The sequence below is a fragment of the Pseudomonas sp. B2M1-30 genome (assembly GCF_025447575.1).
Taxonomy (GTDB): Bacteria; Pseudomonadota; Gammaproteobacteria; order Pseudomonadales; family Pseudomonadaceae; genus Aquipseudomonas; species Aquipseudomonas botevensis.
The window spans coordinates 56,266-112,370 of the sequence record NZ_JAOEJT010000007.1; the positions used below are offsets into that span (position 1 = coordinate 56,266).

The window sequence follows — 56,105 nt, forward strand, 5'->3', positions numbered from 1 at the left end:
ATCCTTGCCGATCAGGTCTTCGGCCTGCTTGCGACCTTCGGCACTCGGCGCGACGAACGCCGCCAGAGTCAGCAGGCCCGCTTCGTTGAACTGACGCGCAACGTGCGCGGCACGCCGCCAGTTTTCGTTACGACCGGCGCGGTCCTGCGGCAGGCCCTTGTTCAGGTCATGACGCAGGTTCTGGCCATCCAGCACGAACACCGCACGGCCCATGTCGAACAGCTTGCGCTCGACCGCGTAGGCCAGCGTGCTCTTGCCCGCGCCCGACAGGCCGCTGAACAGCACGGTCGCCGGTTGCTGGCCGAAGCGCTGGGCGCGCTCTTCAGTCGCTACATGGGCCAGTTTGCCGTGGTGCGAGGTGGCGCCATGGTTGAGCGGTTGCGCAACGATCATGCCGGCGCCGACGGTGCCGTTGGTCAAGCGATCGATGACGATGAACGCCCCGGTGGTGCGGTTGCTGTCGTAACCGTCGAGGGCGATCGGCGCGTCGAGGGCGATTTTCACCTTGCCGATTTCGTTCAGTTGCAACGCGCTCGCCGAACCTTCTTCGAGGGTGTTGACGTCGACCTTGTGGACGATGCTCGCAATCGAGCCCGGCACGTAGCTGGTGGCGCGCTTGATGTCGTATTTCTTGCCCGGCAGCATCGGCTCTTCAGCCATCCACACCAGCATCGCTTCGAAGCTGTCGGTGACCGGCGGCACGTTGTCGGCATGCACCAGCAGGTCGCCACGGGAGATGTCGATTTCGTCTTCCATGGTCAGCGTTACCGCTTGACCCGGACCGGCGTGCTCCAGTTCACCTTCGAAGGTGACGATGGATTTCACCCGGCTGCTCTTGCCCGACGGCAGCACCACGACTTCGTCGCCCTTGTGCACGATGCCGCTGGCCAGGGTGCCGGCGAAACCACGGAAGTTCAGGTTCGGACGGTTGACGTACTGCACCGGGAAACGCAGATCGGTGAAGTTGCGATCGCCCGCCACTTCCACGGTCTCGAGGATTTCCATCAGCGACTGGCCGGTGTACCACGGCGAACGCTCGGACTTGTTCACCACGTTGTCGCCTTTAAGGGCAGACATCGGCACGAAATGCAGGCTGGTCGGCTGCAACTTCAGGCCTTCGGCGAACTTCAGGTAATCGGCCTTGATCGACTCGAACACATCCTGATCGAAGCCTTTGAGATCCATCTTGTTGATCGCGACGACGATGTGCTTGATGCCCAGCAGCGAGGCGATGAAGCTGTGGCGACGGGTCTGGGTCTGCACGCCGTAACGGGCGTCGACCAGAATGATCGCCAGGTCACAGGTGGATGCACCGGTGGCCATGTTGCGGGTGTACTGCTCATGGCCGGGCGTGTCGGCGATGATGAATTTGCGTTTGGCGGTGGAGAAATAGCGGTAGGCGACATCGATGGTGATGCCCTGCTCACGCTCGGCCTGCAGGCCGTCGACCAGCAACGCCAGGTCGATGTCTTCACCGGTGGTGCCGACTTTCTTCGAATCGCGGGTGATGGCTTCCAGGTGATCTTCGTAGATCATCTTCGAGTCATGCAGCAGGCGCCCGATCAGGGTGCTCTTGCCGTCATCGACGTTACCGCAGGTCAAAAAGCGCAGCAGCTCTTTACGTTCGTGCTGGCCCAGGTAGGCGAGGATGTCCTCGCTGATCAAATCAGACTGGTGCGACATGACAACCCCTTAGAAATAACCCTGACGTTTTTTATCTTCCATCGAGCCTGCGCCATCGTGGTCGATGACCCGGCCCTGGCGCTCGGAAGTTCGCGTCAGGAGCATTTCCTGAATGATGTCCGTCAGGCTTTCGGCCTCGGACTCCACCGCGCCCGTCAACGGGTAGCAGCCAAGGGTACGGAAACGCACTTTCTTTTTGACGATGCGCGCCTTTTCTTCGTCGCTCAGGTGCTCGAGGATGCGCTCGTCATCGATCATGATCAGCGTGCCGTTCTTCTCGATCACGTCACGTTCGGCGGCGAAGTACAGCGGTACGATCGGGATGCCTTCGAGGTAGATGTACTGCCAGATGTCCAGCTCGGTCCAGTTCGACAGCGGGAAGACGCGGATCGACTCGCCCTTGTTGACCTTGCCGTTGTAGACGTTCCACAGCTCCGGACGCTGGTTCTTCGGGTCCCAGCGGTGCTTGCTGTCGCGGAACGAGTACACACGCTCCTTGGCGCGGGATTTCTCTTCATCGCGACGGGCACCGCCGAACGCGGCGTCGAAACCATGCTTGTCGAGTGCCTGCTTCAGGCCCTCGGTCTTCATGATGTCGGTGTGTTTGGCGCTGCCGTGGGTGAACGGGTTGATGTTCTGCGCCACGCCATCCGGGTTGATGTGGGTGATCAGGTCCAGGCCCAGATCCTCGACCATCTTGTCGCGGAACTTGTACATCTCCTGGAATTTCCACCGGGTGTCGACGTGCATCACCGGAAACGGCAGTTTGCCCGGGAAGAACGCCTTGCGTGCCAGGTGCAGCATCACGGCGGAGTCTTTACCGATGGAGTACAGCATCACCGGGTTGTCGAACTCGGCGGCCACCTCACGGATGATGTGGATGCTTTCCGCCTCCAGCTGTTTCAGATGCGTCAGTTTGTCGACCATGGCTACTCACGAAAGCTTTCTTATGAACGGCCAGCGGGCCGTGTTCGAGCGGGGAATCCTAGCACAGCGGCCTGCTTCTAATCAGGACGCAGGCTAGATCGAAAGGGTATATGAATATGCCCGCCTGTTTGGGGTGCGCGGGATCGAACCTGCGTCCTTCCGCCTCGCAATTGAAGGCGTTTTTCAAATCGGATTCGGGCAATCGATGAAGATGTGTTCGAGGGCAAAGCGCTTCGCCAGGTAGTCGCCCAGCGCCTGCACGCCATACCGCTCGGTGGCGTGGTGACCGGCGGCGATGAAGCTGATGTCGTTTTCCCGGGCGCTGTGGAAAGTCTGCTCGGAGGCCTCGCCGCTGAGGAACAGATCGACCCCCGCCGCGACCGCCTGATCGATATAGCCCTGGCCGCCGCCCGTACACCAACCGACGCGCCGGATCATCGCACTGCCTTCGACCAGCAACGGCTCGCGCCCCATGACTTCCTGCACACGGCGGGCAAAATCCCGGGCGGTCACCGGCTCGGCCAGGGAGCCGACCAGACCGACGATTTTCAGGTTGTCCGGATCCAGCGGGCCTTCGACAGTGATATCCAGCTGACGGGCGAGTTGCACGTTGTTGCCGACATCCCCATGCAGATCCAGCGGCAGGTGGTAGGCCAGCAGGCTGATGTCGTGCTTGAGCAGGGTTTTCAACCGGCGCTGCTTCATGCCGGTGATGCACGGATTCTCGCCCTTCCAGAAATAGCCGTGATGCACCAGCACCAGATCGGCCTCGGCTTCGACGGCGGCATCGAGCAACGCCTGGCTGGCGGTGACGCCGCTGACGATGCGCATCACTTGCGGCCGGCCTTCGACCTGCAAGCCGTTGGGGCAATAATCGGCAATTTTTGCACTGCCGAGGTAACGGTCGGCTTCTTCGACCAGGGTACTGAGGGCAACGGCCATGAAAGACTCCTGAAAATCCCGTTCAGAGGCGCGCGCGGCCTCGTATAATGCGCGACATTATGGGCGGTCTGACCCCGCCTGCAACTTTTCCAGGACGTGCTTAATGCTCAAGGCGCTGCGTTTTTTCGGCTGGCCGCTGTTGGCCGGTGTGCTTATCGCTCTGTTGATTATTCAGCGTTACCCGCAGTGGGTCGGGCTGCCAAGCCTCGACGTCAATCTGCAACAGGCCCCGCAGACCACCAGCGTGCAGCAGGGGCCGGTGTCCTACGCGGACGCGGTGACCATCGCTGCACCGTCGGTGGTCAACCTCTACACCACCAAGGTCGTCGCCAAACCGGCCCATCCGCTGTTCGAGGACCCGCAGTTCCGGCGCTTCTTCGGTGACAACTCGCCGAAGCAGAAACGCATGGAATCGAGCCTCGGCTCCGGTGTGATCATGAGCCCGGAAGGCTATATCCTGACCAACAACCACGTGACCAGTGGCGCGGACCAGATCGTCGTGGCGCTCAAGGACGGTCGGGAAACCCTGGCCCGGGTGATCGGCAGCGACCCGGAAACCGACCTCGCTGTCCTGAAGATCGACCTGAAAAGCCTGCCGGCGATCACCGTCGGACGCTCCGACAACATCCGTATCGGCGACGTCGCGCTGGCCATCGGCAACCCGTTCGGCGTCGGCCAGACGGTGACCATGGGCATCATCAGTGCCACCGGGCGCAACCAGTTGGGCCTGAACAACTACGAAGACTTCATCCAGACCGATGCCGCGATCAACCCCGGTAACTCCGGCGGCGCGCTGGTCGATGCCAACGGCAACCTCACCGGGATCAACACCGCGATCTTCTCCAAGTCCGGTGGCTCCCAGGGCATCGGTTTTGCGATCCCGGTGAAACTGGCAATGGAAGTGATGAAGTCGATCATCGAACACGGCCAGGTGATTCGCGGCTGGCTCGGCATCGAAGTGCAACCATTGACTCAGGAACTGGCGGAATCGTTCGGTCTGTCCGGACGTCCGGGGATCGTGGTAGCGGGGATTTTCCGCGACGGCCCCGCGCAAAAGGCCGGCCTGCAATTGGGTGACGTGATTCTGAGCATCGATGGCGAGCCGGCCGGTGACGGTCGTCGCTCGATGAACCAGGTGGCGCGAATCAAACCGACTGACAAAGTGACGATCCAGGTCATGCGCAACGGCAAGGAGTTGAAACTCACCGCCGAAATCGGTCTGCGCCCACCGCCGGCGCCGGTGCAGGAAAAAGAAGAGTAAGACTTCGCTCGCGCGGGGCGCGCGAATAGAAGACATTCTCAACAGGCATGTTATATTGTTTCAATTGAAGAATTGGAACAACATAACATGTCGTCTCGGAAAAACGCCTCGCGACTCCGCTTGACCCTCGGCCTGCCTCTTGGATTGCTGGGTGATCCTGTCTTTGCCGAAGAGCCCCTGCCCCTGGAACTCGACGCCATCAGCGTCACTTCCGACTACGAATCGCCCACCGGGCCGGTCACTGGTTATCGCGCAACCCGTTCGAGCAGCGCGACCAAAACCGACGCGGCAATTCGCGATATACCGCAGGCCATCAGCGTGGTGCCGGCCAGCGTACTCAAGGATCTGGGCAGCAACAGCGTCGAGCGGGCGCTGGATTTTGCCGGTGGCGTATCAAAGCAAAACAACTTCGGCGGCCTGACGCTTTACGAATACAGCGTGCGCGGCTTCACAACTTCCGAGTTCTACAAGGACGGCTTCAGTGCCAACCGTGGCTATCCGAGCACCCCGGACACGGCCAATATCGAGCGCATCGAAGTACTCAAGGGCCCGGCCGCCAGCCTGTACGGCCGTGGCGACCCGGGCGGCACGGTGAACATCGTCACCAAGAAACCGCAGCCCCGCGCCTTCACCACCTTGCAGACCAGCGCCGGTAGTTGGGATCGCTATCGCACCGCGCTGGACGTCAACGCCCCGCTCGACGAACAGGGTGACGTCCTCTCGCGAATCAATCTGGCCATCGAAGACAATCACAGCTTCCGCGATCACGTCAGCAGCAAGCGGGTCTTCGCCGCCCCCTCGTTCAGTTGGCAGTTGAACCCGGACACGAGCCTGCTGGTGGAAAGCGAATTCGTCCGTCATAGCTCGACCTTCGACCGTGGCATCGTCGCGCCGGACAATAAATGGAGCGGCGTCTCGCGCTCGACGTTCCTCGGCGAGCCCGATGACGGCGACATCGACAATCACAACAACATGCTCCAGGCCGCCCTCGAACATCATCTGAATGACGGCTGGAAACTGCGCCTGGCCAGCCACTACAAGGAAGGCAAACTCTGGGGCTACGCCTCGGAAAGTCGCCCGCTGAACGCCGACGGTCACAGCGTCAATCGACGCTATCGCGAGCGCGACAGCAACTGGCACGACAGCATCACTCAACTGGAATTACGCGGCCTGTTCGACCTCGGCAGCTGGCAGCACGAATTGCTGGTCGGCACCGAGTACGAAAACTTCCGCAAGAACGAACGCGTCACCACCATTGCTGGTGGCCGCTATGCCATCGACATCTACAACCCGATCTACGGCCAGCCCAAACCTGACGGCGCACGCTCGGGCAGCGACTTTTTCGAACACGTCGAGAGCCACGCGCTGAACCTGCAGGACCAGATCATCTTCACCGACAAGCTGCGCGGGATGATTGGTGTGCGCTTCGAGCATTTCGACCAACGCATCGACGATCACTCCCGAGCCGCCAGCAGCCGCCAGAGTCACGACGCGCTGACCCAGCGCGTCGGGCTGCTCTACCAGTTGACGCCGCAAACCGGGGTGTTCGCCAATGCCTCGAGCTCGTTCAAACCGAACAACGGCCTCGACGCCAGCGGTAAAGCGTTCAAGCCGGAAGAAGGCATCGGTTATGAGATCGGAATCAAGAACGAACTGTTCGACGAGCGCCTGAGCAGCACCCTCGCCTTCTTTCATATCGAAAAGGAAAACGTCCTTGCCCTCGATCCCCGCACCGATACCAGCCGGGCCATGGGCAAGGCGCGCAGCCAGGGTTTCGACCTGCAAGTCACCGGCCAGGTGACCGACGCCGTGCGCATCATCGGCGCCTTGGCTTACATCGACGCCGAAGTCACCAAGGGTGACGCCGTCGTTCCTGCCGGCAGCCGCATTCTCGGCGTCGCCCGGCGCAGCGGCAGTCTGTTGGGAGTCTATGAGTTTCAGGACGGCCTGCTGCGCGGCTCGGATGTCGGCGCTGCCTTCACCTATGTCGGCGACCGCTCGGGCGAGGCTGGCAGCGACTTCGAACTGCCGGCTTATCACACCGTCGACCTGCTGGCCCATTACAAGGCCAGCGACAACGTCACTGTCGGCCTGAACCTGAACAACCTGTTCGACGAAAAATATTACGAGCGCTCCTACAGCAACTACTGGGTCAATCCCGGCGAGCCGCGCACCTTCACTGTCAGCCTGACACTCAATCTGTAAAAGGACGTCACCATGCACTACAGCAAATCCCTTCTGCTCGTCGCAGCCCTGTTCGCCACTCAAGCCTCGGCCCACGGTCTATGGACTGAGCAGCGGCGCGGCAATATCGAAGTGGTCTACGGTCACGGCGCCGAGGACAACGCCTTCAAGGCGCAGAAAATCAGTGGCGCCTGGGCCTACGACGCAGCGGGAAAGATGATCCCGGTCAGCGTCGAACGCCTCGTGGATCACGCACGCCTGCAACCGCTGAAGTCACCTGCGATTATGGCCGTCGCGCTGGACAACGGCATGTGGTCGCAAACCGCTGACAAGAAATGGATCAATGAAGGACGGAGCAAAGTCCCGGGCGCCATCGAGGCCACCCATACCTTCAAATACAGCCTCGCGATTTATCAGGCTGGAGCAAAGTTGCCCAAACTTGAGCAGATCAAACTGTTGATTCTGCCGGAAGTCGATCCGCTGACGGTCGGGCCGGGGAAATCACTGCCGGTACGCGTGCTGCTCGATGGCAAACCTGCAGCGGGAGTGAAGTTGATCGGCGATTATCGCAGCGCCCCGAACACCTTGAGTACCGAGACCGATAAGGATGGCCGCGCGCAGGTGTTGGTGCGCAACGAAGGTTTGAATGTGATTGCCGCGCAGGTGCAAGTGCCGGTCAAAGACAGCGCTGATGTCGACAGTCGGGGGTTGTTCAGTTCGCTGACGTTCCTTGGCGAACCGCATCACGAATGATCGACGCCAGCACCCAATAACCAATTGACTGAAAACCGGCGGTACAAGCAAGCGAAACAGTATTGATACCTGTCAGTTCTGTCAGTAGTTGAAAACTCGTGCCGCCCATAACCTGATCCTGGTCGTTGAAATACCATTTCATTGATGAAGGGATCGCTAAATGAACATTTCGGAAAAAATTCAGCAGACGGAACTGCCATCCGGCCCGAACCCGGAACAAGGCACTGACTTTGATTTAGGCGAGATCGAGATCGTATGGGGAAACCTGACTCTCCAATCACCCATCGTAAACTTCAACCAAGGCATGATCAGCGCGAATTACTTACGCGAGATCAGCGGCAACAAAGGTGGGACCGACAACGACGTTGTCGTCATAAGTCTGCCCAAGGGCGCTTCACATAACTTTCAGGAGTCTTATGTTCGCAACGACCCGAAATATCACTTCCAGTGGGCAATGAATTACGAGGGCAAGATGTATATACCGGAAAGTGGCGCGATGACTGGAAAGTTCTCCGTCGGCTATCGCACGCTTGAGGCCACCATTCACTTCATTTTCAATGACCAGACAACAGCCAATATAAAATTCAAGGCGACCAAGAGAAACTGAGTGAAGTCGTGACCGCAGTGTTTGATGACACAGTTCCCGTCTCGCCAGACAGGAACTGTGTTCATCACTGCGTTACAGCGAGCCCAACCCTTCGATCAACGCCTGATTCTGCTCCGGCGTGCCGATCGAGATCCGCAGGAACTGCGCAATCCGCTCCTGCTTGAAGTGCCGCACGATCACGCCCTGCTCCCGCAGTTTGGCCGCCAGTCCTGCCGCATCATGTTGCGGGTGGCGGGCAAAGATGAAGTTCGCCGCCGATGGCAGCACCTCGAAGCCCTTGGCCTGCAACTGTGCGGTCACCCATTCGCGGCTCTCGATCACCAGACGGCAAGTCTTGTCGAAATACTCGCGATCCTCGAACGCTGCGGCCGCGCCGACATTCGCCAGACGATCCAGCGGATAGGAGTTGAAGCTGTTCTTGATCCGCTCCAGCGCTTCGATCAGATCAGGATGGCCCACCGCCAGCCCTACGCGCAGGCCGGCCAGCGAGCGCGACTTGGACAGGGTCTGGGTGACCAGCAGGTTCGGATAACGATCCACCAGGCTGATCGCCGTGTCACCGCCGAAGTCGATGTAGGCCTCATCCACCACCACAACCGATTCCGGGTTGGCCTTGAGAATTTGCTCGATCGCGTCCAGCGCCAGCAGGCAACCGGTCGGCGCGTTCGGGTTGGGGAAAATGATCCCGCCGTTCGCTTTGGCGTAGTCCGCCGGATCGATCCGGAACTGTGCATCCAGCGGCACCGCATCGAACTGGATGCCGTACAGCCCGGCGTAAACCGGATAGAAGCTGTAGCTGATATCCGGGAACAGCAGCGGCTTGTCATGTTGCAGCAGACCGTGGAAAACGTGGGCCAGCACCTCGTCGGAGCCGTTACCCAGGAACACCTGATTGCTTTGCACGCCGTAGTAGTTGGCCACCGCGTTTTTCAACAGGTCGCTGTTCGGATCCGGGTACAGGCGCAGGTTGTCGTTGAGCTCGGTCTGCATCGCCGCCAGGGCTTTTGGCGACGGACCATATGGGTTTTCGTTGGTGTTGAGCTTGACCAGTCGGGCCAGCTTCGGCTGTTCGCCCGGCACATACGGCACCAGATCCTTGACGAACGGACTCCAGAATTTACTCATCTTCACTCACCTTTCTTTTCGTCGAGGATGCGGTATTCGGCGCTGCGTGCGTGCGCGCTCAGGGATTCGCCACGGGCCAGTACCGACGCGGTCTTGCCCAGCTCCGAAGCACCGGCCTCGGAACAGAAGATGATCGACGAACGTTTCTGGAAGTCATACACACCCAGCGGCGAGGAGAAACGCGCGGTGCCGGAGGTCGGCAGTACGTGGTTCGGCCCGGCGCAGTAGTCGCCCAGTGCTTCGGAGGTGTGGCGGCCCATGAAAATCGCACCGGCGTGGCGGATCTGCGGCAGCCAGGCCTGTGGGTCGGCGACCGACAACTCAAGGTGTTCCGGGGCGATGCGGTTGGCGACTTCGATGGCCTGAGCCATGTCCCGCACCTGAATCAGCGCGCCACGGCCATTGATCGACGTTTCGATGATGGTCGCGCGGTCCATGGTCGGCAGCAGTTTGTCGATGCTCGCAGCGACCTTGTCGAGGAATCCGGCGTCCGGGCTGACCAGGATCGCCTGGGCATCTTCATCGTGCTCGGCCTGGGAGAACAGGTCCATGGCAATCCAGTCCGGATCGGTCTGGCCGTCACACACCACGAGGATTTCCGAGGGGCCGGCAATCATGTCGATGCCGACCTGGCCGAACACATGGCGCTTGGCCGTCGCCACATAGATGTTGCCCGGGCCGACCACTTTGTCCACCTGCGGCACGCTTTCGGTGCCGTAAGCCAGTGCCGCCACGGCTTGTGCGCCACCGATGGTGAAGACCCGGTCGACACCGGCGATGCAGGCGGCGGCCAGCACCAGTTCGTTGACTTCGCCTCGTGGCGTCGGCACCACCATGACCACTTCGGTCACGCCGGCCACCTTGGCCGGAATCGCGTTCATCAACACCGACGACGGGTAAGACGCCTTGCCACCCGGCACATACAGGCCGGCGCGATCCAGCGGCGTGACCTTCTGACCGAGCACGGTGCCGTCAGCCTCGGTGTAGCTCCAGGAGTCCTGTTTCTGTTTTTCGTGGTAGCTGCGCACCCGCGCTGCGGCCTTTTCCAGCGCCTCGCGCTGAGCCACGGTGATGCGGGTCAGGGCCAGTTCCAGACGCTCGCGCGGCAGGATCAGATCGGCCATCGAGGCGACTTCGAGGCCGTCGAACTTCTGGGTGAACTCGACCAGCGCCGCGTCACCGCGCTCGCGCACAGCCTTGATGATGTCCAGCACCCGCTGATTGACCGAGTCGTCAGACACACTTTCCCAGCTCAGCAGATGATCCAGATGATGCGCGAAATCCGGGTCAGCAGCGTTGAGTCGGCGAATTGCAGTCGGTGCGGTCATAGCGAGAGCCTCATAGGAATGGCAAAAACTCAGGCGCCCTAACTTAGCAGTCGTTCCGCTTGGGCACCTGAGATTCTGGCTATGAGGCGGATAGACGGGCGCGACCTTGAGGTCGCGCAGGTACATCAGCCGCGGTGTCGCGATTCCACTGCCTTGCGCAGGGTATCGATCAACGCCTGGATACGGGCGTGTTGCATCTTCATCGAAGCCTTGTTGACCACCAGACGCGAGCTGATCGTGGCGATCAGTTCCTGGGGTTCCAGGCCATTGGCACGCAGGGTGTTGCCGGTGTCGACCACGTCGATGATCTTGTCGGCCAGGCCGATCAGCGGCGCCAGCTCCATCGAGCCGTAGAGCTTGATGATGTCGACCTGACGGCCCTGCTCGGCGTAGTAACGCTTGGCGACATTGACGAATTTGGTGGCGACGCGCAGGCGGCCCTTGGGCTCGACAGCGCCGACCTTGCCGGCGGTCATCAGCTTGCACTGGGCAATCTGCAGGTCCAGCGGCTCATACAAGCCCTGGCCGCTGTATTCCATCAGCACGTCTTTACCGGCAACGCCGAGGTCGGCCGCGCCATGCTCGACATAGGTCGGCACGTCGGTGGCGCGCACGATCAGCAGGCGTACGTCTTCCTGGGTCGTGGGGATGATCAGCTTGCGGCTCTTGTCCGGATTCTCGGTCGGCACGATGCCCGCTTCGGCGAGAAGCGGCAGGGTGTCGTCAAGGATGCGGCCCTTGGACAGTGCAATGGTCAACATGGGTAACGTCAGTCCTTATCAAGGTACTCATGTCCGGTCGCAAATGGCGCCGGACACACATCGAGGGTTGCCCGATAAAAGACAACCCTCGACTCGAAACGAATTCAGCGGGCGCCTCCCTGCGCCCATACCGCAGCGACTAGCCCGGAACGCGACGGATCTTGGCGCCCAGCATCTGCAGTTTTTCTTCGATGCACTCGTAACCACGGTCGATGTGGTAGATGCGGTCAATCAGGGTATCGCCTTCGGCCACCAGGGCCGAGATCACCAGGCTGGCCGACGCACGCAGGTCGGTCGCCATGACTGGCGCGCCTTTGAGCACATCGGTGCCGGTGACGATGGCGGTGTTGCCTTCGACCTGGATCTTGGCGCCCATGCGGTGCAGTTCGTAAACGTGCATGAAGCGGTTTTCGAAGATCGTCTCGATCACGGCGCCGGTGCCTTCGGCAACGGCGTTGAGCGAGATGAACTGCGCCTGCATGTCGGTCGGGAACGCCGGATACGGGGCGGTGCGGATGTTGACGGCTTTCGCGCGCTTGCCGTGCATGTTCAGCTCGATCCAGTCCTCACCGGTGGTGATTTCTGCGCCGGCTTCACGGAGTTTTTCCAGAACGGCTTCAAGGATGGTCGGATCGGTGTCCTTGACCTTGACGCGACCGCCGGTGACCGCAGCGGCCACCAGGTAGGTGCCGGTTTCGATACGGTCAGGCATGACTTTGAAGAACGTCGAATCCAGACGCTCGACGCCGTCGATGGTGATGGTGTCGGTGCCGGCACCGGATACCTTCGCGCCCATGGCGTTGAGGAAGTTCGCCAGGTCGACGACTTCAGGCTCGCGGGCGGCGTTCTGCAGCACGCTGCGGCCCTTGGCCAGAGCGGCGGCCATCATGATGTTCTCGGTGCCGGTCACGCTGACGGTGTCGAAGAAGAAGTGCGCACCACGCAGGCCGCCTTCCGGCGCCTTGGCCTTGATGTAGCCGCCTTCGACGTCGATGACCGCGCCCATGGCTTCCAGGCCACGGATGTGCAGGTCCACCGGACGCGAACCGATGGCGCAACCGCCAGGCAGCGCGACTTCGGCTTCACCGAAGCGAGCGACCATCGGGCCGAGTACCAGGATCGACGCACGCATGGTTTTCACCAGTTCGTACGGAGCGACCAGGGTCTTGATGGTGCGCGGATCGATTTCGACGCTGAGCTTCTCGTCGATCACAGGCTCGATGCCCATACGACCGAACAGCTCGATCATGGTGGTGATGTCGTGCAGGTGCGGCAGGTTGCCAACGGTCACCGGGCCATCACACAGCAGAGTGGCGGCCAGGATCGGCAGGGCGGAGTTCTTCGCCCCGGAGATGCGGATCTCGCCATCAAGACGAGCGCCACCGGTAATAATCAATTTATCCATAAGAATCTCGACGCCCTAGGGCTCAGGTGCGCTCGGCCCAGGCCGCGCTGCTGAAAAATTTCATCGTGACCGCGTGGATGCTGCCATCGGCGATCCATGGGTTCAAATGGGCATAGATGCTCTGCTGACGCTTGACCGGGCTTAACGCCGCCAGTTCATCGCTAATCACGTTCAGCTGGAAGTTGCAGCCTTCGCCTTCCACTTCCACCAGCGTTCCTGGCAGCTTCCCTTCAAGGAAGCTCTTCACTTCTACGGCCTGCATGCTCAACCTCAATCGGCGCCCTGTGCGCGCGGGTCGGACATCATACAAAAAAGCCCCGCGCCTGCGAACCCCGCTTGGCAGGACTCTGACGGGGGGCTTTCCTGTCGATGCGGGTTCAGAGTTACGTCAACAGCTCGGTCAGCTCGCTGACCTGAGCGATTTCACGCATGTCTTCGGGCATCGCCCGGATACTCACGGCCTTGCCGGCCGCCTTCGCATCACGCATGAAGCACAGCAGCAACGACAGGCCGACGCTGCTGGACTTCACCACCGCCGAACAATCGATCACGAGCGAAGCGGCCTTGCTGGACTTGATCAGCGCCTGGCCTTCCTTGCGCAGATCCGGACCGGTGCGGTAATTCAGCTCTCCGCTGAGCAGCAGCTCGTCGACATCACTCATTCGTACCGCCGCCTCACTCATTGCGCTGGCTTCTGTTCCGCTTCGGCGGACTGCTTGGCCTTGGCGACTTCCCCGGCCCAACCGTTGATGGTTTTGTCCAGGTCATTGCCATTGCGCTGCATCGCGTCGGCGAACTGATCGCGGAACAGCTTGCCGATGTTGATGCCGTTGATGATCACGTTGCGCAGTTTCCACTCGCCGTTGATCTTCTCCAGGGTGTACGACACAGGATAGATCGCGCCGTTGTTGCCCTTGACGGTCATGCCGACGCTGGTGCGGTCGCCCGACTCATCCTTCGGCGCATCGACGGTGATGCCCTGGTTGTTGTACTCGAGCAAGGCGTTGCCGTAGAACTGGAACAGGCCTTTCTTGAAGTTTTCCTGGAAGGTCTGCATCTGCGCAGGCGTGGCCTTGCGCGAATACTTGACCGTCATGATGCTCTTGGAAATGCCCTCGGCATCCACCACCGGACCGACGATGCTGTTCAGCGCAGCATAGAAGTCGTTCGGGTCCTGTTTGTACTTCTCTTTATTGGCAGCCAGGTCGGCCAGCATGCGGTTGGTCGTGTCCTGGACCAGATCGTGTGCCGTAGGCGCCGCCACGGCGTTAGCCACCAGCGGCAGTGCCGCGAGCAACACCAACAGGCCACGTCGCAAGGTAGAGATCATTCAAAAGCTCCTCATTTGGCGTCTTTGCTAACGGTATTGAGCAGGAATTTACCGATCAGATCCTCCAGCACCAGCGACGACTGCGTGTCGTGGATGGTTCCACCATCCTTGAGACGGGTGTCTTCCCCACCCACGCTGATGCCGATGTATTTTTCGCCCAGCAGGCCAGCAGTCAGGATAGATGCTGTGGAGTCGGTCGGCAGATTGTCGACGCTTTTATCCACCAGCAAAGTCACCCGACCGGTGAAGCTGTCACGGTCCAGATCGATCGCCGTGACCTTGCCGATCGTCACACCGGCCATGGTCACTTTAGCTCTGACCGTCAAACCGGCGATATTGTCGAAATACGCATAAAGTTTATAAGTGTCGGTGGTCGAAGTCGGAGACAGGCCGCTGACCCGCAACGCAAGCAGCAGCAAAGCCAGGATCCCTGCCAGCAGGAACAGGCCGACACCGATTTCCAGGGTGCGGTTTTGCATCAGAAATCTCCAAACATCAAAGCGGTCAGAATAAAGTCCAGACCGAGCACTGCCAGCGAGGCATAAACCACGGTCTTGGTGGTGGCACGACTGATCCCCTCGGAAGTGGGCTCACAGTCATAGCCTTGGAATACGGCGATCCAGGTCACGACAAAGGCGAAAACCGCGCTCTTGATGATGCCATTGAGCACATCGTCGGCGAAGTCCACGCTGTTCTGCATGTTCGACCAGTAGGAGCCGTCATAGACCCCCAGCCAGTCGACCGCCACCCACGAACCGCCCCAGATGCCCACCACGCTGAAAATCATCGCCAGCACCGGCAGGGAAATGAAGCCGGCCCACAGGCGCGGGGCAATGATGTACTTGAGCGGGTCGACCCCGATCATTTCCAGGCTGGAAAGCTGTTCGGTGGATTTCATGTTGCCGATCTCCGCCGTCAGCGCCGAACCGGCACGCCCGGCGAACAGCAGCGCAGTCACCACCGGACCGAGCTCACGCAACAGCGTCAGGGCGACCATCTGCCCGACCGCCTGCTCCGAGCCGTAGCTCGACAGGATATTGAAACCCTGCAGCGCCAGCACCATGCCGATGAAGATCCCCGAAACGACGATGATCACCAGCGACATCACGCCGACCGAATGCAATTGCTTGACCAGCAGGCCGAAACCGCCGCCGATGCCGCCACGGCCCAGCAAGGCGTGAAACAGGAACAGTGTCGAGCGCCCGAACACCGCAACGGAGTCGATCGCCGCACTGCCGAACCGGCGCACGCGCTCTATCAATGAAATTCTGCGCATCAGCGGCGCTTCCCCAGAAGATCTGCGCGGTAATCCGGCGCTGGAAAGTGGTACGGAACCGGGCCGTCAGGATCGCCGGTCATGAACTGGCGGATGCGCGGATCGTCCGAGCTCATCAGTTCATCGGGTGTGCCCTGCCCCAATACCTGGCCGTCGCCGACCACATAGATATAGTCAGCGATGCTCGCGGTTTCGGCCAGGTCGTGGGAAACCACGATGCTGGTGATCCCCAGCGCATCGTTGAGCAGACGGATCAGGCGCACCAGAACGCCCATGGCGATCGGGTCCTGGCCGACAAAGGGTTCGTCGTACATCAGGATCTGCGGATCGAGGGCAATCGCCCGGGCCAGAGCGACACGACGCTTCATGCCGCCGGACAGTTCGTCAGGCATCAGCTCGATGGCGCCGCGCAGGCCGACCGCCTGCAATTTGAGCAGGACGATGTCGCGGATCATCTCTTCCGGCAATTCGGTGTGGACACGCAGGGGGAACGCCACGTTCTCGAACACATCGAGATCGGTGAACAGCGCACCGCTCTGGAACAGCACGCCCATGTGCTTGCGCGCATCGAACAGATCGCTGCGCGACAGCTTCGGCAGGTTCTGGCCATTGACCCAGACCTCGCCTTTCGACGGCCGCAACTGGGCGCCCATCAGACGCAGCAGCGTAGTCTTGCCGCACCCGGAAGGTCCCATGATGCCGGTGACCTTGCCCCGCGGGATGCGGATATCGACGTTATTGAAAATGCTCCGCGATCCACGCTTGAAGGTGACGCCCTTCAGCTCGACCGCGTAGGCGTTATCGGCACTCATCTAAACTCCTTGCGATGCAGCCTCTCACTCGGACGCCTGGCTTTCTCAAAGGAAAGCGCTTACATCCCGGGCAGGCCGAACTGGCGGCGAACTATATCACCGCAAAGGCCAAGCGCCCAAGGCCTGTGCCCGGCCACGTTCAGGGATATGACAGGCTCGATGCATTATTTAAGGCAATTGGTAACGAGTAATGACAAAGGGTGACGAACTAGCGTGAGGCTTTTCGACAGAACCGCTATAATCGCCGCCTTTTCATCGGGCTATACGATTTCTGACATGAGCCAATCCAGCGACCTGATTCAATCGGCACAACGCACCATCCGCCTCGAAATGGAAGCCGTACAAGGCTTGCTGCCCCATATCGACGCCGATTTCGTACGCGCCTGCGAGATGATTCTGGCGAGCAAGGGCCGTGTCGTCGTGGTAGGCATGGGCAAGTCCGGGCACGTCGGCAACAAGATCGCCGCCACCCTGGCGAGCACCGGCACCCCGGCATTTTTCGTTCATCCCGCCGAAGCCAGCCACGGCGACATGGGCATGATTACCCGCGATGATGTGATCCTGGCCCTGTCGAACTCCGGCTCGACCAACGAAATCGTGACCCTGCTGCCACTGATCAAACGCCTGGGCATCCAGCTCATCAGCGTGACCGGCAACCCGCAATCGCCGCTGGCCAAGGCCGCCGAGGTCAATCTCAACGTCCATGTCGAGCACGAAGCCTGCCCGCTGAATCTGGCACCGACCTCCTCGACCACCGCAGCCCTGGTGATGGGCGACGCCCTGGCCGTGGCGCTGCTGGAGGCACGCGGCTTCACCGCCGAAGATTTCGCCTTTTCCCATCCGGGTGGCGCGCTGGGCCGGCGCCTGTTGCTGAAAGTGGAAAACGTCATGCACGCCGGCGAGGAGCTGCCACAGGTACAACGCGGCACCCTGCTCAAGGACGCGCTGATGGAAATGACCCGCAAGGGCCTGGGCATGACCGTGATTCTCGAAGCCGACGGCAAACTCGCCGGGATCTTCACCGACGGCGACCTGCGCCGCACCCTGGATCGCAGCATCGACGTCCACAGCGCCACCATCGATCAGGTGATGACCGTACACGGCAAGACCGCCCGCGCCGAGATGCTCGCCGCCGAGGCCCTGAAAATCATGGAAGACCATCGAATCAACGCACTGGTCGTCGTGGATGAGGAAGACCGCCCGGTAGGCGCCTTCAACCTTTCCGATCTGCTGCGTGCAGGAGTGATGTAAATGAGCACCGATCTGCTGCAACGCGGCAAAGCGATCAAACTGGCGGTTTTCGACGTCGATGGCGTCCTCACCGATGGACGCCTGTATTTCCTCGAGGACGGCAGCGAGTTCAAAACCTTCAACACCCTCGACGGCCAGGGCATCAAGATGCTGATGAACGCCGGGGTGCAAACCGCGATCATCAGCGGCCGCAAGACCCCGGTGGTCGAACGTCGGGCGAAGAATCTCGGCATCCCGCACCTGTTTCAGGGCCGCGAGGACAAATTGGTCGTCCTTGACGGCCTTCTCGAGCAACTGGGCCTAAGCTATGAACAGGTCGCCTACCTCGGTGACGACCTGCCCGACCTGCCGGTGATTCGCCGCGTAGGCCTGGGCATGGCCGTGGCCAACGCCGCCGAATTCGTCCGCGAGCACGCCCATGGCGTCACCCTCGCCCGTGGTGGCGAAGGTGCCGCCCGGGAATTCTGCGAATTGATCCTGCGCGCCCAGGACCGCCTCGATGCGGCCAATGCCGCGTACCTGTGAGTCAAATAATGTTCAGCAAAAAAGTTCGCAATGTATTGGTGTTCGGCTGTATCGCGGCGATTTTCGCTGCGGTCGGCTATTGGAACATCAGCCCGGAGCGCTTCCTCGACAAGCCTCCCGTCTCGACCGTCGACAACCCGATCGACTGGTACGCGACCAACACGCACACCCTGCAATACCTCGAAGACGGCAGGGTGCAGTACGAAATGACCTCGGAAAAAGCCGAGCACGTCAAAGCCACCGACGTCACCCTGGTCACCAAACCAGACCTGAACATGTTCCGTGGCACCGATTTTCCGTGGCATGTGACCAGCGAACGCGGTGAAGTGAATTCTGGCGGCACCGAGGTCGAGCTGATCGACTCGGTTCGCGTCAAGCGCACCGACGAAAAGAACCGCGACACCCTGATCACCTCCACTCGCATGACGGTGTTCCCGCAGCAACAATATGCGCAGACCCAGCAACCCGTTAGAATCGACGGCGCTGGCGGTGTATCGACCGGCGTGGGAATGAAAGCGTATCTGAAGGAAAGCAGGATACACCTGCTATCGAACGTAAGAGGACAGTATGAGGCTCGTTAAAACCCTCCCTATTTTGCTCAGTCTGGGCGCAGCACTGGGAAGCGTGAGCGCCTGGGCTCTGCCGAACGATCAACAGCAGCCAATCCGCATTCAGGCCGACGATGCCCAGCTGGACGACAAGAATGGTGTTGCCACTTATAAAGGCGACGTGATCATCACTCAGGGTTCGATGATCGTCAAAGGCAACACCGTGACCATGACTCGTGCGCCAAACGGCGACATCGATGTCGTGACCTCGGTCGGCAACCTCGCCTACTTCGAACAACTGCAGACCCAGGGTGACGCCAAGCCTGTACAAGGCTGGGGCGTGACGATCCAGTACCACGCCCAGCAAAACCGCGTCGTGCTGATCGACAAGGCCAAGGTTGTCGACAAGGACAACAACGTCACCCAGGGCGAGAAAATCGTCTACGACACGGTCAAGAAGCTGGCAAGCGCCGGCCGTGCCACCGGCAGCAAGGTCACCGAAGCGCGCCCACGCATCGACATGGTGATCCAGCCGAAAAAGAAAACCGATGAGAAAACCCAGTAATGGCAACTCTGAAAGCTCAGCACCTGGCCAAGGCCTATAAAAGCCGCCAGGTCGTGCGCGACGTCAGCCTGTCGATCGACAGTGGCCAGATCGTCGGCCTGCTCGGCCCCAACGGCGCCGGCAAGACCACCTGCTTCTACATGATCGTCGGCCTGGTGCAGGCCGATCAGGGTCGCGTACTGATCGACGACCTCGACGTCAGCCACCAGCCGATGCACGGTCGCGCCAAGGCCGGTATCGGCTATCTGCCGCAAGAAGCGTCGATCTTCCGCAAACTGTCGGTAGCCGACAACATCATGGCCATCCTCGAGACCCGCAAGGAACTCGACAAGGCCGGCCGTCGCAAGGAGCTGGAAAGCCTGCTGCAGGAATTCCACATCAGCCACATCCGCGACAACCTCGGCATGAGCCTGTCCGGTGGTGAACGCCGCCGGGTGGAAATCGCCCGCGCCCTGGCGACCGCACCGAAATTCATCCTGCTCGACGAACCGTTCGCCGGCGTGGACCCGATTTCGGTGGGCGACATCAAGCAGATCATCCACCACCTCAAGGCCAAGGGCATCGGCGTCCTGATCACCGACCACAACGTGCGCGAGACGCTGGATATCTGTGAAACCGCCTACATCGTCAACGACGGCCAACTGATTGCCGAAGGCGACGCCGAGACCATCCTCGCCAACGATCTGGTGAAGGAAGTGTATCTGGGCCACGAGTTCCGCCTGTAAGCACTGAGTTATCCGATCGACCGCTCGGGCGCTGCGTCAGTAAAACGGCTTTTTATGGGTTTTTATTGTTACAGCGCTCCAGGCAAACACGCCGCTTCAAAGGTGTTCAACCGCCAGCCGGAGCGACGCGTCAACAAAGTTTTATAGGTTTTTATTGTTACAGCGCTCTAGGCAAACACTTCAGTTTCAGGCATATAATTTGCTTAAGTTTGGCGCTCCGGCGCCCTGTAGTGGATGGCGCATGTGCGCCGGCGAATAAGGTGTTAAGCCCCTGCCATGAAACCATCGCTAGTCTTGAGAATGGGCCAGCAGCTGACGATGACACCGCAGCTGCAACAGGCCATCCGCCTGCTCCAATTGTCGACCCTGGACCTGCAACAGGAAATCCAGGAGGCCCTGGAGTCCAATCCGATGCTCGAACGCCAGGAAGAAGGCGACGACTTCGACAACTCCGATCCCCTGGCCGACAACGCCGAACAGAAGCCCAACACCGAGATTCAGGAACCCTCCTACCAGGAAACCGCCCCGACGGTGGACAACCTCGAGGACGGCGAATGGAACGAACGCATCCCCAACGAACTTCCGGTCGACACCGCCTGGGAAGACGTCTACCAGACCAGCGCCAGCAGCCTGCCCAGCAGCGATGATGACGAGTGGGACTTCACCACCCGCACCTCCGCCGGCGAAAGCCTGCAAAGCCATCTGTTGTGGCAGCTGAACCTGGCGCCGATGTCGGACACCGATCGCCTGATCGCCGTGACCCTGATCGACTGCATCAATAATCAGGGCTACCTCGACGAAACCCTCGAGGAAATCCTCGACGCCTTCGACCCGGAACTGGATATCGAACTGGACGAGATCGAAGCCGTCCTGCACCGCATCCAGCAATTCGAGCCCGCCGGCATCGGTGCGCGCAACCTCGGTGAATGCCTGTTGCTGCAACTGCGCCAGCTGTCGGCCAAGACGCCTTGGCTGACCGAGGCCAAACGCCTGGTCACCGACTACATCGACCTGCTCGGCAGCCGTGATTACAGCCAGCTGATGCGGCGCATGAAGCTCAAGGAAGACGAGTTGCGTCAGGTCATCGAACTGGTGCAGAGCCTCAACCCGCGCCCGGGTTCGCAGATCGAGTCCACCGAAGCCGAATACGTTGTACCTGACGTCATCGTGCGCAAGGACAACGAGCGCTGGCTGGTCGAACTCAATCAGGAGTCGGTGCCGCGCCTTCGCGTCAATGCGCAATACGCAGGTTTCGTCCGTCGCGCCGACACCAGCGCCGACAATACCTTCATGCGCAACCAGTTGCAGGAAGCGCGCTGGTTCATCAAGAGCCTGCAAAGCCGCAACGAAACCCTGATGAAAGTAGCCACCCAGATCGTCGAGCATCAGCGCGGCTTCCTGGAGTACGGCGACGAAGCCATGAAACCGCTGGTCCTGCACGATATCGCCGAGGCGGTGGGCATGCACGAATCGACGATCTCCCGGGTGACCACGCAAAAATTCATGCATACCCCCCGGGGCATTTATGAACTGAAATACTTTTTCTCCAGCCACGTCAGCACCTCCGAAGGCGGCGAATGCTCGTCCACGGCGATCCGCGCGATCATCAAAAAACTGGTCGCCGCGGAAAATCAGAAAAAGCCGTTGAGTGACAGCAAGATCGCTGGTTTACTGGAGGCACAAGGCATTCAGGTGGCTCGCCGCACCGTCGCCAAGTACCGCGAATCCCTCGGGATCGCGCCTTCGAGCGAACGCAAGCGGTTGATGTAAGCCACGTTACAGCGTTCCAGTGGTAGATCATCTGATCTACCGCTTTATGCACTGGCAACGAAGGAGAAGCTGTATGCAAGTCAACATCAGTGGACACCAACTGGAAGTGACCCAACCCCTGCGCGACTACGTTGAGCAAAAGCTCAAGAGGCTCGAGGGGCATTTCGACAAGATCACCAACGTTCAGGTCATCCTGTCCGTCGAAAAGCTGAAGCAGAAAATCGAAGCCACGCTGCATATTCCTGGTAATGAAGTCGTCGCCAACGCGGAAGATTCCAACATGTACGCGGCGATTGACGCATTGGCCGACAAGCTGGACAAACAACTCAAAAAGCATAAGGAAAAGACCCAGAGCCTGCTTCAGGGCGCTACCGGTCGATAACCCCCCAATCCATGATCCGACTTGAAAGTATCCTGACCCCCGGCCGTTCCCTGGTGAACGTGCCGGGCGGCAGCAAAAAGAAAGCCCTCGAACAAATTGCCAACCTGATCGCCCGCGAGGTGCCGGATCTGGAGATGCAGGATGTCTTCGAGGCGCTGGTGGCCCGTGAAAAACTCGGTTCGACCGGTTTTGGCAACGGCATCGCCATTCCTCACTGCCGCCTCAAGGGCTGCGAAGCACCGATCAGTGCCTTGATGCACCTTGATGCACCTATCGATTTCGACGCGATTGACGGTGCGCCAGTCGACCTGTTGTTCGTCCTGCTGGTTCCGGAAGCGGCCACGGACGCACACCTGGAACTGCTCCGTCAGATCGCCAGCATGCTTGACCGCAAGGACGTGCGCGACCGACTGCGCAGCGCGCCCAGCAACGAAGCCTTGTACCAGGTCGTACTGGAAGAGCAGAACAGGCCGTAATCATGCGCTTGATCATCGTCAGTGGCCGCTCCGGCTCGGGTAAAAGTACTGCCCTGGATGTCCTCGAGGACAACGGCTATTACTGCATCGACAACCTGCCGGCGGGCCTGCTGCCGGAACTGGCCGAGCGCGCCCTGATCCACACCGAGCTGTCCCAGCCGCTGGTGGCGGTTTCGATCGATGCACGCAACCTGCCCAGCCATCTGTCGCGTTTTCCCGAATTGCTCGAGGAAGTCCGCAGCCGCCATATCCAGTGCGATGTGCTTTATCTGGACGCTGACGAAGAAACCCTGCTCAAGCGTTTTTCGGAAACCCGTCGCCGCCACCCGCTGAGCAGCGCCAACCGCTCGCTGGCGGAAGCCATTGAAGACGAAACCGCCCTGCTCGGCCCCATCGCCGACCTGGCCGACCTCAAGGTCAACACCACCAGCCTCAATCTTTATCAGCTGCGTGACACCATCAAGTTGCGTCTGCTGAACCAGCCGGAGCCGGGCACGGCGTTTCTGGTCGAGTCGTTTGGTTTCAAACGCGGCATGCCGGTGGATGCCGATCTGGTATTCGACGTACGCTGCCTGCCCAATCCTTACTGGAAACCGGAGCTGCGCGCGCAGTCCGGCCTCGATGAGCCGGTTGCCGAGTACCTGGCGGCGCAACCGGAAGTCGAAGAGATGTACCAGGACATTTACGCTTACCTGCACAAGTGGTTGCCGCGTTTTGCCGCAAGCAACCGCGCTTATGTCACTATCGCCATCGGCTGCACCGGCGGGCATCACCGTTCCGTCTACCTGACCGAACGTCTGGGCCAGGCGCTGCACAAGACCCTGAAGAACGTCCAGGTTCGCCACCGCGACCTCAGCTAAAGGATTCACACCGCGATGCCTGCTCTGGAAATCGAAATCATCAACAAGCTGGGCCTGCATGCCCGCGCATCGGCCAAGTTCGTCGGAGTGGCGGGGCAGTTTCCCGATTGCTCGATCAGAGTCGGCCGTACTCCGGAAACCACCGTCGACGGCAAAAGCATCATGGCAATGATGATGCTTGCCGCCGGCAAGGGCACCAAGATTCACTTGAGCACCGAAGGGCATCAGGAACAGGAAGCGCTGGATGCCCTGGTCGCGCTGATCAACAACTACTTCGATGAAGGTGGTTGAACCGCAGGATCAGCCCAACGCCGTATCCATCACCATCATCAGACAAAACCCGATCAACAGGCCCAGGCTTGCCAGTTTGTCGTGACCACTGCGTCGCGATTCGGGAATGACTTCGTGGGTCACCACCAGCAACATCGCCCCCGCCGCCAGCGCCAGCCCCAGTGGCAGCAACAGTTCGGCCAGACTCACCAGCCAGGCGCATAGCAAGGCAAACACCGGCTCGACCAGACCCGAAGCCGCGCCGATCAAAAACGCCTTGAACCGAGACATCCCTGCCCCGGCCAGCACCAGCGCGATCACCAGACCTTCCGGCACGTCCTGCAGGGCGATGCCCATGGCCAGACTGTCCGCGTCCGGCATGCCGCCGCCGGCCGAGACGCCGACCGCCATGCCTTCCGGGATGTTATGGGCAATGATGGCGAACACGAACAGCCAGATACGCGGCGGAATCACCGGATGCTCGGCCGTGCCGATCAGCATTTCCGGTGATGCGCCGGACACCCGGCGATCCACCAGATACAAGCCAAACGCACCGAGCAGGATGCCGAAGCAGATCAGGCCACTGGCCGCCCATGGCGTCAGGCCAAGGCTTTCAGCGGCGGCGATGCCCGGCACGATCAACGAAAACGCTGTCGCCGCGAGCATCACCCCGGCACCAAAACCCAGCAAGGTATCGCTCAACGCTTGCGGCATGCGCCGGATCACCAGCACCGGCACCGCGCCGAGCGCCGTGCCGAGGGCGCAGATCGCGCCGCCCTGCAATGCCCGTGACAGTTTCGGTTCCAGATCCAGCCATTCCAGCCCGTGGGCGACCAGCAAGGTCATGCCCGCCAACAGCAACAGCGAGCCGAATGCGTAACGAAACATACGTCCACTTCCGATCGCCAGTGTTTCAGTGCCCATAGTCAGCCTTGGATTGTTTTTATAGATGACTTAAACCAGCGCGGCCTGATAACGCGCAGCGACTTGCGGCCAATTGATCACGTTGTAGAACGCACTGATGTATTCCGGGCGACGGTTCTGATAACGCAGGTAATAGGCGTGCTCCCAGACGTCGAGACCGAGAATCGGCGTATTGCCGTTCATCAGCGGGCTGTCCTGGTTGCCACTGCTTTCGACCAGCAGTTTTTTCTCGGGGGTCACGCTGAGCCAGGCCCAGCCGCTGCCGAAACGGGTCAGCGCGGCTTTGGTGAATGCCTCCTTGAAACTGTCGAGACCGCCCAACTGCTCGTCGATCGCCCTGGCCAGTGCACCGTCCGGTTTTCCGCCACCGCCGGGCACCATGACTTCCCAGAACAGCGAATGGTTGGCGTGTCCGCCGCCCTGATTGATCACCGCCGCGCGAAGTTTTTCCGGCAGTTGCTGGACGCTGGCAACCAGTCTTTCCACCGGCCATTCGGCGTATTCAGTGCCTTCAACGGCGGCGTTCAGATTGTTGATGTAGGTCTGGTGATGCTTGGTGTAGTGGATTTCCATGGTCTGCGCATCGATATGCGGCTCGAGTGCGTCATAGGCATAAGGCAAGGCAGGCAAGGTAAAAGCCATTTCAATGGACTCCATGGTGATGAGGGGCTGGCAGGCGACGCGCATTGCCGGTGTCCGGATGCAACAGACGCTGGGTTCGCGGGTATTCGCCGTGTTCGCTGATGAAATTCAGCAGCTCGACATAGGTCTTGCTGCTCTGGCGCAGCGCCGCTTCCCGCAGGGCCGGGCGCAGACGCTCGTCCTGCATGGTCTGCAACAGGCGCTGATGGATCGCGCACAGGTACTCGGCGCTCTCCTCCGGCTGGTTCAGCCGCAGGTGCAGATCCGCCAGGTTGTGATGGGAAATGACGCAGGCCGCCACCGCTTCGTCGGCATCGGCCCAGCGCTCGAACAGCACCTGGGCCAGCGCCAGGGCTTGCAGGTAAGCCTCGCGGGCATCAATCAGCTCGCCCAGCATGAAGCAGCGATTGGCCCGTTCGATCGTGCGTTTCCAGTGCTCCATGGTGAGCCTCCAAAGCGGTTGCGGGAATTACACGCCGCCGGCGGTGAGTTTCTCGGGGTTGAGCAACTCTTCCAGCTGGCTGCGCGACAGGTCGGTGTGCTCCAGCGCGACGTCGATTACCGGGCGACCCTGTTTGTAGGCCTGCTTGGCGATTTCGGCGGCTTTCTGGTAACCGATGATCGGGTTGAGCGCGGTGACCAGGATCGGGTTGCGCGACAGCGCTTCCTTGAGTCGCGACTCATTGACCTTGAAGCTGGCGATGGCTTTGTCACCGAGCAGACGGCTGGTGTTGGCCAGCAACTCGATGCTGCTCAACAGGTTTTGGGCGATGATCGGCAGCATCACGTTCAGCTCGAAATTGCCCGACTGACCGGCAATGGTGATCACCGAATCGTTGCCGATCACTTGCGCGGCAACCATGGCGGTGGCTTCCGGGATCACCGGATTGACCTTGCCCGGCATGATCGACGAGCCCGGTTGCAGGCCTTCCAGTTCGATTTCGCCGAGACCGGCGAGCGGGCCGGAGTTCATCCAGCGCAAGTCGTTGGCGATTTTCATCAGCGACACTGCGGTGGCCTTGAGCTGGCCGGAGACGGCAACAGCCGTGTCCTGGGAGCCAATCAGCGCAAACAGATCCTTGCCCGGGGTGAACTGCACGCCAGTCAACTGGCTGAGCTGACGACTGAAACGCGCGGCGAATTCCGGATGCGCGTTGATCCCGGTGCCGACAGCTGTACCGCCCTGAGCCAGGGATTGCAGGCTTGGCAGCAAGTCTTGCAGGTGGCCGATGTTGGCCTTCAGCTGTTGCGCCCAGCCGTTGAGCACCTGGCTCATGCGTACCGGCATGGCGTCCATCAGGTGAGTGCGTCCGGTCTTGACGTGGTGATGCACTTGCCCGGCCTTGAGTTCGATCACTTGCACCAGATGCAGCAGCGCCGGCAGCAATTGCTCGTGCAGGGCCAACGCGGCGCTGACATGGATGGTGGTCGGGATGATGTCGTTGCTGCTCTGGCCGCAGTTGACGTGATCGTTGGCGTTCACCGGCTCTTCGAGCAGACGGCTGGCGAGGGTCGCGATCACTTCGTTGGCATTCATATTGGAACTGGTGCCAGAACCGGTCTGGAAGATATCCACCGGGAAGTGCTGCATGAAATCGCCTTCGAGCAGGCCTTGGGCAGCATCGCTGATGGCTTTGCCCTGAGCGGCGCTGAGCTGGTTGAGTTCGACGTTGGCCCGAGCAGCGGCGGCTTTCGCCAGAATCAGGGCGCGGATGAATTGGCTCGGCATCGGCTTGCCGCTGATCGGGAAGTTATCCACCGCACGCTGGGTCTGCGCGCCGTAGAGAGCGTCCACCGGCACCTGCAGTTCGCCCATGCTGTCGCGCTCAATACGTGTCTTGGTCATCTGAAAATCCTTGCACCAGTTCAATAAGAGGAATCGAGGGTTGCAACTCGCAGGTCGCCAGTTGCCAGGTGTAGCGCTGCCAACGGTTGAGCCGGCATTTGCACAGCGACAGGCGCTCCATTTCACGCAACGGGCGCCAGGCTTGATCGAGACAGAGGCTGCGCCAGTGCCACGGCAGCGCGATGTCGGCGGCGGTGTCGAGCAGCAGGCGGAAAGAGGTTTCGGCGACAGTCCAGGGTGAGGTCGCGGTGCAACAAGACAGATACCGGCCTTCGGCCAGGTAATGTTCGATCAGGCGCGGTTCGTCGGGATCCATCGCGCAGCGGATCTGGCGACTCATCCAGCGCCAGCTTTCGAGGTACGGCTGCTCGTGCAAGGCAGAACTCATGATCCGGGGCTCATTCGATAATGAGATTTATTATTAGATGATAATGAGAACCAAAACAAGAGTGCCCGACATGACCTGCTTTCACAGGGCCATAAAAAAGGCGCGCTACCCATCGGTAGCGCGCCTTTTTTGCGTGTGGCCGAGACTTAGCTGCCGGCGACCGTCATCTTCTCGATCAACACCGAGCCGGTGCGAATGTTGCTGCGCAGTTCCAGGTCGTTCCCGACCGCAACGATCTGCTTGAACATGTCGCGCATGTTGCCGGCGATGGTCACTTCCTGCACCGCGAACTGAATCTCGCCATTCTCGACCCAGAAACCCGCCGCCCCGCGCGAGTAATCGCCGGTGACCATGTTCAGGCCATGCCCCATCAGTTCGGTCACCAGCAATCCACGCCCCATGCGCCGCAACAGCGCGGCCTGGTCTTCATCGCCATGGCTGACGAACAGGTTGTGTACGCCGCCCGCGTTGGCGGTGCTCGGCATACCCAGTTTGCGCCCGGAGTAAGTGCCGAGGATGTACGACACCAGTTCGCCCTTTTCGACGAACGGTTTGGCGTAGGTCGCCAGACCGTCGCCGTCGTAGGACGCACTGCCCATGGCGCGCATCAGGTGCGGACGCTCGTCGATGGTCATCCACTCCGGAAACAGCTTCTGCCCCAGCGTGCCTTCAAGGAACGAGGATTTGCGGTACAGGCTGCCGCCGGACACCGCCGACAGGAAGCTGCCGAACAATCCGCCCGCCAGTTCGGCGGAGAACAGCACCGGCACTTCGCAGGTCGGCACCGGACGTGCGCCCAGACGGCTCGCCGCCCGTTGCGCGGCACGCTGGCCGATGCTCACCGGATCCGCCAGCAACGTGCCCTGGCGATTCACGTCGTACCAGTAATCGCGCTGCATCTGGCCGTCGGCCTCGGCGATCATCACGCAGCTCAGGCTGTGCCGGGTCGATGCGTAACCGCCGATGAAACCGTGACTGTTGCCATACACGCGGCAACCCTGGTGGGTGCTCAGGGTGGTGCCGTCGGCATTCTTGATCCGCGCATCGGCGTCAAAAGCTGCCGCTTCGCAGAGCAGGGCCTTCTCGATGGCCTGCTCCGGGGTGATGTCCCATTGGTGAAACAGATCGAAATCCTGCACACCTTTAGCCATCAATGCAGCGTCGGCCAGGCCCGAGGCTTCATCTTCGGACGTGTGTTTGGCAATGGCCAGGGCGGCGGCGACGGTTTCACGAATCGCGTCCGGACCAGTGGCCGAGGTGCTGGCCGAGCCTTTGCGCTGACCGACATACAGCGTGATGCCGAAACCCTGATCGCGGTTGAACTCGACAGTCTCGACCTCACGCTGGCGCACCGAGGTCGACAGGCCCTGCTCCAGCGACACCGCCACTTCACAGGCACTGGCGCCCTGGCGCCTGGCTTCGGCGATGATCTGCTCGACTTGTTCCTGCAGTGCCGGCAATGCCTGTGGGCCGACGCTTTCAACTGCACTCATGCTCATCTCCACTCAAATTCTGCTTTCGGCTGGGGCCTTCGAGCGACCGGGCCGGACAAGCGGCCCCCGACTGGTTATCATGGCGGCGTTTCTTTGCGGACTGCCACCATGGTTGATTCTTACGACGACTCCCTCGATACGGGAGAAAAAAGCAAATCCCAGGTCAAACGCGAGCTGCATGCTCTGGTTGACCTCGGCGAGCGCCTTACCACACTCAAGCCGGACCTGCTGGCCAAACTGCCGTTGACCGACGCCCTGCGCCGGGCTCTGGCCGATGCGCCCAAACACGTTGCGCACATCGCACGTAAACGGCATTTGCAGTTCATCGGCAAACTCATGCGCGATCAGGACACTGACGCGATTCTTGAGCTGCTCGATCAACTCGATGCCTCCACCCGTCAGTACAACGAGCGCTTCCACAACCTCGAACGCTGGCGCGACCGCCTGATCGGCGGTGACGATGCGGTGCTGGAGAAGTTCGTCGTCGAATACCCGGACGTCGATCGCCAGCAACTGCGTTCCCTGATCCGCCAGGCCCAGCACGAGGTTGCGCATAACAAACCTCCTGCCTCGAGCCGCAAGATCTTCAAGTACATCCGTGAGCTGGACGAGACTCAACGCGGTCTGCGTTGATGTTCGCCAACGGGTGGCCGCACTGCGCGCCACCCGCAGCTCCATTCCTTCTTATGCGCCCGTGCCGCCCACGGTGATCGCATCGATCTTCAGCGTCGGTTGACCCACGCCCACCGGCACCGATTGCCCGTCCTTGCCGCAAGTGCCCACACCACTGTCCAGCGCCAGATCGTTACCGACCATCGACACCCGGCTCATTGCCTCGGGGCCGTTGCCGATCAACGTCGCGCCCTTGACCGGCGCGGTGATCTTGCCGTCTTCGATCAGGTACGCCTCGCTGGTGGAGAACACGAATTTGCCGCTGGTGATGTCGACCTGACCGCCGCCAAGGTTGGCGCAATAGATACCCTTCTTCACCGAGGCGATGATTTCCGCCGGATCGCTTTCGCCGCCGAGCATGTAGGTGTTGGTCATCCGAGGCATCGGCAAGTGCGCGTAGGACTCGCGGCGACCGTTGCCGGTGCGGGCCACGCCCATCAGCCGGGCGTTGAGCTTGTCCTGCATGTAGCCCTTGAGCACGCCGTTTTCGATCAGCGTGGTGCATTCGGTCGGGGTGCCTTCGTCGTCGACGCTCAGGGAACCGCGACGGCCGCTCAAGGTGCCGTCATCGACGATGGTGCAGAGTTTCGAGGCAACCATTTCGCCCATGCGCCCGCTGTAGGCGGAACTGCCCTTGCGGTTGAAATCGCCTTCCAGGCCGTGGCCGACCGCTTCGTGCAGCAGCACGCCGGACCAACCCGAGCCGAGCACGACCGGCAACGTACCGGCAGGTGCCGGGATCGCTTCCAGATTCACCAGCGCCTGGCGCAATGCCTCGCGGGCATAGCCCATGGCGCGGTCTTCAGCGAGGAAATAACGATAGTCGGTACGCCCGCCGCCGCCATGGCCGCCACGCTCGCGACGACCATTCTGCTCGACGATCACGCTGACGTTGAAACGCACCAGCGGGCGCACGTCCGCCGCCAGACCGCCATCGGTGGAGGCCACCAGAATTCGCTCCCAGACCCCGGCCATGCTCACGCTGACCTGCTGGATACGCGGGTCGAGGGCGCGGGTGGCGACGTCGATGCGCTTGAGCAGTTCGACTTTCTCGGCACGGCTCAGCACTTCCAGGGGATTGTCCGGCGCATAGAGTTGCGCGACGTCCTGAGTGGTGAACGCCTGCACCTTGCCGTTCTGCCCGGCCCGGGAAATCGAGCGCGCGGCACGGGCCGCCGCGCCCAGGGCTTCGAGGGTGATCGCGTTGCTGTAGGCAAAACCGGTCTTCTCACCGGACTGCGCACGCACGCCGACACCCTGGTCGAGGTTGAAACTGCCTTCCTTGACGATGCCGTCTTCCAGCGCCCACGACTCGGAAATCTGCCCCTGGAAATACAGGTCGGCCGCGTCGATGCCTGGACCGGCCAGATCACCGAGCACGCCTTGCAGGCTCTCGATCGTCACGCCGCCGGGCGCCAACAGGTGATCACTGACTGAGGACAACAACTCGCTCATAGGTTTTACGCCTTAAATTCGTGTTCTGAAGCAGGTCGCTGCGCGCCCTGGGAAAAAAACCGCCGATGGTTCGTCACCGGCATTCGCGCCCGGATGGACGCCTGTTCGCTGCTGTCGCGCTCGGCCAGCAGCACCGCCTCGCCTTGATCCTGTTGCGCCAGCACGCGGCCCCACGGATCGACAATCGCTGCACGGCCGAAGGTTTCCCGTGGCCCCGGATGCGTTCCGCCCTGGGCGGCCGCCAGGACATAACATTGGGTTTCGATGGCCCGCGCGCGGATCAATACGTCCCAATGCGCCGCGCCGGTCACCGCCGTAAAGGCCGACGGCGCGGTAATCAATTCAGCTCCGGCGGCACGCAATTCGCTGTACAGCTCCGGAAAACGCAGGTCGTAACACACCGTCAGACCCAATTTTCCCACCGGAGTGTCCGCCACCACCATGCCATTGCCATAAGCATAGTCATCGGATTCACGATAACGGCCGCGATTGTCCGCCACGTCGACATCGAACAGATGCAACTTGTCATAACGCGCAGCGATTTCGCCCTGATCGTTCACCAGCAACGAGCAGGCATTGGATTTCGCCGTCGGCTGACCGACCGGCGGCAATGGCAACGTGCCGGCCACAATCCATAACCTGAGGTCGCGGGCGGTCTGTTTCAACCATGGCAGGATCGGCCCGTCGCCCAGCGCTTCGGCGCGACCGATGTCAGCGATGTCGCGGCGGCCCATGGCGGCGAAGTTTTCCGGCAGCACCGCCAGCTTCGCGCCGCCGGCGGCAGCCTGTTCGAGCAAGCGACGGGCGTCGCGCAGATTGGCCAGCACGTCGCTCTGGCTGACCATTTGAATCACCGCTAAAGACATGGCGCGCTCCGCAAGAGGTTTGCGGCCATGCTACTCCATCGGTTCAGGGGCTGGCGGGTCAAAATGGCTTGTCGAAGGTGATTTTCGGCTCTTTCCACGGTCCCTTGACGGTGTACTTGACGCTGGCGAAGCGCGACACCCGGTCACCGATCAACTTGTCGATCAGAAACAGCGCGCCACCCACCGCCGGAGCACCGACAATCAGCGCGGCGATCGGCAGATTGTTGGTCACCGGCAAGGTCACCAGCAATTTGGCATCGATCTGATCACCGACCATGTCCAGCGTGCCGTTCAGTTCCAGATTGCTCGACGGACCGGTCACCGTGATCGGTTCGCGGGTCACGTAGACGCCGTCGGTCGCCACCAGCAGGCCTTTCACCCGGTCGTAACTCAGGCCTTTGCCGAACAGGTCGGAGAAGTCCAGGCGCAACCGGCGGCCGATCGAGTTGAAGTTGAGCAGGCCGAACACCCGCAACGCCTGGGCGCTGCCCTCGACTTCGACGAATTGGCCCTTGTTCAACGAGGCATCGAGGGTGCCGGAGAAGCGCTTGGTCGCCAGCCATGCCGGCGAGCCCGGCCAGCGGCCGTCGACGTCCATGTGGAATTCCTCACTGGTCACGCTTGGCGCAAAACCCCAGCCCTTGAGCACATCCGCGAGGTTCTTGCCGCCGATCCGGCCCTTGTACCAACTGCTGGACGCGCCCGGCACGCCCTCCCAGCCGCCACTGCCCTGCAGCTGAATGCCCTTGAGGCCGAGGTCGAGATTGTTCAGGGCGATGCCCTTGGCGGTCGGTCGCACCTTCAGCGACCAGCCGCCGACCAGATCCTGGCCCTGGAACAGTTGATTGATGGTGATATCCAGTGCCGGGATCTTCGTCGGATCGACCGAAACCAGCGGATCGGGGGAGTTCTCATCGGCCAGCTCCGTCGGGTCCGGTGCGGGCAAGCGCACATATTGCAGATTCACCGTAATCGGCGCGCCCTTGGCGTCGGGAATGCCGACCGTGCCCTTGGCTTGCTGGCTATCGAGCGCCAGCGCCCAGGCGCCCGGCTTGCGGTTGAACTGCACCGCCGCCTGATCCAGCGTGGTGCCGAACGCCGTGAGCTTGCCGACCTTGAAGTCCGCGCTGCTCAGCAGTTGCTTGGCGTTGCCGCCCGGATCCTGCCCGGCATACTTGTCCACCAGATCCTGCCAGGGTTTGACGTCCAGTTCCGACAACACCCCGCGCACCCGCAGGCCTTTGGCGCCGGGTAATACCGCGTCGCCCACCCCGAGGAACAGCTCGCCCCGACCATCGGCGAAACTGGTCGGCGGCGCGGCGAACGTGAAATTCGCCAGTTGGTCGTAATTGACCCAATACCGCCGCTCCTGCCCTTGCAGGGTCATGCGGAACACCGTGTCACGCCCGGCATCCGCCGCCAGGCCAAACGGCGCCGGCAGATCCACCGCCACGCCTTTCAGGCTGGAGCTGACCATCAGTTGGCTGTCGGCGCCATCGAGGTTCACTTGCAACTGATAGGGCAGCGTCCCGGATACCGGCAACGGCTGGGTCACGCCCAGCCAGTCGGTGAGTTTCTTGACTTCGACCTGCCCGGAGGCCGCTACACGGGTCTTGAGTTTGCCCGGGCCGCCGTCGGCGAAAATCTGCGCGCTGACCGGTTTGTCGAAAGCCCGGGCACCGATGTTCTGCCCACTCAAGCCCTTGGCGCTGTCGAAACGGAAATCCCCCTTGAGCTGGGTCAGTTCCAGTTTCGGTTCGGCCAGTTTCAACCGTGCATTGGCGGCCTTGAAGTCGACGAGGATCTTTGGCTGGTCGCCTTTGGCCAGAGGAATATCCAGCTTGAGCTTGCCTTGCAGGTCGCCCTCGCCCTCCCAGCCGGCAAAGGTTTCGCCCGTGCCGATCGGTGCCTCCTGAAGAATCTTCAAACCATCGCCCAGGCCGCCGGCAAATGCACCGTCGAGGTACATGTGGGTGTTCTGGCCGCTCGGCACATGGGGAATGTTGACGAAAACATCGCTGACCTGGGTGTCGAGCAACTGGCCTTTACTGGCAACGATCCGCACGCCGCTGTCTTCGATGAACACATCGCCGTTGACCTTGCTGACGTGCGGCCAGCCCGGCTGAAACGCCAGTTCGGCGTCGTGAACCTTGAAGAACAGGCTGATGCTGCGGTCCGCATCGGCGGCGCCCTTGTTCAGCGAGCCCTGATACTGGAAGAAGCCTTGATCCACCGCGCCCTTGAGAATCGCCGTGCGCAGCCATTCATCGAGGGCCGGGCTGAGGACTTCGGGCAGGTACTTGGCGGTGTAGCGGCCATCGCCGTCGACCAGACCGACGCGCAGGTCCATGTAGTCTTCCTGGCTATGGTCGAAGTGCAGGCGGATCAGGAAGTCACCGGCAATCCTGCCTTCCTCGCCAAGCACCTTCAGGTACGGCGCGATCAGGGTGAAGCCTTCCTTGTCGAGCTTCCAGGTCAGCCGGGCATTGGCCTGAATGTACTGCCATGGCTTGGCGAAAATCGGATCGAGGTGCAGGACGAAGTCCTTGCTGTCCATGCGCAGTTCGCCGCCGCCGAGGTTGCCGCTGAGACTGCCGCTGACGTTTCGCGCCGCCGGGGCGCCGTGATAGGCATCGAAACCGACGCGATCAAGATTGGCGGCGAAGCTGAATTTGTTGTCGTCAGTGGCGTTCGGTCGCACATCCAGCAGCACGTTGCGCAAACCGCCGGTCACCTTGAGGCGCTCGACCACCGTGGCGAATCCTTGCGGCAGCGGGCCAAGGGCATTGAGCAGCGGCGTGATCGGCGTCAGATCGAGCCGGTCGGCCTGCAAGTGCCAGAGTTCGTCGACCTTGTCGGTGGCGCGGGTCTGCCGGATTTGCACATGGGATTCCCAGCGTGTCTCGCCGAAATTCATCGCCAGCGAGTCGAGGGTGACCGTCGCCCCCTCGTCGCTGCGCTGGTAATACGCATTGAGCGCTAGATTGTTGATCTGGATCGGCTTGCGCTCGGCATAAGCCCCCGTCACCTGAGGCGCATTCAGGCGAACGGCAGCGCTTTGCAGGCTGCCCTCGGCCCAGTTCACCCAAAGTTCGCCGCCGGCTTTGATCTCGGAAAAATTCCATTGCTGGGTCAGCCGTTCGGGCAGCCATTTCGACCAGTCGCTTTGCGGCAGGCTGACGTAGCCTTCCACCGAGCTGTCGGGCAACTGGCTGGCGCGAATTCGCGTGCGCAGGCTCATTGCCACGGGCTGGCCGTCAGGCAACGTCAGGCGCGCATCGAGGCGTTGGCGACTGGTGCCGGTCTTGAGATTGAGGCCGACGTAAGTGAGGGTCAGCGGTGCGTGATCCAGCGGCTGCAGGGTCACCTGACTGTCGAGTACCGACAGTTGCTGCAGCATCTGCATGCGCTTGAACAGTTGCTCGGGATCGGTAGGCTGGTCCTGCTGCATCGGCAGGCCTTCCAGCGCCCATTGACCGTCCTCGCCTTCCTTGAGGCTGATCTTCAGGCCGTTGAGTTCCAGATGGGCGATGCGCACTTCGCGGGCCAACAGACTGGCCCACAGATCCGGCACAACACGCACTCGATCCAGACGCAACGCGTTGGCACCGTCGCCGACCATCACGTCATGGGCCAGCAGGATCGGGGCGAATCCACTCCAGTTGCCTTCCAGTTCGCCGATCTGCAGCGGCATGCCCAGCGCCGCGCTGGCCTTGGCCTCGACATCGGCACGATATTCGGCCACCAGCGGCGTGAGTTCCCGGCCGAGACTGACGTACAACGCCATCAACACCAGAACCAACGCGCACAGGCCCAGACCCCAGCGGGTCAGTGCGGCCAAAATGCGTGTCAGACGATCCATGTCAGATGGCTCCCATGGCAAAAATACTGCGAAAAGCTGAGGCCAGCCGTTTCAGGAAAAAATGTGATGCAGCGTTTCAGAGCAGCACCACGTCATATTGTTCCTGGGAATACATGGTTTCTACCTGAAAGCGTATGGTCCGCCCGATAAAACCCTCAAGCTCGGCCACGTTACCGGACTCTTCATCGAGCAGGCGGTCGACGACTTTCTGGTTCGCCAGCACGCGATAACCCTCGGCCTGATAGGCCCGGGCCTCACGCAGGATCTCGCGGAAAATCTCGTAACAGATGGTTTCCGGAGTTTTCAGCTTGCCCCGGCCCAGGCAACTGCTGCACGGCTCGCACAGCACCTGTTCAAGACTTTCGCGGGTGCGTTTGCGGGTCATCTGCACCAGGCCCAGCTCGGTGATGCCGATGATGTTGGTCTTGGCGTGATCGCGCTCCAGTTGTTTCTCCAGAGTGCGCAGCACCTGACGCTGATGTTCTTCATCTTCCATGTCGATGAAGTCGATGATGATGATCCCGCCCAGGTTGCGCAGGCGCAGTTGCCGGGCAATCGCGGTGGCCGCTTCGAGGTTGGTCTTGAAGATGGTTTCTTCGAGATTGCGATGGCCGACGAACGCGCCGGTGTTCACATCGATGGTGGTCATGGCTTCGGCCGGGTCCACCACCAGATAACCGCCGGACTTCAGCGGAACCTTGCGCTCCAGGGCTTTCTGGATTTCGTCCTCGACGCCGTACAAGTCGAAGATCGGCCGTTCGCCCGGATAGTGTTCCAGACGATCGGCGATTTCCGGCATCAGTTCGGCGACGAACTGCGTGGTTTTCTGGAAGGTTTCCCGGGAGTCGATACGGATTTTCTCGATCTTCGGGCTGACCAGGTCGCGCAACGTGCGCAGCGCCAGGCCAAGGTCTTCGTAGATCACGCTCGGCGCGACGATGGTCTTGATCTGTTCGTTGATCTGATCCCACAGGCGCCGCAGGTAACGGATGTCCATGAGGATCTCGTCGGCACCGGCACCTTCGGCGGCGGTGCGCAGAATGAAACCGCCGGCTTCCTTGATGCCCTCTTTCGCCACGCAATCGCTGACCACCTGCTTGAGGCGCTCGCGCTCGGCTTCGTCTTCGATCTTCAGGGAAATGCCGACATGAGCGGTGCGCGGCATGTACACCAGATAACGCGAAGGGATCGACAGTTGCGTGGTCAGCCGCGCGCCTTTGGAGCCGATCGGGTCTTTGGTGACCTGCACCACCAGGCTCTGGCCTTCATGCACCAAAGCGCTGATGCTCTCCACCGCCGGGCCTTCACGCAGGGAAATCTCCGAGGCATGGATGAAGGCTGCGCGATCCAGGCCAATGTCGACGAATGCCGCCTGCATGCCCGGCAGCACCCGCACCACCTTGCCTTTATAGATGTTGCCGACGATCCCGCGTTTTTGCGTGCGCTCGACGTGTACCTCTTGCAGCACACCGTTTTCGACCACCGCCACGCGCGATTCCATCGGCGTGATGTTGATCAGAATCTCTTCACTCATGGCAGGGTCTCGTTCAGGCATGTTCACGATAATGGCCGCATCTTCATCCGTACGCCGCTTACTGCGCGTTCAGGGTTTGCCAACAGGGTATGCCGAAATGGCCGAGCAGTTCTGCGGTTTCGCAGACGGGCAAGCCGACGACCGCCGAATAACTGCCGTTGAGCCCCGCCACGAACACGGCGCCAAGACCCTGAATGCCATAACCGCCGGCCTTGTCCCGTGGCTCGCCGCTGGCCCAGTAGGCGGCGGCTTCTTCGTGGCTGATCGGGCGGAAACGCACCAGACTGCGCACCACTTTCGATTCACAACGATCACCGCCCATGACGGCAATCGCAGTCAGCACTTCATGCTCCTTGCCGGACAACATCATCAGCATGGCGCATGCGTCGGCTTCGTCCACCGGTTTGCCAAGAATTTTGCCGTCGAGCACCACGGCGGTGTCGGCGCCCAGCACGCAGAAAGCCGCGTCGGACACTACCGTACGCCGGCCGGCCTCGGCCTTGCCGCGCGCCAGGCGCTCGACATAAGCCGATGGGGACTCTGCGGGAAAAGGGGTTTCATCGATGTCCGCGCTGATGGCGGTGAACGGTACGCCGATCTGCGTGAGCAGCTCACGTCGACGCGGCGACCCGGAGGCGAGGTAAAGCGGCTTCATCAAAAACATCTCCCTGTTTGGCGCCCTGCCTTACCGAGTCAGTTGATTTTGTAGCGTCGGCGCAACCCACGCAAAGCGAAGCTGACCCACGGCCAGAGCAAGGCACTGGTGAGTGCCGGCAGCACCAGCGCCAGGGTCGGCTGGCGGTTGCCGGTCAGGGCGCTGAGCCACAATTGAACAAGTTGGGCGAGGCCGAAAATGACCAGGATGACCAGACTCTGCTGCCACATCGGGAACATGCGCAGACGTTGCTGCAGCGACAGCACGAGAAAGGTAATCAGCGTCAGAATCAGCGCATTCTGACCCAGCAACGTGCCATACAGCACGTCCTCGGCCAGGCCGAGGCAGAACGCGGTCACCATGCCGACGGTCTGCGGCATCGCCAGCGCCCAGAAGGCCAGCAGCAAGGCGAGCCACAGCGGACGCAGGATTTCCATGAATTGCGGCAACGGCGACACGCTGAGCAGCATGCCGATGGCAAATGTCACCCAGACAATCCAGCCGTTTCGCGAAGCTTTGACGCCGGCCATTATTCTCGTCCCCCAGTGGTGGCAGGTGCAGCGACCGGCGGCTTGGCAGCAGGTCGTGCGGTGTGAGTTGCCGCCGGAGCAGTGGCAGCCGGTGCGGTTGCTGCGGGTCTGGCGGCAGGCTTGGTCACCGGTTTGGCCGGAGTAGCCGGGGTGGCGCTGGCCGGGGCCGCAGGCGTTGCAGGTGGTGTGACCGGCGAAGCCGCCGCTGCCGGGCTGTTGATGGTTTTCGGCACCGTGGCCGGAATCACCGGACCGCCACCGAGGGCATCAAGGTTTTCCTGCGCCTGGGCGGCATCGTTCGCGCGTTCTTCGGCCGTGCGGTTATCGCTGAACACCAGCAGCAGGTAGCGGCTGCGATTCAATGCGGCGGTCGGCACGGCGCGGACAATGGCGAATGGCTGGCCGGAGTCGTGGATCACTTCCTTGACCGTCGCGACCGGATAACCCGCCGGGAAACGCTGACCGAGGCCGGAGCTGACCAGCAGATCGCCTTCCTTGATATCCGCCGTATCGGCGACGTGACGCAGTTCCAGACGTTCCGGGTTGCCGGTGCCGCTGGCAATGGCACGCAGACCGTTGCGGTTCACCTGCACCGGAATGCTGTGCGTACTGTCGGTCAGCAGCAAGACGCGGGAGGTGTACGGCATCAGCTCGACCACCTGGCCCATCAGGCCCCGGGCATCGAGCACCGGTTGACCCAGCACCACGCCATCGCGCTCACCCTTGTTGATGATGATGCGATGGGTGAACGGGTTGGGGTCCATGCCGATCAGCTCGGCCACTTCGACCTTTTCGTTGACCAGCGCGGAGGAATTGAGCAACTCGCGCAGCCGAACGTTCTGCTCGGTGAGGGCGGCAAGCTTCTGCATGCGGCCCTGCAACAGCAGGTTTTCGGTCTTGAGTTTTTCGTTTTCAGCGACGAGCTCGGTGCGACTGCCGAACTGACTGGCGACACCCTCCCACAGCCGTCCGGGCAGGTCGGTGATCCAGTAAGCGTCCATCAGCACCAGCGACGCCTGGCTGCGTGCGGGCTTGAGCAGACTGAAGCGGGCATCGACCACCATCAGTGCGACCGACAACACGGCCAGCACCAACAGGCGCACACCCAATGAGGGGCCTTTGGCGAAAAGCGGTTTAATAAGCCGCTCCTCCCAGGCAAATGTTCTGTTTATTCATACGGCATCAAACCGGCCTGGATGAAGACTGACAGAAGATAAACGCCAACGGGCAGCACTGCAAAGTGCTGCCCGTGCGTTCACCCACGTATTGCGCCCGGCGACGTCAAATGGTGTGAAAGCGTCGCGACCGAGTCGCAGCAGCTTTCACGCCATTTGATCATTCGCTGGAGAGCAGATCCATGGTGTGCTTGTCCATCATTTCCAAAGCACGGCCACCGCCGCGAGCCACGCAGGTCAGCGGGTCTTCGGCAACGATCACCGGCAGACCGGTTTCCTGGGCCAGCAGCTTGTCGAGGTCACGCAGCAATGCGCCACCACCGGTCAGCACCAGGCCACGCTCGGCGATGTCGGAAGCCAGTTCCGGCGGCGATTGCTCCAGAGCGCTTTTCACGGCCTGAACGATGGTTGCCAGGGACTCTTGCAGAGCTTCCAGCACTTCATTGGAGTTCAGGGTGAATGCGCGTGGAACGCCTTCGGCCAGGTTACGGCCACGAACGTCGACTTCGCGAACTTCGCCGCCCGGGTAGGCAGTACCGATTTCCTGTTTGATGCGCTCGGCGGTGGATTCGCCGATCAGGCTGCCGTAGTTGCGACGCACGTAAGTAATGATCGCTTCGTCGAAACGGTCGCCGCCAACGCGGACGGATTCGGCATAGACCACGCCGTTCAGGGAGATCAGCGCGATTTCAGTGGTACCGCCACCGATATCCACGACCATCGAACCGCGAGCTTCTTCTACCGGCAGGCCGGCACCGATCGCGGCAGCCATCGGCTCTTCGATCAGGAACACTTCACGGGCACCGGCACCAAGGGCCGATTCACGGATGGCGCGACGCTCAACCTGGGTGGACTTGCATGGAACGCAGATCAGCACACGAGGGCTGGGCTGCAGGAAGCTGTTTTCGTGAACCTTGTTGATGAAGTACTGCAGCATCTTTTCGCAGACGCTGAAGTCGGCGATCACACCGTCCTTCATCGGACGAATGGCGGCAATGTTGCCCGGCGTACGGCCGAGCATGCGCTTGGCTTCGGTGCCGACAGCGACGACACTTTTCTGGTTACCGTGTGTCCGAATGGCCACAACCGATGGTTCATTCAGGACGATACCGCGCTCGCGCACGTAAATAAGGGTGTTGGCAGTGCCCAGGTCAATGGAGAGATCGCTGGAAAACATGCCACGCAGTTTCTTGAACATGGGAAAGGGACCCTAGGCAACGCGTGGGTAAAAAAGTGCGGCAAACTCTAACAACGACAGGGATTTTGGGCAAGGCGCCAATATGTTAAATTGGCCGCTTTTCTGCGCACCAAGCCCCACAATCGCGGCCTTATGACCGTAGAAGTGCGGTAGTGTTCCGACAAATCAACACACGGACGCCGTCCGTCCTGTTTTCCACTGGAGAATCCCGATGGCGCTAGAACGCTCCGACGTGGAAAAAATCGCTCATCTGGCCAGCCTTGGTCTCAATGACGCCGATCTTCCACATATCACTTCGGCCCTCAACAGCATTCTCGGGCTGGTCGACGAAATGCAGGCTGTCGACACCGACGGCATCGAGCCCCTCGCCCACCCGCTGGAAGCCAGTCAGCGCCTGCGCGCCGACGTCGTGACCGAGAGCAATCATCGCGAGGCCTATCAGTCCATCGCACCAGCGGTCGAAAACGGCCTGTATCTGGTTCCGAAAGTCATCGACTAAAGGGAAAGAGCCTGCAATGCATCAAATGACTCTGGCCGAGATCGCCCGCGGTCTTGCCGACAAGAAGTTTTCCTCCGAAGAGCTGACCAAAGTCCTGCTGGCGCGTATTACCCAGCTCGATCCGCAGCTCAACAGTTTCATCAGCCTCACCCAGGAGCTGGCCCTCGAGCAGGCGAAAGCCGCCGACGTGCGCCGCGCCAACGGTGAGAGCGGCGCCCTGCTCGGTGCGCCGATCGCCCACAAGGACCTGTTCTGCACCCAGGGCATCCGCACCAGTTGCGGCTCGAAGATGCTCGACAACTTCAAGGCCCCGTACGACGCCACCGTGGTCTCGAAACTGGCGGCCGCCGGCACCGTGACCCTGGGCAAGACCAACATGGACGAATTCGCCATGGGCTCGGCCAACGAGTCGAGCTGGTACGGCGCGGTGAAAAACCCGTGGAACCTGGAACACGTGCCGGGCGGTTCGTCCGGTGGTTCGGCCGCCGCCGTGGCCGCGCGCCTGCTGCCGGCCGCCACCGCCACCGACACCGGCGGCTCGATCCGCCAGCCTGCCGCCTTCACCAACCTGACCGGCCTGAAACCGACCTACGGTCGCGTTTCGCGCTGGGGCATGATCGCCTACGCGTCGAGCCTCGATCAGGGTGGTCCGCTGGCCCGCACCGCCGAAGACTGTGCAATTTTGTTGCAAGGTATGGCCGGGTTCGATCCGAACGACTCCACCAGCATCGATGAACCGGTGCCGGACTACGCCGCCGGCCTCAACGGCTCGCTGCAAGGCCTGCGCATCGGCGTGCCGAAGGAATACTTCGGCGCCGGTCTCGACCCGCGCATCGCCGACCTGATCCAGAACAGCATCAAAGAGCTGCAGAAGCTCGGTGCGGTGATCAAGGAAATCAGCCTGCCGAACATGCAGCACGCGATTCCCGCCTATTACGTGATCGCCCCGGCGGAAGCCTCCTCCAACCTGTCGCGTTTCGACGGCGTGCGCTTCGGCCACCGCTGCGCAGACCCGAAAAACCTGGAAGACCTGTACAAGCGCTCCCGTGGCGAAGGCTTCGGTGCCGAAGTGCAGCGCCGGATCATGGTCGGTGCCTACGCGCTGTCCGCCGGTTACTACGACGCCTACTACCTCAAAGCGCAGAAGATCCGGCGCCTGGTGAAGAACGACTTCATGGCGGCCTTCAATGAAGTCGACATCATCCTCGGCCCGACCACGCCCAACCCGGCCTGGAAACTCGGCGCCAAGAACAGCGACCCGGTCGCTGCCTACCTGGAAGACGTCTACACCATCACCGCCAACCTCGCGGGCCTGCCGGGCCTGTCGATGCCGGCCGGTTTCGTCGACGGCCTGCCGGTCGGCGTGCAATTGCTCGCTCCGTACTTCCAGGAAGGTCGCCTGTTGAACGTTGCGCACCAGTATCAGTTGAACACTGACTGGCACACCCGCACCCCAACCGGCTTCTGAGGAGACATATATGCAATGGGAAGTCGTGATCGGGCTGGAGATTCACACCCAGCTCACCACCCGGTCGAAAATCTTTTCCGGTAGTTCCACCACGTTCGGTTCCGAGCCCAACACCCAAGCCAGCCTGATCGACCTGGGCATGCCCGGCGTGCTGCCGGTGCTCAACCAGGAAGCCGTGCGCATGGCGGTGATGTTCGGTCAGGCGATCGACGCCGAAATCGGCCAGCACAACGTGTTCGCCCGGAAAAACTATTTCTACCCGGATCTGCCGAAGGGCTACCAGATCAGCCAGATGGAATTGCCGATCGTCGGCAAGGGCCACCTGGACATCGCCCTGGAAGACGGCACGGTCAAACGCGTCGGCATCACCCGCGCGCACCTTGAAGAAGACGCCGGCAAGAGCCTGCACGAAGAATTCAGCGGCGCCACCGGCATCGACCTGAACCGTGCCGGCACACCGCTGCTGGAAATCGTCTCCGAACCGGACATGCGCAGCGCCAAGGAAGCCGTGGCCTACGTCAAGGCGATCCATGCGCTGGTGCGCTACCTGGGCATCTGCGACGGCAACATGGCCGAAGGCTCGCTGCGCTGCGACTGCAACGTGTCGATCCGTCCGAAAGGCCAGGCCGAATTCGGCACACGCTGCGAGATCAAGAACGTCAACTCGTTCCGCTTCATCGAGAAGGCGATCAACTCCGAGATCCAGCGTCAGATCGACCTGATCGAAGACGGCGGCAAAGTGAAACAGCAGACCCGCCTGTACGATCCGAACAAGGACGAAACCCGTCCGATGCGCAGTAAAGAGGAAGCCAACGACTACCGTTACTTCCCCGATCCGGACCTGCTGCCGGTAGTCATCGAACAATCGTTCCTCGACGAGGTGCGTGCCACCCTGCCGGAACTGCCACCGCAGAAACGCGAGCGCTTCCAGAGCCAGTTCGGTCTGTCGGCCTATGACGCCAACGTGCTGGCCACCAGCCGTGAGCAAGCGGACTACTTCGAGAAGGTTGCGGACATCAGCGGCGACGCCAAACTGGCGGCGAACTGGGTGATGGTCGAGCTGGGCAGCCTGCTCAACAAGCAGGGCCTGGACATCGAGCAATCGCCGGTTTCCGCCGAATTGCTGGGCGGCATGCTGCAGCGCATCAAGGACAACACCATCTCCGGCAAGATCGCCAAGGTGGTGTTCGAAGCGATGGCCAACGGCGAAGGCAACGCGGACGAGATCATCGACAAGCGCGGCCTGAAGCAAGTGACCGACAGCGGCGCGATCTCGGCGGTGCTGGACGAAATGCTCGCGGCCAACGCCGAGCAGGTCGAGCAATACCGCGCGGCGGATGAAGCCAAGCGCGGCAAGATGTTCGGCTTCTTCGTCGGCCAGGCCATGAAAGCCTCCAAAGGCAAGGCCAACCCGCAGCAAGTGAACGAACTGCTCAAAAGCAAGCTCGAAGGCTGACCAGGATGGAGCCAGCATTCAAATCTGGCTCGAATCCCTGTGGGAGCGGGCTTGCTCGCGAAGAGCGCAGGTCAGTCGAACGGGTTTTGGCTGACACTGCGCTCTCGCGAGCAGGCTCGCTCCCGCATTCGCTTTCGGGAGCCTTTAAATGAAACGCCTGCTCGTTGGCTGCGCCCTGCTCTCGCTGTTGGCCGGTTGCGCCAGCACCGATGTCATCGACCCGCACGGTTACGACCAGACCGGCGTCGCCTCCTATTACGGTGCCAAGCACCACGGTAAACGCACCGCCAGCGGCGAAGCGTTCAACCAGAATTCCCTGACCGCCGCCCACCGCCAATTGCCATTCGGCACCCGGGTGAGGGTCACCAACCTGAAAAACGATGAATCCGTCGTGGTCCGCATCAACGACCGTGGCCCGCATACCCGTGGGCGACTGATCGATGTTTCCCGGGCGGCGGCCGAGCGGCTCGGCATGCTGCGCAGCGGCACCACCCGGGTTCGCGTGCAGGCCCTCGACGACTGACGGAGCCCGACCATTTTCGGCCTTAAAGATTTACCCCTGATCAATGTGATCGAACTGTTCAGCGGGCTGATCCTGCTGATTGCCGGCGCCGAGCTGATGGTGCGCGCCGCCGTGCGCCTGGCCGCGCGCCTGCATGTGCGTCCGTTGATCATCGGCCTGACCGTGGTCGCCTTCGGCAGCAGCGCGCCGCAAATGGCGGTCAGCCTGCAAGCGGTGCAGGCACACACGCCGGACATCGCCATCAGCAGCGTGATCGGCAGCAGCATCTTCAACATCCTTGTCACCCTCGGCCTGTCGGCGCTGATCATTCCGCTGCGAGTCTCACGACAATTGGTACGCCTGGACATTCCGCTGATGATCGGCGCCAGCCTGCTGGTGTTCGTGCTGGCGTGGAATGAAGAAATCGGGCGTCTGGACGGCATGCTTCTGCTCGGTGCCCTGGCGCTGTATCTCGGCCTGTTGTTGCGTCAGTCGCGACACTCGGCGCGGCCGCACTCCGAACACTCGCAGGATCCACAGGCGCCGTGGTTCACCAGCCTGCTGATGATTATCGCCGGACTCGGATTGCTGGTGTTCGCCGGGCATCTGCTGCTCGGCGCGGCGGTGGTGGTGGCCACGGATCTGGGGTTCTCCGAGCGGGTGATCGGTCTGACGGTGGTCGCGGTCGGCACGTCGCTGCCGGAGCTCGCCACTTCGCTGATCGCCGCCTTGCGCGGGCAACGGGACATTGCCGTGGCCAACGTGATCGGTGCCAACCTGTTCAACCTGCTAGGGGTTCTCGGCGTCACCGCATTGATCGCGCCGACGCCGTTGTCGGTGTCGCCCAACGCCCTGGATTTCGACCTGCCGGTGATGCTCGGTGTCGCGGCCCTGTGCCTGCCGGTGTTCTACTCCGGTTATCGCGTGACCCGCGCCGAGGGCTTGCTGTTGCTCGGTCTGTACTTGGCGTACGGGATGCATGTGGTGTCGTTCACCACCGGCATGCCGCTGGCCGGCAAGCTCGAACGCCTGATGCTGTTTTATATCCTGCCGACGCTGCTGGCGTTTCTGCTGTTCACGTCTGTACGCGCCTGGCGCCGCCAACACCACAAGAGGGATGTGCCGTGACCGATGCGAAGAAAACCGGGGTAGAAATCCGCCGCCAAGTGATGGGCGATGCGTTCGTTGATCGAGCGCTGGGCAATGCCACCGAATTCACTCAACCGCTGCAGGATTTCGTCAACGAACACGCCTGGGGCGGCGTGTGGAATCGCGAGGGTCTGCCGCTGAAAACCCGCAGCCTGATTACCCTGGCGGCGCTGACCGCGTTGAAGTGTCCGCAGGAATTGAAGGGCCACGTGCGCGGCGCATTGAACAATGGCTGCACCGTGGAAGAAATCCGTGAAGCGCTGCTGCATTGCGCGGTGTATGCCGGCGTGCCGGCGGCGATCGATGCGTTTCGGGCGGCGCAGGAAGTGATCGAGACGTACCAGAAACCTGAGTGATGCATGGAAAGTCGCGCCATCTGATCTGACGCCTTCGCGGGCAAGCCCGCGAAGAGGCCCGAGAAAACACCTCAAGTCTCTGGCTAGATCCACCCGCCCCACTGCAAGAAGAAGATCCCGATATTGGTGGTAATCGCCGCCATCAGTGTGGTCATGACAATGATCGCCGCCGCCAGCTCATGATTGCCCTGCGCCGCCCGGGCCATGACGAAACTCGCCGCCGCCGTCGGGCTGCCGAAGTACAGAAACAGAATCCCCAGCTCCGCCCCTCGGAAGCCCCACAACCATGCGCCCAGCGTCGCCAGCACCGGCAAGCCGACCATCTTCACCAGGCTGGAACTGAGCGCCATTTTGCCGCTCTTGCGCAGCGCCGCCAGCGACAGCGTGCCCCCGATGCAGATCAGCGCCAGCGGCAGCGTGGTCTGCGCCAGGTACTGCCCGGAGGTTTCCAGCCATCCCGGCAAACCGATCTTGAAGCAGGCAAACGGCGCCGCCGCGATCACGCTGATAATCAGCGGATTGCTCACCACGCTTTTGCAGATGCTCCATGGATCGGACTTGATCACCGGGCTGTACACCGCCAGAACGATGGTCGACAGAGTGTTGTAGAACAGGATCACCAGCGCCGCGAGAATCGCCCCGAGGGAAATCCCGTAGTCGCCATACATGCTCGCCGCCAGCGCCAGGCCGATCACCCCGTTGTTGCCGCGAAATGCGCCCTGGGCATAGATCCCGCGATCCTCGCGCGGGCAACGCAGAATCGCCCAGCCCCAGGCGACGGCGAAACTCACCAGCGTGGCGACGGCAAAGTAAATCAACAGCGCCGGTTGCAGGGCGGCGTGCAGGTCGGCATGCAGAATGCCGAGGAACAGCAGCGCCGGCATGGTGACGTTGAACACCAGCGACGAGGCCGTGTGGATGAAGTTGTCGTTGATCCAGTCGATGCGCTTGAGCAGCACACCGAGAAACAGCATGGCGAATACCGGCGCGGTGATGTTCAGGGTTTCGAGGAAAATAGCCAGCATGCCGGGGGAACCTTGTGAGCGTCGTTAGGGGGCTAATGATAAGCGAAAAGCGTCAAAAGCCCCTCCTCCCCCCAAGAGAGCTGGAGGGAGGGAAGGCCTTTGACCTTCCCCACAACCTCAGGTAATCGGCGCCGGATTGAACAACGTAATGTCGTTATGCAGCTTGTGCTTCTCCGCCCACGTCTGCGCCTTGCCGCTGGCCACGTCCAGGTAGTAGTGGAACAACTCCCAGCCCAGTTCCTCGATGGTCGCCCGCCCGGTGGCAATGCGCCCGGCGTCGATGTCGATCAGATCCGGCCAGCGCTGCGCCAGTTCGGTACGGGTCGACACCTTCACCACCGGCGCCATCGCCAGCCCATAAGGCGTGCCGCGACCAGTGGTGAACACATGCAGGTTCATGCCCGCCGCCAGTTGCAACGTGCCGCAGACAAAATCACTGGCCGGCGTCGCACAGAAAATCAAACCCTTCTGCTTGAACCGCTCCCCCGGGCCCAGCACGCCACTGATCGCGCTGCTGCCAGACTTGACGATCGAGCCCAGCGACTTCTCGACAATGTTCGACAACCCGCCCTTCTTGTTGCCCGGCGTGGTGTTCGCACTGCGATCCGCCTCACCCTTGGCCAGGTAACGGTCGTACCAGTCCATCTCGCGCACCAGTTCTTCGGCAACGGTCTTGGTCTGTGCCCGGGAGGTCAGCAGGTAAATCGCGTCACGCACTTCGGTGACTTCGGAAAACATCACCGTCGCCCCCGCCCGCAGGAGCAGGTCCGAGGCGTAACCCAGCGCCGGGTTGGCGGTGATACCGGAGAACGCATCGCTGCCGCCGCACTGCATGCCGAGGATCAGCTCCGATGCCGGTACGGTTTCGCGGCGGCGCTGGTCGAGTTTCTTCAGGCGGGTCTCGGCCAGTTCCATGATCTGCTCGATCATTTCGGTGAAACCGTGACTGGAATCCTGCAAGCGATACAGCCAGGGCTCGCTCAGGTCCACCGACGCGTCGTCCTCGTGCATCACCTGCCCGGCCTGCAATTTCTCGCAGCCGAGGCTGATCACCAGCGCCTCGCCGCCCAGGTTCGGGTTGCGCGCCAGATTGCGCACGGTGCGGATCGGGATGTAGGCGTCGGTGGCGGTGATCGCCACGCCACAACCGTAACTGTGGGTCAGCGCCACCACGTCGTCGACGTGCGGGTACTTGGGCAGCAACTCTTCCTTGATCTTCTTCACCGCATGATCAAGCACCCCGGTGACGCATTGCACGGTGGTGGTGATGCCGAGGATGTTGCGCGTGCCGACGGTGCCGTCGGCGTTGCGGTAACCCTCGAAGGTGAAGCCTTCCAGCGGCGCCTGGGCATCCGGCACATCGGTGGACAGCGGCAGGCTGTCCAGCGGCGGCGCGGTCGGCATGCGCAGTTGATCTTCCTTGACCCAACTGCCACGGGGAATCGGCTGCAACGCGTAGCCGATGGTCTGGCCGTAGCGAATCACCTGGCCGCCCTCGGGAATGTCCTCGAGGGTGACCTTGTGGCTCTGCGGCACGAAATCCACCGTGACCAGGCCGTCGGCGAACGCGGTGCCCGCCGGAACGCCCTGGTCGTTGACCACAATCACTACGTTGTCCCGCTCGTGCAGGCGGATGTAGCGCGGCGAGTCGGAATGTTCAATCAACTGCATGACGCCGCTCCTCAGGAATGCGCTTGAGACAATTTACCGGTGGCTTCGGAACCGCCATTGGTTGGCGGCTCTTTAAGTACCACACGTTTGATCGGGCCGACGATCACCAGATAGCTGAACACTGCCACCAGCGCGTTGGCGCCGACGAACACCAGCGCCCACTTGAACGAACCGGTGGAGCTGATGATGTAGCCGATGACGATCGGGGTGGTGATCGACGCGATGTTACCGAAGGTGTTGAACAGGCCACCGCTCAGGCCGGCGATCTGTTTCGGCGAGGTGTCGGACACCACCGCCCAGCCCAGCGCGCCCACGCCTTTGCCGAAGAATGCCAGGGCCATGAAGCCGACCACCATCCATTCCACTTCAACATAGTTGCAGGCCACGATGCTGCTGGAAACCAGCAGGCCGGCAATGATCGGCGCCTTGCGAGCGAAGGTCAGCGAATGCCCCTTGCGCAGCAGGTAATCGGAAATCACCCCGCCCAGCACACCACCGATAAAGCCGCAGATTGCCGGCAGCGAAGCAATGAAACCGGCCTTGAGGATGGTCATGCCGCGCTCCTGCACCAGGTACACCGGGAACCAGGTCAGGAAGAAGTAAGTGATGCCGTTGATGCAGTACTGGCCCAGATAAACGCCGAGCATCATGCGGTTGGTCAGCAACTGGCGGATGTAGTCCCACTTCGGACCGTCAGCCTTCTTGCCCTTCTTCTGGTCCATGTCGACCATGCCGCCGTTGTCGGCGATGAAGTTCACTTCGGCTTCGTTGGCCATCGGGTGCTGGCGCGGGCTGTGGATAATTTTCAGCCAGACCAGCGAGAACACGATGCCGAGAATACCCATGACGATGAACACGTGTTCCCAACCGAAGCTGAACACGATCCAGCCCATCAGCGGCGCGAACAGCACGGTGGCAAAGTATTGCGCCGAGTTGAAGATCGCCGACGCAGTGCCGCGTTCAGCGGTCGGGAACCAGGCCGCGACGATCCGCGCGTTGCCGGGGAACGACGGCGCTTCGGCCAGGCCCACCAGGAAGCGCAGCATGAACAGCGCCACCACCGCGGTGGACATGCCGAACTCACCGACAAAACCTTGCAGCACGGTGAACAGCGACCAGGTGAAAATGCTCAGGGCATAGACTTTTTTCGAGCCGAACCGATCGAGCAGCCAGCCACCGGGAATTTGCCCGGCCACGTAGGCCCAACCGAAAGCGGAGAAGATGTAACCGAGGGTGACCGCGTCGATACCGAGGTCTTTTTGCAGGCTGGAACCGGCGATCGCGATGGTGGCGCGGTCGGCGTAGTTGATCGTGGTCACCAGAAACAGCATGAGCAAAATCAAATAGCGGACGTGAGTCGGCTTGGACGATTGCATGTAGATGTACTCCCACTGATTATTTTTATGCGGGTAAAACATTCTTTGGTCTTGTGCCGCGCAGGGCCTCAGGCGAATGCCCTGCGCGGGTGCAGCGGGTTACGAGCCGATGTAGCTGGTTTTCACCACGGTGTAGAACTCTTGCGCATAGCGGCCTTGCTCACGTGAGCCATAGGATGAACCTTTACGGCCACCGAACGGAACGTGGTAATCGACGCCGGCGGTCGGCAGGTTGACCATCACCATCCCGGCCTGGGAATGACGCTTGAAGTGGTTGGCGTACTTCAGCGAGGTGGTGGCGATGCCGGCCGACAGGCCGAATTCGGTGTCGTTGGCCATGGCCAGCGCGGCTTCGTAATCGGCCACGCGGACGATGTTCGCCACCGGGCCGAAAATCTCTTCGCGGCTGACGCGCATCGACGCTTCACTGTCGGCAAACAGCGTCGGCGCGAGGAAGTAGCCCTCGGTGTCGCAGGTCACCAGGCCACCGCCGCTGACCAGACGCGCACCTTCGGACTGGCCGATGTCGATGTACTTCAGGTCCTGTTCCAACTGGGCTTGCGAGACCACCGGACCGATGTCGGTGCCGGCCTTCAGCGCGTGACCGACCTTGATCGACTTCATGCGTTCGGCCATGGCTTCGACGAACTTGTCGTGAATCCCGGCGGTAACGATCAGGCGACTCGATGCAGTGCAACGCTGGCCGGTGGAGTAGAACGCGCTCTGTACCGACAGCTCGACCGCTTGCTTGAGGTCGGCGTCGTCGAGAATGATCTGCGGGTTCTTGCCGCCCATCTCCAGTTGCACCTTGGCCTGGCGCGAAACGCAGCTGACCGCGATCTGCCGGCCCACGCCCACGGAACCGGTGAAGCTGATGCCGTCGACTTTCGGGCTGTTGACCAGCGCCTCGCCAACTACGCGACCGCTGCCCATCACCAGGTTGAACACACCGGCCGGGAAGCCTGCACGGGAAATGATTTCCGCCAGCGCCCAGGCGCAGCCCGGCACCAGATCCGCAGGTTTGAGCACCACGCAGTTGCCGTAAGCCAGGGCCGGGGCGATTTTCCACGACGGGATGGCAATCGGGAAGTTCCACGGCGTAATCAGACCGACCACGCCGAGGGCTTCGCGGGTCACTTCGACGTTGACACCCGGACGCACCGACGGCACGTAATCGCCGGACAGACGCAGGCACTCACCGGCGAAAAACTTGAAGATGTTGCCGGCGCGGGTCACTTCGCCGATGGCTTCGGGCAGGGTCTTGCCCTCTTCCCGGGCCAGCAGGGTGCCGAGTTCTTCGCGACGGGCGAGGATTTCGCTGCCGACTTTATCCAGCGCATCGTGACGGGCCTGAATACCCGAGGTCGACCAGGCCGGGAACGCGGCGCGGGCAGCATCGATGGCCGCATTGACCTGTGCCAGGTCAGCCTTGGCGTAGTCGCCGATGGTGTCGCTCAGTTCGGACGGGTTGATGTTGGCCGAGTAGTCGGCGCCGGCAACCCATTCGCCGTTAATGTAGTTGTCGTAACGTTGTGCATGTGCCACGGGACTGCCCTCGAATCTAAAAGCCTTCACGCAAAAAGCCGCTGATTGCTCAGCGGCCTCTGTTTTATCGGGTGTTACTGCGCACCTTGCTTGTCGATCAGCGCGGCGAGCATTTCATACTCTTCGCCGGTCAGGTCGGTCAGCGGTGCCCGCACCGGGCCTGCGTCATAGCCGGCAATTTTTGCCCCGGCCTTGACGATGCTCACGGCGTAGCCGGCCTTGCGGTTGCGGATGTCCAGGTACGGCAGGAAGAAGTCGTCGATGATCTTGCCGACAGTGGCGTGATCTTCACGGGCGATCGCGTGGTAGAAGTCCATCGCGGTTTTCGGGATGAAGTTGAACACCGCCGAGGAGTAGACCGGTACGCCCAGAGCCTTGTAGGCCGCGGCGTAGACTTCAGCGGTCGGCAGGCCGCCGAGGTAGCTGAAGCGGTCACCGAGGCGGCGACGGATCGACACCATCAGTTCGATGTCGCCCAGGCCATCCTTGTAACCGATCAGGTTCGGGCAACGCTCGGCCAGACGCTCCAGCAGCGTTGCGTTCAGACGGCAGACGTTACGGTTGTAGACCACCACACCGATGTTCACCGATTTGCACACGGCTTCAACGTGGGCGGCAACGCCGTCCTGGCTGGCTTCGGTCAGGTAATGCGGCAGCAGCAACAGGCCCTTGGCGCCCAGACGCTCGGCTTCCTGAGCGTATTCTATGGCCTGGCGGGTCGAACCACCGACACCGGCGAGGATCGGCACACTGCTGGCGCAGGTATCGACGGCAGTCTTGATGATTTCCGAGTATTCGCTGGCGGCCAGGGAGAAGAACTCACCGGTGCCGCCGGCGGCGAACAGAGCCGAAGCACCGTACGGGGCCAGCCATTCCAGGCGCTTGATGTAGCCAGCGCGGTTGAAATCGCCCTGGGCATTGAAATCGGTCACCGGGAACGACAGCAGGCCGGCGGAGAGGATGGACTTCAGTTCTTGTGGATTCATTATTCGAACACCCTGAGCAACGTATTTTTGTGAGTGGACCGTTCAGCCTTCGCCGAAGTTGTAGGTCATCGTACAACTTAAATAACAACCGTCAACTGCATTTCATCGCCGTCAGGCATTTTTTGTCGGACAAGATCTTTTCTTGACGTAGGAATATTCTCGGCTAGGCTCGATTTGACTGTATGTATATACAGTTAAATAAAACCTGCCGACGACATATCAAGGAGAAAGAAATGTCCGGTCTACAAACAAAAACAACGGAAAAACCTGCACCGGTCATCGCTCGGTTCGATGATCTGTTCAGCGCGAACGGCATCACGATCAGCGCTGACCATCCGCATTTGCTGCTGCACATTGCCGACGCTCACAGCGACGTTTCACCCGCCACCGCCCTCCCCGGCAAAGCCCTGAAAGGCAAGCCACCCCTGAGGTTCGAGGGCGCGGAACATACGGCCATCGGCGATAACACGCGCCTGCGCTTCGTCGAAAACGCCGAGCCCGTGCTTGCGCAAAACGTCCCCTTGCACCTGCCCAACGGCCTGGCCCTGACCTACGGCCAGGTGCTGGCGCTGGGCGGTGATTTCTACGGCGTCGTCGATCGGCCGATCAACGAAGGCGCCACGCCGGCCGAACGCCTGCAACGTTTCAACGCCGCATTCGATTCCCTCGCGGTGCTGTCGGCCTCGCGGGCCGAAGCAACGCAGATTCTCGCGGTCATGCAAAAGGAGATCGATGCGGTCAGGCAGGCGATCAAGGACGGCAAGCCGCCACACGAAGCCTACGATGCACTGGGAGATACGTTGTCCGAAGAGTGGAACAAGATCACCGGCGGCGGCAGTTTTGTCTCGGCGCTGTTCCCGCTCGGGCGTTATCTGAAACTGGCGGCGAACAACGCTGACCATTTCGGCGAATGGGCCAGACTGGCCTACATCGCCGGGCACACCGCCGCCCTGCAAACCGCCGTCGCCGCCCGTGCCAGTCACGACCCGCAGCAACTGGAACGGGCCTACGCGGTGAACGCCTTCGCCGATCACTACCTGACCGACCTGTTCTCCTCCGGCCACCTGCGGGTGCCGCGCAAGGACATGGCCGCCGTGGTCACCCCAAGCGACCTGGGTTCGCTGCTCACCCGTTTCATGCACGACGAAGACAGCAAGTTCGGCCTCAAGGTGCGCAATGCCCACGGCGATCAATGGCGTGCGTTCGGCGACAAGCGTTACTTCGAAGCGAGCGACACCGACAACCGCAACCAGGTCAATCAAGCGGTGCAGGCCTCGGCGGACGAAGTGTTCGCCGCCTACCTCAGCGGCACCGTGCCCGCGCCTTCCGGCTTCGCCGCGTTGCAACGGCTGCCGGATCTGGCAGCGGTGCTCGACCTGGCGAACAACTTCTCGCCACTGTTCCGCTCCGAGGGCGGCAAGGTGCTGCGACGCAAGGACGTCAACAACCTCAACGACACCGCCACGGTCGACGACTGGTGGGGCTGGAGCACTTACCTGCTGCTCAAGGACTACCACCCCACCGGCAACACCCACTGAGGAGAATGACCATGACAATCAAATTGAAACTGGAACTGGCCTCGGGCCAATCCCTCAAAGGTGCGCCGCTGGAGTTGCTGGCCGATGGCGTGGCGATTGCCCGCGCGACGGTGGATAAACAGGGTTACGCGACGTTCGATGCCAAACCCGGCAGCGCCCGACTGGCCGTCCGGGTCGACCGCACGATCCTTCCTGCCTGACAGGAAACCCTGATCGCGGAAATGCCCGGAAATGAACATTTCCGGGCATTTCAGGCAAAACGCTTTTACCGTGCAGAGCCGCCGTGAATGGATCACGGCTCACCTCGCATGGAGCGAACCGATCATGGATTTCATCCCGCCAACCCTTCCGCAATTTCCCCATCACTCGGCCGAAACCGTTGTGCTGAAACTGTCGGCCCTGAGCGACGACTTGCGCCTTCAGGTTCCCGACGCCCAAGACACGCCCGCGAACTGGGAGGTCTATCCGATTCTCGGCCCGGACCCGGAACAGCCTGAGTGGCAAGGCGTCTGGGAGCCGACGGGGGTCTGGAGTGAAGCGCTGGACGACATGGTCAGCCTGACCGGCGTCGAGCTGAGCGTGCCCCGCTCAGCGCTGGAAAACTACCTGAACGGCAGCGTTGAACTGCGCTACAAATTCGCCGACGAGTCGAGCCTGGAACTGTGCTCGGAGCCGCTCAGACTGACCATCGAAGCCTGATTCTCAACCCTGCGCCTGAGCCTCTTCATGGGCCTGGCGCAGGCGTTCGCGGCTGTTGGTCAGGTGCAGACGCATGGCCGCGCGGGCCGCATCGGAATCCTGGCGGGCAATGGCATCGTAGATTTCTTCGTGCTCGCGACTCAGGCGATTCATGTAGTGCTGCTGGTCATCATGGGCCAGCCGCGCGGAATTCAGGCGCGTGCGCGGAATGATGCTGGTGCCCAGGTGGGTCATGATGTCGGTGAAATAGCGGTTGCCCGTGGACAGGGCGATTTGCAGATGGAACTGGAAGTCCGACGCCACCGCATCACTGGCATGGGCGACGCTTTCGTTCAGCGCATCGAGGGCGGCGCGCATGGCGGCCAGTTGTTCACTGCTGCGGCGTTGCGCGGCCAGCCCGGCGGATTCGACTTCCAGGCTGATCCGAAACTCGAGGATCGCCAGAACATCGCGCAGGGTGACCACTGTCGCCGGATCGATGCGAAAACCGCTCGGGCTCGGCGTGTCGAGCACGAACGTGCCGATGCCGTGACGAGTTTCTACCTGCCCGGCCGCCTGCAAACGGGAAATCGCCTCGCGCACCACGGTACGGCTGACGCCATGGGCTTCCATGATCGCCGACTCGGTGGGCAACTTGTCGCCCCGCTTGAGCAGGCCGTCGCGGATCTGCTCGGTCAGCACCGTCACCAGTTCCTGTGCCAGGCTGCGGCGCTTGCGAGGCAGGCGCGGAGTGTCGATCGGGTTTTCCATGGTGTGCGTCTGGTCTCAAAAATTCGGCTTGGGTCGCATCATAGCGCAAGCGGGTTGTACGATCACATCGTCCGTGCGG

57 protein-coding genes (1 of these 57 running past the window's edge) are annotated in these 56,105 nt (G+C 61.4%); 24 read left to right on the plus strand and 33 right to left on the minus strand.

From position 1 onward, the window contains the following. From cysN to N8H74_RS15555, 3 genes are all read right to left on the minus strand, one after another. Positions 1–1,683, minus strand: partial view of a sulfate adenylyltransferase subunit CysN gene (gene cysN, locus N8H74_RS15545; protein ID WP_262148620.1) — the 5' portion only. 216 nt of this gene lie to the left of the window's left edge; 1,683 of the gene's 1,899 nt are visible here — the first part of the coding sequence; the start codon lies at positions 1,681–1,683; its stop codon lies off the left edge, out of view. A 9-nt stretch (positions 1,684–1,692) separates the two neighbouring features. After that, the gene (cysD, locus tag N8H74_RS15550; RefSeq protein ID WP_217830945.1) at positions 1,693–2,610 is read right to left on the minus strand and encodes a sulfate adenylyltransferase subunit CysD; all 918 of its coding nucleotides are present in this window, start codon (positions 2,608–2,610) and stop codon (positions 1,693–1,695) included. 183 nt (positions 2,611–2,793) lie between these two features. Next, the gene (locus tag N8H74_RS15555; RefSeq protein ID WP_217830946.1) at positions 2,794–3,552 is read right to left on the minus strand and encodes a Nif3-like dinuclear metal center hexameric protein; all 759 of its coding nucleotides are present in this window, start codon (positions 3,550–3,552) and stop codon (positions 2,794–2,796) included. A gap of 103 nt (positions 3,553–3,655) precedes the next feature. Between N8H74_RS15555 and algW the strand changes: the two genes are divergently transcribed. The 4 genes from algW to N8H74_RS15575 all read left to right on the plus strand — a co-directional run bounded on the left by algW (position 3,656) and on the right by N8H74_RS15575 (position 8,357). Then, positions 3,656–4,813, plus strand: a complete 1,158-nt coding sequence (gene algW / locus N8H74_RS15560; protein ID WP_217830947.1) for a Do family serine endopeptidase AlgW — start codon at positions 3,656–3,658, stop codon at positions 4,811–4,813. 87 nt (positions 4,814–4,900) lie between these two features. After that, a complete protein-coding gene (locus tag N8H74_RS15565; RefSeq protein WP_262148623.1) occupies positions 4,901–7,018 on the plus strand; it encodes a TonB-dependent siderophore receptor in 2,118 nt (705 codons plus the stop codon). A gap of 12 nt (positions 7,019–7,030) precedes the next feature. Beyond that, a complete protein-coding gene (locus N8H74_RS15570; protein ID WP_262148625.1) occupies positions 7,031–7,750 on the plus strand; it encodes a DUF4198 domain-containing protein in 720 nt (239 codons plus the stop codon). Between the two features lie 160 nt (positions 7,751–7,910). Continuing rightward, a complete protein-coding gene (locus N8H74_RS15575; protein WP_262148627.1) occupies positions 7,911–8,357 on the plus strand; it encodes a hypothetical protein in 447 nt (148 codons plus the stop codon). A gap of 72 nt (positions 8,358–8,429) precedes the next feature. On the opposite strand, the gene hisC is transcribed toward N8H74_RS15575, so the two are convergent. The 10 genes from hisC to N8H74_RS15625 all read right to left on the minus strand — a co-directional run bounded on the left by hisC (position 8,430) and on the right by N8H74_RS15625 (position 16,394). Beyond that, complete coding sequence (gene hisC, locus N8H74_RS15580; RefSeq protein WP_262148629.1) at positions 8,430–9,482, minus strand: histidinol-phosphate transaminase; 1,053 nt, start codon at positions 9,480–9,482, stop codon at positions 8,430–8,432. Positions 9,483–9,484: 2 nt separating this feature from the next. Beyond that, entirely contained in the window at positions 9,485–10,810 is a 1,326-nt protein-coding gene (hisD, locus tag N8H74_RS15585; protein WP_262148631.1) for a histidinol dehydrogenase, read from the minus strand. A 125-nt stretch (positions 10,811–10,935) separates the two neighbouring features. Then, positions 10,936–11,571 (minus strand): ATP phosphoribosyltransferase, encoded by a 636-nt coding sequence (gene hisG, locus N8H74_RS15590; RefSeq protein ID WP_085746934.1) that lies wholly within the window; start codon positions 11,569–11,571, stop codon positions 10,936–10,938. Between the two features lie 139 nt (positions 11,572–11,710). Continuing rightward, a complete protein-coding gene (gene murA / locus N8H74_RS15595; protein ID WP_217830953.1) occupies positions 11,711–12,976 on the minus strand; it encodes a UDP-N-acetylglucosamine 1-carboxyvinyltransferase in 1,266 nt (421 codons plus the stop codon). A gap of 22 nt (positions 12,977–12,998) precedes the next feature. Continuing rightward, positions 12,999–13,238 (minus strand): BolA family protein, encoded by a 240-nt coding sequence (locus N8H74_RS15600; RefSeq protein WP_039769303.1) that lies wholly within the window; start codon positions 13,236–13,238, stop codon positions 12,999–13,001. Positions 13,239–13,359: 121 nt separating this feature from the next. Then, positions 13,360–13,659, minus strand: coding sequence for an STAS domain-containing protein (locus N8H74_RS15605; RefSeq protein ID WP_217830954.1), 300 nt, complete (start codon positions 13,657–13,659; stop codon positions 13,360–13,362). After that, the gene (locus tag N8H74_RS15610) at positions 13,656–14,306 is read right to left on the minus strand and encodes an ABC transporter substrate-binding protein (RefSeq protein ID WP_262148637.1); all 651 of its coding nucleotides are present in this window, start codon (positions 14,304–14,306) and stop codon (positions 13,656–13,658) included. The genes N8H74_RS15605 and N8H74_RS15610 overlap by 4 nt, the downstream gene beginning before the upstream one ends. Before the next feature lie 11 nt (positions 14,307–14,317). Continuing rightward, positions 14,318–14,785 (minus strand): outer membrane lipid asymmetry maintenance protein MlaD, encoded by a 468-nt coding sequence (gene mlaD, locus N8H74_RS15615; protein ID WP_217830956.1) that lies wholly within the window; start codon positions 14,783–14,785, stop codon positions 14,318–14,320. Beyond that, a complete protein-coding gene (gene mlaE, locus N8H74_RS15620) occupies positions 14,785–15,582 on the minus strand; it encodes a lipid asymmetry maintenance ABC transporter permease subunit MlaE (protein WP_217830957.1) in 798 nt (265 codons plus the stop codon). The genes mlaD and mlaE overlap by 1 nt, the downstream gene beginning before the upstream one ends. Continuing rightward, positions 15,582–16,394 carry an ATP-binding cassette domain-containing protein gene (locus N8H74_RS15625; RefSeq protein ID WP_217830958.1) on the minus strand — a complete coding sequence of 271 codons (813 nt, stop codon included), beginning with the start codon at positions 16,392–16,394 and terminating at the stop codon, positions 15,582–15,584. The genes mlaE and N8H74_RS15625 overlap by 1 nt, the downstream gene beginning before the upstream one ends. A 276-nt stretch (positions 16,395–16,670) precedes the next feature. On the opposite strand from N8H74_RS15625, the gene N8H74_RS15630 reads away from it, so the two are divergent. From N8H74_RS15630 to N8H74_RS15675, 10 genes are all read left to right on the plus strand, one after another. Beyond that, a complete protein-coding gene (locus N8H74_RS15630) occupies positions 16,671–17,645 on the plus strand; it encodes a KpsF/GutQ family sugar-phosphate isomerase (RefSeq protein WP_217830959.1) in 975 nt (324 codons plus the stop codon). Then, positions 17,646–18,170: an HAD family hydrolase gene (locus N8H74_RS15635; protein ID WP_262148640.1), complete on the plus strand. Its 525-nt coding sequence runs from the start codon at positions 17,646–17,648 to the stop codon at positions 18,168–18,170. 8 nt (positions 18,171–18,178) lie between these two features. Continuing rightward, positions 18,179–18,751 carry an LPS export ABC transporter periplasmic protein LptC gene (gene lptC, locus N8H74_RS15640; protein WP_217830961.1) on the plus strand — a complete coding sequence of 191 codons (573 nt, stop codon included), beginning with the start codon at positions 18,179–18,181 and terminating at the stop codon, positions 18,749–18,751. Continuing rightward, positions 18,738–19,283, plus strand: a complete 546-nt coding sequence (gene lptA, locus N8H74_RS15645; protein ID WP_217830962.1) for a lipopolysaccharide transport periplasmic protein LptA — start codon at positions 18,738–18,740, stop codon at positions 19,281–19,283. The genes lptC and lptA overlap by 14 nt, the downstream gene beginning before the upstream one ends. Further along, positions 19,283–20,008 (plus strand): LPS export ABC transporter ATP-binding protein, encoded by a 726-nt coding sequence (gene lptB, locus N8H74_RS15650; protein WP_217830963.1) that lies wholly within the window; start codon positions 19,283–19,285, stop codon positions 20,006–20,008. Before lptA ends, lptB begins: the two co-directional genes overlap by 1 nt. Before the next feature lie 276 nt (positions 20,009–20,284). Next, on the plus strand, positions 20,285–21,778 hold the full coding sequence (locus N8H74_RS15655) for an RNA polymerase factor sigma-54 (protein ID WP_217830964.1): 1,494 nt from the start codon (positions 20,285–20,287) through the stop codon (positions 21,776–21,778). A gap of 73 nt (positions 21,779–21,851) precedes the next feature. Then, positions 21,852–22,160 carry a ribosome-associated translation inhibitor RaiA gene (raiA, locus tag N8H74_RS15660; protein WP_217830965.1) on the plus strand — a complete coding sequence of 103 codons (309 nt, stop codon included), beginning with the start codon at positions 21,852–21,854 and terminating at the stop codon, positions 22,158–22,160. A gap of 11 nt (positions 22,161–22,171) precedes the next feature. Continuing rightward, a complete protein-coding gene (gene ptsN, locus N8H74_RS15665; RefSeq protein ID WP_217830966.1) occupies positions 22,172–22,636 on the plus strand; it encodes a PTS IIA-like nitrogen regulatory protein PtsN in 465 nt (154 codons plus the stop codon). Between the two features lie 2 nt (positions 22,637–22,638). After that, complete coding sequence (gene rapZ, locus N8H74_RS15670; protein WP_217830967.1) at positions 22,639–23,496, plus strand: RNase adapter RapZ; 858 nt, start codon at positions 22,639–22,641, stop codon at positions 23,494–23,496. A gap of 15 nt (positions 23,497–23,511) precedes the next feature. Beyond that, a complete protein-coding gene (locus tag N8H74_RS15675) occupies positions 23,512–23,787 on the plus strand; it encodes an HPr family phosphocarrier protein (protein WP_217830968.1) in 276 nt (91 codons plus the stop codon). Between the two features lie 9 nt (positions 23,788–23,796). On the opposite strand, the gene N8H74_RS15680 is transcribed toward N8H74_RS15675, so the two are convergent. The 6 genes from N8H74_RS15680 to pmbA form a co-directional block, all read right to left on the minus strand. Continuing rightward, a complete protein-coding gene (locus N8H74_RS15680) occupies positions 23,797–24,690 on the minus strand; it encodes a ZIP family metal transporter (protein WP_217830969.1) in 894 nt (297 codons plus the stop codon). 30 nt (positions 24,691–24,720) lie between these two features. Beyond that, complete coding sequence (locus tag N8H74_RS15685; protein ID WP_217830970.1) at positions 24,721–25,332, minus strand: superoxide dismutase; 612 nt, start codon at positions 25,330–25,332, stop codon at positions 24,721–24,723. Between the two features lies 1 nt (position 25,333). Then, the gene (locus N8H74_RS15690) at positions 25,334–25,774 is read right to left on the minus strand and encodes a hypothetical protein (RefSeq protein WP_217830971.1); all 441 of its coding nucleotides are present in this window, start codon (positions 25,772–25,774) and stop codon (positions 25,334–25,336) included. 27 nt (positions 25,775–25,801) lie between these two features. Then, positions 25,802–27,178 carry a class II fumarate hydratase gene (locus N8H74_RS15695; RefSeq protein WP_262148645.1) on the minus strand — a complete coding sequence of 459 codons (1,377 nt, stop codon included), beginning with the start codon at positions 27,176–27,178 and terminating at the stop codon, positions 25,802–25,804. After that, on the minus strand, positions 27,159–27,566 hold the full coding sequence (locus tag N8H74_RS15700) for a FagA protein (protein WP_217830973.1): 408 nt from the start codon (positions 27,564–27,566) through the stop codon (positions 27,159–27,161). Before N8H74_RS15700 ends, N8H74_RS15695 begins: the two co-directional genes overlap by 20 nt. 146 nt (positions 27,567–27,712) lie before the next feature. Continuing rightward, positions 27,713–29,065 (minus strand): metalloprotease PmbA, encoded by a 1,353-nt coding sequence (gene pmbA, locus N8H74_RS15705; protein WP_262148647.1) that lies wholly within the window; start codon positions 29,063–29,065, stop codon positions 27,713–27,715. Positions 29,066–29,167: 102 nt separating this feature from the next. Here pmbA and yjgA point away from each other — a divergent pair, with 102 nt between their 5' ends. Beyond that, entirely contained in the window at positions 29,168–29,692 is a 525-nt protein-coding gene (gene yjgA, locus N8H74_RS15710; RefSeq protein ID WP_217830975.1) for a ribosome biogenesis factor YjgA, read from the plus strand. Between the two features lie 51 nt (positions 29,693–29,743). On the opposite strand, the gene tldD is transcribed toward yjgA, so the two are convergent. The 8 genes from tldD to mreB form a co-directional block, all read right to left on the minus strand. Beyond that, positions 29,744–31,186, minus strand: coding sequence for a metalloprotease TldD (gene tldD / locus N8H74_RS15715; protein ID WP_217830976.1), 1,443 nt, complete (start codon positions 31,184–31,186; stop codon positions 29,744–29,746). Between the two features lie 5 nt (positions 31,187–31,191). Next, positions 31,192–32,052: a carbon-nitrogen hydrolase family protein gene (locus N8H74_RS15720; RefSeq protein WP_262148650.1), complete on the minus strand. Its 861-nt coding sequence runs from the start codon at positions 32,050–32,052 to the stop codon at positions 31,192–31,194. A 58-nt stretch (positions 32,053–32,110) separates the two neighbouring features. Further along, the gene (locus tag N8H74_RS15725; protein ID WP_262148653.1) at positions 32,111–35,914 is read right to left on the minus strand and encodes a YhdP family protein; all 3,804 of its coding nucleotides are present in this window, start codon (positions 35,912–35,914) and stop codon (positions 32,111–32,113) included. A gap of 76 nt (positions 35,915–35,990) precedes the next feature. Continuing rightward, positions 35,991–37,448, minus strand: coding sequence for a ribonuclease G (gene rng, locus N8H74_RS15730; RefSeq protein WP_262148655.1), 1,458 nt, complete (start codon positions 37,446–37,448; stop codon positions 35,991–35,993). A gap of 58 nt (positions 37,449–37,506) precedes the next feature. Beyond that, positions 37,507–38,103 (minus strand): Maf family protein, encoded by a 597-nt coding sequence (locus tag N8H74_RS15735; protein WP_217830980.1) that lies wholly within the window; start codon positions 38,101–38,103, stop codon positions 37,507–37,509. Between the two features lie 38 nt (positions 38,104–38,141). Beyond that, a complete protein-coding gene (gene mreD, locus N8H74_RS15740; RefSeq protein ID WP_217830981.1) occupies positions 38,142–38,633 on the minus strand; it encodes a rod shape-determining protein MreD in 492 nt (163 codons plus the stop codon). Next, entirely contained in the window at positions 38,633–39,772 is a 1,140-nt protein-coding gene (mreC, locus tag N8H74_RS15745) for a rod shape-determining protein MreC (RefSeq protein WP_262148842.1), read from the minus strand. The genes mreD and mreC overlap by 1 nt, the downstream gene beginning before the upstream one ends. 196 nt (positions 39,773–39,968) lie before the next feature. After that, complete coding sequence (mreB, locus tag N8H74_RS15750) at positions 39,969–41,006, minus strand: rod shape-determining protein MreB (protein ID WP_002555108.1); 1,038 nt, start codon at positions 41,004–41,006, stop codon at positions 39,969–39,971. 211 nt (positions 41,007–41,217) lie between these two features. On the opposite strand from mreB, the gene gatC reads away from it, so the two are divergent. The 6 genes from gatC (at position 41,218) to N8H74_RS15780 (ending at position 46,436) form a co-directional block, all read left to right on the plus strand. Next, entirely contained in the window at positions 41,218–41,505 is a 288-nt protein-coding gene (gene gatC / locus N8H74_RS15755) for an Asp-tRNA(Asn)/Glu-tRNA(Gln) amidotransferase subunit GatC (protein ID WP_044461215.1), read from the plus strand. 16 nt (positions 41,506–41,521) lie between these two features. Then, complete coding sequence (gene gatA, locus N8H74_RS15760; RefSeq protein WP_262148660.1) at positions 41,522–42,973, plus strand: Asp-tRNA(Asn)/Glu-tRNA(Gln) amidotransferase subunit GatA; 1,452 nt, start codon at positions 41,522–41,524, stop codon at positions 42,971–42,973. Between the two features lie 10 nt (positions 42,974–42,983). Next, positions 42,984–44,429 carry an Asp-tRNA(Asn)/Glu-tRNA(Gln) amidotransferase subunit GatB gene (gene gatB / locus N8H74_RS15765; RefSeq protein WP_262148662.1) on the plus strand — a complete coding sequence of 482 codons (1,446 nt, stop codon included), beginning with the start codon at positions 42,984–42,986 and terminating at the stop codon, positions 44,427–44,429. A 148-nt stretch (positions 44,430–44,577) separates the two neighbouring features. Further along, complete coding sequence (locus tag N8H74_RS15770; protein WP_262148664.1) at positions 44,578–44,952, plus strand: septal ring lytic transglycosylase RlpA family protein; 375 nt, start codon at positions 44,578–44,580, stop codon at positions 44,950–44,952. A 45-nt stretch (positions 44,953–44,997) separates the two neighbouring features. Then, positions 44,998–46,059 carry a calcium/sodium antiporter gene (locus N8H74_RS15775; protein WP_262148666.1) on the plus strand — a complete coding sequence of 354 codons (1,062 nt, stop codon included), beginning with the start codon at positions 44,998–45,000 and terminating at the stop codon, positions 46,057–46,059. After that, positions 46,056–46,436 (plus strand): carboxymuconolactone decarboxylase family protein, encoded by a 381-nt coding sequence (locus tag N8H74_RS15780; protein WP_262148668.1) that lies wholly within the window; start codon positions 46,056–46,058, stop codon positions 46,434–46,436. Before N8H74_RS15775 ends, N8H74_RS15780 begins: the two co-directional genes overlap by 4 nt. Positions 46,437–46,519: 83 nt before the next feature. Here the strand turns inward: N8H74_RS15780 and N8H74_RS15785 are convergent, their stop codons facing one another. From N8H74_RS15785 to kdgD, 5 genes are all read right to left on the minus strand, one after another. Further along, positions 46,520–47,461, minus strand: a complete 942-nt coding sequence (locus tag N8H74_RS15785) for an AEC family transporter (protein WP_217830987.1) — start codon at positions 47,459–47,461, stop codon at positions 46,520–46,522. Positions 47,462–47,578: 117 nt separating this feature from the next. Then, complete coding sequence (gene garD, locus N8H74_RS15790) at positions 47,579–49,132, minus strand: galactarate dehydratase (protein WP_262148670.1); 1,554 nt, start codon at positions 49,130–49,132, stop codon at positions 47,579–47,581. 11 nt (positions 49,133–49,143) lie between these two features. After that, entirely contained in the window at positions 49,144–50,508 is a 1,365-nt protein-coding gene (locus N8H74_RS15795) for an MFS transporter (RefSeq protein WP_217830989.1), read from the minus strand. Between the two features lie 99 nt (positions 50,509–50,607). Next, on the minus strand, positions 50,608–52,053 hold the full coding sequence (locus N8H74_RS15800) for an aldehyde dehydrogenase family protein (protein WP_217830990.1): 1,446 nt from the start codon (positions 52,051–52,053) through the stop codon (positions 50,608–50,610). Positions 52,054–52,127: 74 nt separating this feature from the next. Further along, positions 52,128–53,039, minus strand: a complete 912-nt coding sequence (gene kdgD / locus N8H74_RS15805; RefSeq protein ID WP_217830991.1) for a 5-dehydro-4-deoxyglucarate dehydratase — start codon at positions 53,037–53,039, stop codon at positions 52,128–52,130. A 233-nt stretch (positions 53,040–53,272) separates the two neighbouring features. Here kdgD and N8H74_RS15810 point away from each other — a divergent pair, with 233 nt between their 5' ends. From N8H74_RS15810 to N8H74_RS15820, 3 genes are all read left to right on the plus strand, one after another. Continuing rightward, on the plus strand, positions 53,273–54,577 hold the full coding sequence (locus N8H74_RS15810) for a phospholipase (RefSeq protein WP_262148672.1): 1,305 nt from the start codon (positions 53,273–53,275) through the stop codon (positions 54,575–54,577). Positions 54,578–54,588: 11 nt separating this feature from the next. Then, on the plus strand, positions 54,589–54,777 hold the full coding sequence (locus N8H74_RS15815) for a hypothetical protein (RefSeq protein ID WP_217830993.1): 189 nt from the start codon (positions 54,589–54,591) through the stop codon (positions 54,775–54,777). 124 nt (positions 54,778–54,901) lie between these two features. Next, positions 54,902–55,276 carry a hypothetical protein gene (locus N8H74_RS15820; RefSeq protein WP_262148674.1) on the plus strand — a complete coding sequence of 125 codons (375 nt, stop codon included), beginning with the start codon at positions 54,902–54,904 and terminating at the stop codon, positions 55,274–55,276. 3 nt (positions 55,277–55,279) lie between these two features. Here N8H74_RS15820 and N8H74_RS15825 read toward each other — a convergent pair whose 3' ends face one another. Next, on the minus strand, positions 55,280–56,026 hold the full coding sequence (locus N8H74_RS15825) for a FadR/GntR family transcriptional regulator (protein ID WP_217830994.1): 747 nt from the start codon (positions 56,024–56,026) through the stop codon (positions 55,280–55,282). Positions 56,027–56,105 lie beyond the last annotated feature (79 nt).

Excerpts from the sequence above, each read along its gene's own strand:
- cysD (WP_217830945.1), bottom strand. The coding sequence starts at position 2,610 with ATGGTCGACAAACTGACGCATCTGAAACAGCTGGAGGCGGAAAGCATC.
- N8H74_RS15555 (WP_217830946.1), bottom strand. The coding sequence starts at position 3,552 with ATGGCCGTTGCCCTCAGTACCCTGGTCGAAGAAGCCGACCGTTACCTC.
- algW (WP_217830947.1), top strand. The coding sequence starts at position 3,656 with ATGCTCAAGGCGCTGCGTTTTTTCGGCTGGCCGCTGTTGGCCGGTGTG.
- N8H74_RS15565 (WP_262148623.1), top strand. The coding sequence starts at position 4,901 with ATGTCGTCTCGGAAAAACGCCTCGCGACTCCGCTTGACCCTCGGCCTG.
- N8H74_RS15570 (WP_262148625.1), top strand. The coding sequence starts at position 7,031 with ATGCACTACAGCAAATCCCTTCTGCTCGTCGCAGCCCTGTTCGCCACT.
- N8H74_RS15575 (WP_262148627.1), top strand. The coding sequence starts at position 7,911 with ATGAACATTTCGGAAAAAATTCAGCAGACGGAACTGCCATCCGGCCCG.
- hisC (WP_262148629.1), bottom strand. The coding sequence starts at position 9,482 with ATGAGTAAATTCTGGAGTCCGTTCGTCAAGGATCTGGTGCCGTATGTG.
- hisD (WP_262148631.1), bottom strand. The coding sequence starts at position 10,810 with ATGACCGCACCGACTGCAATTCGCCGACTCAACGCTGCTGACCCGGAT.
- hisG (WP_085746934.1), bottom strand. The coding sequence starts at position 11,571 with ATGTTGACCATTGCACTGTCCAAGGGCCGCATCCTTGACGACACCCTG.
- murA (WP_217830953.1), bottom strand. The coding sequence starts at position 12,976 with ATGGATAAATTGATTATTACCGGTGGCGCTCGTCTTGATGGCGAGATC.
- N8H74_RS15600 (WP_039769303.1), bottom strand. The coding sequence starts at position 13,238 with ATGCAGGCCGTAGAAGTGAAGAGCTTCCTTGAAGGGAAGCTGCCAGGA.
- N8H74_RS15605 (WP_217830954.1), bottom strand. The coding sequence starts at position 13,659 with ATGAGTGAGGCGGCGGTACGAATGAGTGATGTCGACGAGCTGCTGCTC.
- N8H74_RS15610 (WP_262148637.1), bottom strand. The coding sequence starts at position 14,306 with ATGATCTCTACCTTGCGACGTGGCCTGTTGGTGTTGCTCGCGGCACTG.
- mlaD (WP_217830956.1), bottom strand. The coding sequence starts at position 14,785 with ATGCAAAACCGCACCCTGGAAATCGGTGTCGGCCTGTTCCTGCTGGCA.
- mlaE (WP_217830957.1), bottom strand. The coding sequence starts at position 15,582 with ATGCGCAGAATTTCATTGATAGAGCGCGTGCGCCGGTTCGGCAGTGCG.
- N8H74_RS15625 (WP_217830958.1), bottom strand. The coding sequence starts at position 16,394 with ATGAGTGCCGATAACGCCTACGCGGTCGAGCTGAAGGGCGTCACCTTC.
- N8H74_RS15630 (WP_217830959.1), top strand. The coding sequence starts at position 16,671 with ATGAGCCAATCCAGCGACCTGATTCAATCGGCACAACGCACCATCCGC.
- N8H74_RS15635 (WP_262148640.1), top strand. The coding sequence starts at position 17,646 with ATGAGCACCGATCTGCTGCAACGCGGCAAAGCGATCAAACTGGCGGTT.
- lptC (WP_217830961.1), top strand. The coding sequence starts at position 18,179 with ATGTTCAGCAAAAAAGTTCGCAATGTATTGGTGTTCGGCTGTATCGCG.
- lptA (WP_217830962.1), top strand. The coding sequence starts at position 18,738 with ATGAGGCTCGTTAAAACCCTCCCTATTTTGCTCAGTCTGGGCGCAGCA.
- lptB (WP_217830963.1), top strand. The coding sequence starts at position 19,283 with ATGGCAACTCTGAAAGCTCAGCACCTGGCCAAGGCCTATAAAAGCCGC.
- N8H74_RS15655 (WP_217830964.1), top strand. The coding sequence starts at position 20,285 with ATGAAACCATCGCTAGTCTTGAGAATGGGCCAGCAGCTGACGATGACA.
- raiA (WP_217830965.1), top strand. The coding sequence starts at position 21,852 with ATGCAAGTCAACATCAGTGGACACCAACTGGAAGTGACCCAACCCCTG.
- ptsN (WP_217830966.1), top strand. The coding sequence starts at position 22,172 with ATGATCCGACTTGAAAGTATCCTGACCCCCGGCCGTTCCCTGGTGAAC.
- rapZ (WP_217830967.1), top strand. The coding sequence starts at position 22,639 with ATGCGCTTGATCATCGTCAGTGGCCGCTCCGGCTCGGGTAAAAGTACT.
- N8H74_RS15675 (WP_217830968.1), top strand. The coding sequence starts at position 23,512 with ATGCCTGCTCTGGAAATCGAAATCATCAACAAGCTGGGCCTGCATGCC.
- N8H74_RS15680 (WP_217830969.1), bottom strand. The coding sequence starts at position 24,690 with ATGGGCACTGAAACACTGGCGATCGGAAGTGGACGTATGTTTCGTTAC.
- N8H74_RS15685 (WP_217830970.1), bottom strand. The coding sequence starts at position 25,332 with ATGGCTTTTACCTTGCCTGCCTTGCCTTATGCCTATGACGCACTCGAG.
- N8H74_RS15690 (WP_217830971.1), bottom strand. The coding sequence starts at position 25,774 with ATGGAGCACTGGAAACGCACGATCGAACGGGCCAATCGCTGCTTCATG.
- N8H74_RS15695 (WP_262148645.1), bottom strand. The coding sequence starts at position 27,178 with ATGACCAAGACACGTATTGAGCGCGACAGCATGGGCGAACTGCAGGTG.
- N8H74_RS15700 (WP_217830973.1), bottom strand. The coding sequence starts at position 27,566 with ATGAGTTCTGCCTTGCACGAGCAGCCGTACCTCGAAAGCTGGCGCTGG.
- pmbA (WP_262148647.1), bottom strand. The coding sequence starts at position 29,065 with ATGAGCATGAGTGCAGTTGAAAGCGTCGGCCCACAGGCATTGCCGGCA.
- yjgA (WP_217830975.1), top strand. The coding sequence starts at position 29,168 with ATGGTTGATTCTTACGACGACTCCCTCGATACGGGAGAAAAAAGCAAA.
- tldD (WP_217830976.1), bottom strand. The coding sequence starts at position 31,186 with ATGAGCGAGTTGTTGTCCTCAGTCAGTGATCACCTGTTGGCGCCCGGC.
- N8H74_RS15720 (WP_262148650.1), bottom strand. The coding sequence starts at position 32,052 with ATGTCTTTAGCGGTGATTCAAATGGTCAGCCAGAGCGACGTGCTGGCC.
- N8H74_RS15725 (WP_262148653.1), bottom strand. The coding sequence starts at position 35,914 with ATGGATCGTCTGACACGCATTTTGGCCGCACTGACCCGCTGGGGTCTG.
- rng (WP_262148655.1), bottom strand. The coding sequence starts at position 37,448 with ATGAGTGAAGAGATTCTGATCAACATCACGCCGATGGAATCGCGCGTG.
- N8H74_RS15735 (WP_217830980.1), bottom strand. The coding sequence starts at position 38,103 with ATGAAGCCGCTTTACCTCGCCTCCGGGTCGCCGCGTCGACGTGAGCTG.
- mreD (WP_217830981.1), bottom strand. The coding sequence starts at position 38,633 with ATGGCCGGCGTCAAAGCTTCGCGAAACGGCTGGATTGTCTGGGTGACA.
- mreB (WP_002555108.1), bottom strand. The coding sequence starts at position 41,006 with ATGTTCAAGAAACTGCGTGGCATGTTTTCCAGCGATCTCTCCATTGAC.
- gatC (WP_044461215.1), top strand. The coding sequence starts at position 41,218 with ATGGCGCTAGAACGCTCCGACGTGGAAAAAATCGCTCATCTGGCCAGC.
- gatA (WP_262148660.1), top strand. The coding sequence starts at position 41,522 with ATGCATCAAATGACTCTGGCCGAGATCGCCCGCGGTCTTGCCGACAAG.
- gatB (WP_262148662.1), top strand. The coding sequence starts at position 42,984 with ATGCAATGGGAAGTCGTGATCGGGCTGGAGATTCACACCCAGCTCACC.
- N8H74_RS15770 (WP_262148664.1), top strand. The coding sequence starts at position 44,578 with ATGAAACGCCTGCTCGTTGGCTGCGCCCTGCTCTCGCTGTTGGCCGGT.
- N8H74_RS15785 (WP_217830987.1), bottom strand. The coding sequence starts at position 47,461 with ATGCTGGCTATTTTCCTCGAAACCCTGAACATCACCGCGCCGGTATTC.
- garD (WP_262148670.1), bottom strand. The coding sequence starts at position 49,132 with ATGCAGTTGATTGAACATTCCGACTCGCCGCGCTACATCCGCCTGCAC.
- N8H74_RS15795 (WP_217830989.1), bottom strand. The coding sequence starts at position 50,508 with ATGCAATCGTCCAAGCCGACTCACGTCCGCTATTTGATTTTGCTCATG.
- kdgD (WP_217830991.1), bottom strand. The coding sequence starts at position 53,039 with ATGAATCCACAAGAACTGAAGTCCATCCTCTCCGCCGGCCTGCTGTCG.
- N8H74_RS15810 (WP_262148672.1), top strand. The coding sequence starts at position 53,273 with ATGTCCGGTCTACAAACAAAAACAACGGAAAAACCTGCACCGGTCATC.
- N8H74_RS15815 (WP_217830993.1), top strand. The coding sequence starts at position 54,589 with ATGACAATCAAATTGAAACTGGAACTGGCCTCGGGCCAATCCCTCAAA.
- N8H74_RS15820 (WP_262148674.1), top strand. The coding sequence starts at position 54,902 with ATGGATTTCATCCCGCCAACCCTTCCGCAATTTCCCCATCACTCGGCC.
- N8H74_RS15825 (WP_217830994.1), bottom strand. The coding sequence starts at position 56,026 with ATGGAAAACCCGATCGACACTCCGCGCCTGCCTCGCAAGCGCCGCAGC.